This window comes from Arthrobacter sp. TJ-263 (genome assembly GCF_058269155.1).
Genome location: NZ_JBZCNE010000001.1, coordinates 1811210 through 1864527 on the forward strand (window position 1 = coordinate 1811210; position 53318 = coordinate 1864527).

At 70.2% G+C, this 53318-nt stretch carries 60 protein-coding genes and 1 riboswitch (2 of these 61 running past the window's edge); of the genes, 23 read left to right on the forward strand and 37 right to left on the reverse strand.

Going from position 1 to position 53318, the window contains the following annotated elements; all coding sequences use genetic code 11:
* The 8 genes from AC4D2F_RS08595 to AC4D2F_RS08630 all read right to left on the reverse strand — a co-directional run.
* Nucleotides 1-1334 carry the 5' portion of a bifunctional copper resistance protein CopD/cytochrome c oxidase assembly protein gene (locus tag AC4D2F_RS08595; protein ID WP_490910180.1) on the reverse strand. Its footprint begins 802 nt before the window's first position, so only the first 1334 of its 2136 coding nucleotides appear in the window; it begins with the start codon at nucleotides 1332-1334; its stop codon lies off the left edge, out of view.
* Nucleotides 1335-1461: 127 nt separating this feature from the next.
* Nucleotides 1462-1740, reverse strand: a complete 279-nt coding sequence (locus AC4D2F_RS08600; RefSeq protein ID WP_043441577.1) for an HU family DNA-binding protein — start codon at nucleotides 1738-1740, stop codon at nucleotides 1462-1464.
* Between the two features lie 260 nt (nucleotides 1741-2000).
* On the reverse strand, nucleotides 2001-2306 hold the full coding sequence (gene rpsN / locus AC4D2F_RS08605; RefSeq protein ID WP_026545363.1) for a 30S ribosomal protein S14: 306 nt from the start codon (nucleotides 2304-2306) through the stop codon (nucleotides 2001-2003).
* A 2-nt stretch (nucleotides 2307-2308) separates the two neighbouring features.
* Nucleotides 2309-2476: a 50S ribosomal protein L33 gene (gene rpmG, locus AC4D2F_RS08610; protein ID WP_019481734.1), complete on the reverse strand. Its 168-nt coding sequence runs from the start codon at nucleotides 2474-2476 to the stop codon at nucleotides 2309-2311.
* Complete coding sequence (gene rpmB, locus AC4D2F_RS08615) at nucleotides 2476-2712, reverse strand: 50S ribosomal protein L28 (protein ID WP_043441573.1); 237 nt, start codon at nucleotides 2710-2712, stop codon at nucleotides 2476-2478. Before rpmB ends, rpmG begins: the two co-directional genes overlap by 1 nt.
* A 304-nt stretch (nucleotides 2713-3016) precedes the next feature.
* Nucleotides 3017-4159, reverse strand: coding sequence for a glucose-1-phosphate adenylyltransferase family protein (locus AC4D2F_RS08620; RefSeq protein WP_490910181.1), 1143 nt, complete (start codon nucleotides 4157-4159; stop codon nucleotides 3017-3019).
* Nucleotides 4160-4219: 60 nt separating this feature from the next.
* Nucleotides 4220-4756, reverse strand: a complete 537-nt coding sequence (locus AC4D2F_RS08625; RefSeq protein WP_490910182.1) for a MarR family winged helix-turn-helix transcriptional regulator — start codon at nucleotides 4754-4756, stop codon at nucleotides 4220-4222.
* Between the two features lie 96 nt (nucleotides 4757-4852).
* Nucleotides 4853-5635, reverse strand: a complete 783-nt coding sequence (locus tag AC4D2F_RS08630; RefSeq protein WP_490910183.1) for an SGNH/GDSL hydrolase family protein — start codon at nucleotides 5633-5635, stop codon at nucleotides 4853-4855.
* An 80-nt stretch (nucleotides 5636-5715) separates the two neighbouring features.
* On the opposite strand from AC4D2F_RS08630, the gene AC4D2F_RS08635 reads away from it, so the two are divergent.
* A complete protein-coding gene (locus tag AC4D2F_RS08635) occupies nucleotides 5716-6714 on the forward strand; it encodes a diacylglycerol/lipid kinase family protein (RefSeq protein ID WP_490910184.1) in 999 nt (332 codons plus the stop codon).
* 72 nt (nucleotides 6715-6786) lie between these two features.
* Here AC4D2F_RS08635 and AC4D2F_RS08640 read toward each other — a convergent pair whose 3' ends face one another.
* The 6 genes from AC4D2F_RS08640 to AC4D2F_RS08665 all read right to left on the reverse strand — a co-directional run bounded on the left by AC4D2F_RS08640 (nucleotide 6787) and on the right by AC4D2F_RS08665 (nucleotide 13189).
* Nucleotides 6787-7839, reverse strand: a complete 1053-nt coding sequence (locus AC4D2F_RS08640; RefSeq protein ID WP_490910185.1) for a siderophore-interacting protein — start codon at nucleotides 7837-7839, stop codon at nucleotides 6787-6789.
* Nucleotides 7836-8729: an ABC transporter ATP-binding protein gene (locus tag AC4D2F_RS08645; protein WP_306738566.1), complete on the reverse strand. Its 894-nt coding sequence runs from the start codon at nucleotides 8727-8729 to the stop codon at nucleotides 7836-7838. The genes AC4D2F_RS08640 and AC4D2F_RS08645 overlap by 4 nt, the downstream gene beginning before the upstream one ends.
* The gene (locus AC4D2F_RS08650) at nucleotides 8729-9775 is read right to left on the reverse strand and encodes a FecCD family ABC transporter permease (RefSeq protein WP_490910537.1); all 1047 of its coding nucleotides are present in this window, start codon (nucleotides 9773-9775) and stop codon (nucleotides 8729-8731) included. The genes AC4D2F_RS08645 and AC4D2F_RS08650 overlap by 1 nt, the downstream gene beginning before the upstream one ends.
* A gap of 29 nt (nucleotides 9776-9804) precedes the next feature.
* The gene (locus tag AC4D2F_RS08655; protein WP_490910186.1) at nucleotides 9805-10863 is read right to left on the reverse strand and encodes a FecCD family ABC transporter permease; all 1059 of its coding nucleotides are present in this window, start codon (nucleotides 10861-10863) and stop codon (nucleotides 9805-9807) included.
* A gap of 126 nt (nucleotides 10864-10989) precedes the next feature.
* A complete protein-coding gene (locus tag AC4D2F_RS08660) occupies nucleotides 10990-12000 on the reverse strand; it encodes a glutathione S-transferase family protein (protein WP_490910187.1) in 1011 nt (336 codons plus the stop codon).
* Between the two features lie 97 nt (nucleotides 12001-12097).
* Nucleotides 12098-13189, reverse strand: coding sequence for a YihY/virulence factor BrkB family protein (locus tag AC4D2F_RS08665; protein WP_490910188.1), 1092 nt, complete (start codon nucleotides 13187-13189; stop codon nucleotides 12098-12100).
* Between the two features lie 145 nt (nucleotides 13190-13334).
* Here AC4D2F_RS08665 and AC4D2F_RS08670 point away from each other — a divergent pair, with 145 nt between their 5' ends.
* Nucleotides 13335-14411: an NAD-dependent epimerase/dehydratase family protein gene (locus AC4D2F_RS08670; protein WP_490910189.1), complete on the forward strand. Its 1077-nt coding sequence runs from the start codon at nucleotides 13335-13337 to the stop codon at nucleotides 14409-14411.
* Nucleotides 14412-14422: 11 nt separating this feature from the next.
* Here the strand turns inward: AC4D2F_RS08670 and AC4D2F_RS08675 are convergent, their stop codons facing one another.
* The gene (locus tag AC4D2F_RS08675) at nucleotides 14423-16510 is read right to left on the reverse strand and encodes a sensor histidine kinase (protein ID WP_490910190.1); all 2088 of its coding nucleotides are present in this window, start codon (nucleotides 16508-16510) and stop codon (nucleotides 14423-14425) included.
* Nucleotides 16511-16645: 135 nt separating this feature from the next.
* On the reverse strand, nucleotides 16646-17452 hold the full coding sequence (locus tag AC4D2F_RS08680) for a Rossmann-fold NAD(P)-binding domain-containing protein (protein WP_490910191.1): 807 nt from the start codon (nucleotides 17450-17452) through the stop codon (nucleotides 16646-16648).
* An 81-nt stretch (nucleotides 17453-17533) separates the two neighbouring features.
* Between AC4D2F_RS08680 and AC4D2F_RS08685 the strand changes: the two genes are divergently transcribed.
* Nucleotides 17534-18478, forward strand: a complete 945-nt coding sequence (locus tag AC4D2F_RS08685; protein ID WP_490910192.1) for an AraC family transcriptional regulator — start codon at nucleotides 17534-17536, stop codon at nucleotides 18476-18478.
* 28 nt (nucleotides 18479-18506) lie between these two features.
* Here AC4D2F_RS08685 and AC4D2F_RS08690 read toward each other — a convergent pair whose 3' ends face one another.
* A complete protein-coding gene (locus AC4D2F_RS08690) occupies nucleotides 18507-19550 on the reverse strand; it encodes an NAD(P)-dependent alcohol dehydrogenase (RefSeq protein ID WP_490910193.1) in 1044 nt (347 codons plus the stop codon).
* Between the two features lie 263 nt (nucleotides 19551-19813).
* Here AC4D2F_RS08690 and AC4D2F_RS08695 point away from each other — a divergent pair, with 263 nt between their 5' ends.
* Nucleotides 19814-21184: a dihydrolipoyl dehydrogenase family protein gene (locus tag AC4D2F_RS08695; protein WP_490910194.1), complete on the forward strand. Its 1371-nt coding sequence runs from the start codon at nucleotides 19814-19816 to the stop codon at nucleotides 21182-21184.
* 39 nt (nucleotides 21185-21223) lie between these two features.
* Here the strand turns inward: AC4D2F_RS08695 and AC4D2F_RS08700 are convergent, their stop codons facing one another.
* Complete coding sequence (locus AC4D2F_RS08700; RefSeq protein ID WP_490910195.1) at nucleotides 21224-21844, reverse strand: GNAT family N-acetyltransferase; 621 nt, start codon at nucleotides 21842-21844, stop codon at nucleotides 21224-21226.
* Between the two features lie 191 nt (nucleotides 21845-22035).
* Between AC4D2F_RS08700 and AC4D2F_RS08705 the strand changes: the two genes are divergently transcribed.
* Together AC4D2F_RS08705 and AC4D2F_RS08710 are read left to right on the forward strand one after the other, a co-directional pair.
* Nucleotides 22036-22332, forward strand: a complete 297-nt coding sequence (locus tag AC4D2F_RS08705) for a hypothetical protein (RefSeq protein WP_490910196.1) — start codon at nucleotides 22036-22038, stop codon at nucleotides 22330-22332.
* A 95-nt stretch (nucleotides 22333-22427) separates the two neighbouring features.
* Nucleotides 22428-22697 (forward strand): DUF6480 family protein, encoded by a 270-nt coding sequence (locus AC4D2F_RS08710; protein WP_104168226.1) that lies wholly within the window; start codon nucleotides 22428-22430, stop codon nucleotides 22695-22697.
* A 63-nt stretch (nucleotides 22698-22760) separates the two neighbouring features.
* On the opposite strand, the gene AC4D2F_RS08715 is transcribed toward AC4D2F_RS08710, so the two are convergent.
* The 8 genes from AC4D2F_RS08715 to AC4D2F_RS08750 form a co-directional block, all read right to left on the reverse strand.
* Entirely contained in the window at nucleotides 22761-23084 is a 324-nt protein-coding gene (locus tag AC4D2F_RS08715) for a PRC-barrel domain-containing protein (protein ID WP_490910197.1), read from the reverse strand.
* A 93-nt stretch (nucleotides 23085-23177) separates the two neighbouring features.
* A complete protein-coding gene (locus AC4D2F_RS08720; protein ID WP_490910198.1) occupies nucleotides 23178-24233 on the reverse strand; it encodes an iron-siderophore ABC transporter substrate-binding protein in 1056 nt (351 codons plus the stop codon).
* 102 nt (nucleotides 24234-24335) lie between these two features.
* Nucleotides 24336-24758, reverse strand: a complete 423-nt coding sequence (locus AC4D2F_RS08725) for a ChaB family protein (protein ID WP_490910199.1) — start codon at nucleotides 24756-24758, stop codon at nucleotides 24336-24338.
* Between the two features lie 96 nt (nucleotides 24759-24854).
* A complete protein-coding gene (locus AC4D2F_RS08730) occupies nucleotides 24855-25802 on the reverse strand; it encodes an ATP-grasp domain-containing protein (RefSeq protein ID WP_104168225.1) in 948 nt (315 codons plus the stop codon).
* 142 nt (nucleotides 25803-25944) lie between these two features.
* Nucleotides 25945-27354 carry an MBL fold metallo-hydrolase gene (locus AC4D2F_RS08735; protein WP_490910200.1) on the reverse strand — a complete coding sequence of 470 codons (1410 nt, stop codon included), beginning with the start codon at nucleotides 27352-27354 and terminating at the stop codon, nucleotides 25945-25947.
* Nucleotides 27355-27524: 170 nt separating this feature from the next.
* Entirely contained in the window at nucleotides 27525-27671 is a 147-nt protein-coding gene (locus tag AC4D2F_RS08740; protein ID WP_490910201.1) for a hypothetical protein, read from the reverse strand.
* On the reverse strand, nucleotides 27668-28630 hold the full coding sequence (locus tag AC4D2F_RS08745) for a sulfite exporter TauE/SafE family protein (protein WP_490910202.1): 963 nt from the start codon (nucleotides 28628-28630) through the stop codon (nucleotides 27668-27670). Before AC4D2F_RS08745 ends, AC4D2F_RS08740 begins: the two co-directional genes overlap by 4 nt.
* Complete coding sequence (locus AC4D2F_RS08750) at nucleotides 28627-29304, reverse strand: rhodanese-like domain-containing protein (RefSeq protein WP_490910203.1); 678 nt, start codon at nucleotides 29302-29304, stop codon at nucleotides 28627-28629. The genes AC4D2F_RS08745 and AC4D2F_RS08750 overlap by 4 nt, the downstream gene beginning before the upstream one ends.
* A gap of 121 nt (nucleotides 29305-29425) precedes the next feature.
* Here AC4D2F_RS08750 and AC4D2F_RS08755 point away from each other — a divergent pair, with 121 nt between their 5' ends.
* From AC4D2F_RS08755 to AC4D2F_RS08775, 5 genes are all read left to right on the forward strand, one after another.
* Nucleotides 29426-29683: a metal-sensitive transcriptional regulator gene (locus AC4D2F_RS08755; protein WP_104121696.1), complete on the forward strand. Its 258-nt coding sequence runs from the start codon at nucleotides 29426-29428 to the stop codon at nucleotides 29681-29683.
* Nucleotides 29684-29848: 165 nt separating this feature from the next.
* Nucleotides 29849-30070, forward strand: coding sequence for a hypothetical protein (locus tag AC4D2F_RS08760; RefSeq protein WP_104167887.1), 222 nt, complete (start codon nucleotides 29849-29851; stop codon nucleotides 30068-30070).
* A 58-nt stretch (nucleotides 30071-30128) separates the two neighbouring features.
* Nucleotides 30129-31766, forward strand: coding sequence for an ABC-F family ATP-binding cassette domain-containing protein (locus AC4D2F_RS08765; RefSeq protein ID WP_104167886.1), 1638 nt, complete (start codon nucleotides 30129-30131; stop codon nucleotides 31764-31766).
* Nucleotides 31767-31852: 86 nt separating this feature from the next.
* A riboswitch (guanidine-III (ykkC-III) riboswitch) is annotated at nucleotides 31853-31917 on the forward strand.
* 7 nt (nucleotides 31918-31924) lie between these two features.
* Complete coding sequence (locus AC4D2F_RS08770; protein WP_104167885.1) at nucleotides 31925-32239, forward strand: DMT family transporter; 315 nt, start codon at nucleotides 31925-31927, stop codon at nucleotides 32237-32239.
* 97 nt (nucleotides 32240-32336) lie between these two features.
* On the forward strand, nucleotides 32337-32747 hold the full coding sequence (locus tag AC4D2F_RS08775; protein ID WP_490910204.1) for a hypothetical protein: 411 nt from the start codon (nucleotides 32337-32339) through the stop codon (nucleotides 32745-32747).
* 2 nt (nucleotides 32748-32749) lie between these two features.
* Here the strand turns inward: AC4D2F_RS08775 and AC4D2F_RS08780 are convergent, their stop codons facing one another.
* The gene (locus tag AC4D2F_RS08780; protein ID WP_490910205.1) at nucleotides 32750-33946 is read right to left on the reverse strand and encodes a TerC family protein; all 1197 of its coding nucleotides are present in this window, start codon (nucleotides 33944-33946) and stop codon (nucleotides 32750-32752) included.
* Nucleotides 33947-34064: 118 nt separating this feature from the next.
* Here AC4D2F_RS08780 and AC4D2F_RS08785 point away from each other — a divergent pair, with 118 nt between their 5' ends.
* Nucleotides 34065-35183 (forward strand): alcohol dehydrogenase catalytic domain-containing protein, encoded by a 1119-nt coding sequence (locus AC4D2F_RS08785; protein ID WP_490910538.1) that lies wholly within the window; start codon nucleotides 34065-34067, stop codon nucleotides 35181-35183.
* A 76-nt stretch (nucleotides 35184-35259) separates the two neighbouring features.
* Complete coding sequence (locus tag AC4D2F_RS08790; RefSeq protein WP_104167883.1) at nucleotides 35260-36123, forward strand: aldo/keto reductase; 864 nt, start codon at nucleotides 35260-35262, stop codon at nucleotides 36121-36123.
* Nucleotides 36124-36273: 150 nt separating this feature from the next.
* Here the strand turns inward: AC4D2F_RS08790 and AC4D2F_RS08795 are convergent, their stop codons facing one another.
* The 3 genes from AC4D2F_RS08795 to AC4D2F_RS08805 are packed head-to-tail and all read right to left on the reverse strand — an operon-like array spanning nucleotide 36274 to nucleotide 38760.
* Nucleotides 36274-36924, reverse strand: a complete 651-nt coding sequence (locus AC4D2F_RS08795) for a cyclase family protein (RefSeq protein WP_104167882.1) — start codon at nucleotides 36922-36924, stop codon at nucleotides 36274-36276.
* Nucleotides 36911-38326 (reverse strand): purine-cytosine permease family protein, encoded by a 1416-nt coding sequence (locus AC4D2F_RS08800; protein WP_104167881.1) that lies wholly within the window; start codon nucleotides 38324-38326, stop codon nucleotides 36911-36913. Before AC4D2F_RS08800 ends, AC4D2F_RS08795 begins: the two co-directional genes overlap by 14 nt.
* Complete coding sequence (locus AC4D2F_RS08805; RefSeq protein WP_490910206.1) at nucleotides 38323-38760, reverse strand: nuclear transport factor 2 family protein; 438 nt, start codon at nucleotides 38758-38760, stop codon at nucleotides 38323-38325. Before AC4D2F_RS08805 ends, AC4D2F_RS08800 begins: the two co-directional genes overlap by 4 nt.
* Before the next feature lie 124 nt (nucleotides 38761-38884).
* On the opposite strand from AC4D2F_RS08805, the gene AC4D2F_RS08810 reads away from it, so the two are divergent.
* Complete coding sequence (locus tag AC4D2F_RS08810) at nucleotides 38885-39583, forward strand: SDR family oxidoreductase (protein ID WP_490910207.1); 699 nt, start codon at nucleotides 38885-38887, stop codon at nucleotides 39581-39583.
* A 163-nt stretch (nucleotides 39584-39746) separates the two neighbouring features.
* Here the strand turns inward: AC4D2F_RS08810 and AC4D2F_RS08815 are convergent, their stop codons facing one another.
* The 3 genes from AC4D2F_RS08815 to AC4D2F_RS08825 form a co-directional block, all read right to left on the reverse strand.
* Nucleotides 39747-40496, reverse strand: a complete 750-nt coding sequence (locus AC4D2F_RS08815; protein ID WP_490910208.1) for a YqjF family protein — start codon at nucleotides 40494-40496, stop codon at nucleotides 39747-39749.
* The gene (locus AC4D2F_RS08820; RefSeq protein WP_490910209.1) at nucleotides 40493-41656 is read right to left on the reverse strand and encodes a glycoside hydrolase family 26 protein; all 1164 of its coding nucleotides are present in this window, start codon (nucleotides 41654-41656) and stop codon (nucleotides 40493-40495) included. Before AC4D2F_RS08820 ends, AC4D2F_RS08815 begins: the two co-directional genes overlap by 4 nt.
* Nucleotides 41657-41752: 96 nt before the next feature.
* The gene (locus AC4D2F_RS08825) at nucleotides 41753-42820 is read right to left on the reverse strand and encodes a spore photoproduct lyase family protein (protein ID WP_104167878.1); all 1068 of its coding nucleotides are present in this window, start codon (nucleotides 42818-42820) and stop codon (nucleotides 41753-41755) included.
* 131 nt (nucleotides 42821-42951) lie between these two features.
* Between AC4D2F_RS08825 and AC4D2F_RS08830 the strand changes: the two genes are divergently transcribed.
* The 3 genes from AC4D2F_RS08830 to AC4D2F_RS08840 all read left to right on the forward strand — a co-directional run bounded on the left by AC4D2F_RS08830 (nucleotide 42952) and on the right by AC4D2F_RS08840 (nucleotide 44225).
* Nucleotides 42952-43371: a DUF1801 domain-containing protein gene (locus tag AC4D2F_RS08830; RefSeq protein ID WP_104167877.1), complete on the forward strand. Its 420-nt coding sequence runs from the start codon at nucleotides 42952-42954 to the stop codon at nucleotides 43369-43371.
* Between the two features lie 117 nt (nucleotides 43372-43488).
* Nucleotides 43489-43701: a hypothetical protein gene (locus tag AC4D2F_RS08835; protein ID WP_104167876.1), complete on the forward strand. Its 213-nt coding sequence runs from the start codon at nucleotides 43489-43491 to the stop codon at nucleotides 43699-43701.
* Nucleotides 43702-43868: 167 nt separating this feature from the next.
* Entirely contained in the window at nucleotides 43869-44225 is a 357-nt protein-coding gene (locus tag AC4D2F_RS08840) for a hypothetical protein (RefSeq protein WP_490910210.1), read from the forward strand.
* Between the two features lie 57 nt (nucleotides 44226-44282).
* Here the strand turns inward: AC4D2F_RS08840 and AC4D2F_RS08845 are convergent, their stop codons facing one another.
* The 3 genes from AC4D2F_RS08845 to AC4D2F_RS08855 form a co-directional block, all read right to left on the reverse strand.
* Nucleotides 44283-44915: a uracil-DNA glycosylase family protein gene (locus tag AC4D2F_RS08845; protein ID WP_104167874.1), complete on the reverse strand. Its 633-nt coding sequence runs from the start codon at nucleotides 44913-44915 to the stop codon at nucleotides 44283-44285.
* 207 nt (nucleotides 44916-45122) lie between these two features.
* Nucleotides 45123-46250, reverse strand: coding sequence for a Gfo/Idh/MocA family protein (locus AC4D2F_RS08850; RefSeq protein ID WP_490910211.1), 1128 nt, complete (start codon nucleotides 46248-46250; stop codon nucleotides 45123-45125).
* Nucleotides 46247-46981 (reverse strand): sugar phosphate isomerase/epimerase family protein, encoded by a 735-nt coding sequence (locus tag AC4D2F_RS08855; protein ID WP_104167872.1) that lies wholly within the window; start codon nucleotides 46979-46981, stop codon nucleotides 46247-46249. Before AC4D2F_RS08855 ends, AC4D2F_RS08850 begins: the two co-directional genes overlap by 4 nt.
* A gap of 112 nt (nucleotides 46982-47093) precedes the next feature.
* Between AC4D2F_RS08855 and AC4D2F_RS08860 the strand changes: the two genes are divergently transcribed.
* The 5 genes from AC4D2F_RS08860 (at nucleotide 47094) to AC4D2F_RS08880 (ending at nucleotide 51974) form a co-directional block, all read left to right on the forward strand.
* Nucleotides 47094-48113 carry a LacI family DNA-binding transcriptional regulator gene (locus tag AC4D2F_RS08860; RefSeq protein WP_490910212.1) on the forward strand — a complete coding sequence of 340 codons (1020 nt, stop codon included), beginning with the start codon at nucleotides 47094-47096 and terminating at the stop codon, nucleotides 48111-48113.
* 101 nt (nucleotides 48114-48214) lie between these two features.
* A complete protein-coding gene (locus AC4D2F_RS08865) occupies nucleotides 48215-49363 on the forward strand; it encodes an NAD(P)/FAD-dependent oxidoreductase (protein WP_490910213.1) in 1149 nt (382 codons plus the stop codon).
* A 5-nt stretch (nucleotides 49364-49368) separates the two neighbouring features.
* Nucleotides 49369-50253 carry an RNA polymerase sigma factor SigJ gene (sigJ, locus tag AC4D2F_RS08870; RefSeq protein ID WP_219815711.1) on the forward strand — a complete coding sequence of 295 codons (885 nt, stop codon included), beginning with the start codon at nucleotides 49369-49371 and terminating at the stop codon, nucleotides 50251-50253.
* Nucleotides 50254-50412: 159 nt separating this feature from the next.
* Nucleotides 50413-51042, forward strand: a complete 630-nt coding sequence (gene sigK, locus AC4D2F_RS08875) for an ECF RNA polymerase sigma factor SigK (protein WP_490910214.1) — start codon at nucleotides 50413-50415, stop codon at nucleotides 51040-51042.
* A gap of 176 nt (nucleotides 51043-51218) precedes the next feature.
* Complete coding sequence (locus AC4D2F_RS08880) at nucleotides 51219-51974, forward strand: GAF and ANTAR domain-containing protein (RefSeq protein WP_104167868.1); 756 nt, start codon at nucleotides 51219-51221, stop codon at nucleotides 51972-51974.
* A 61-nt stretch (nucleotides 51975-52035) separates the two neighbouring features.
* Here AC4D2F_RS08880 and AC4D2F_RS08885 read toward each other — a convergent pair whose 3' ends face one another.
* Nucleotides 52036-52791, reverse strand: a complete 756-nt coding sequence (locus AC4D2F_RS08885; RefSeq protein ID WP_490910215.1) for a GAF and ANTAR domain-containing protein — start codon at nucleotides 52789-52791, stop codon at nucleotides 52036-52038.
* A gap of 373 nt (nucleotides 52792-53164) precedes the next feature.
* Between AC4D2F_RS08885 and AC4D2F_RS08890 the strand changes: the two genes are divergently transcribed.
* Nucleotides 53165-53318, forward strand: partial view of a GAF domain-containing sensor histidine kinase gene (locus AC4D2F_RS08890; RefSeq protein ID WP_490910216.1) — the 5' end (the start) only. 1517 nt of this gene lie beyond the right edge of the window; only the first 154 of its 1671 coding nucleotides appear in the window; it begins with the start codon at nucleotides 53165-53167; its stop codon lies off the right edge, out of view.

Consider the following 53318-nt stretch of genomic DNA (forward strand, 5'->3'; position numbering starts at 1 on the left):
AAGTAGGTGAGGCATGCCAGGCCGACCAGCCAGCTCATGAGTTTCAGCGGCGACCAGGAGTCGCCGCGGCGGTGCAGCTTCAGCATGCCCAGGACGTATGCGACGGCGAAGATCACCGCGACCGCGATCCACAGCCAGTCGGGCCGCCACTCGGTGACCCAGCGCGCCGCGGTGGGCTCGGGCGGGAGGTCGTAGCCGGTCAGGATCCGCGCCGGTCCCGCCTCGGTGGGCAGTTCCTCGGAGCGGGGCGGGGCCGTGCGTCCGAGGGCCCCGGCGACCCCCAGCACCGCGCTCATGATGAGGAGTTCGACGAGGATGAGCTGCCACAGGACGCGGCGTGCGGACATCTTCGACGCGGCGGTCCCGGCGGGAGCCCCGAGCTGCGGGATGATCCACTGCCGGTGCATCCAGCCGATCCCGCCGAGCAGGATCGTGGCGATGGTCTTGAAGGTGACGAGCAGTCCCCACGGGGAGCTGAGCTGCCCGAGGTCCGAGATCCGGAGGCTGGCGTTCACCACGCCGGAGGCGACCACGAGGACGAACGCGAAGCCGGCCAGCGCGGAGAAGCGCTGGAGGACCGGCAGGGTCTGCCCGCCGAGCGCGCCGCCCACCACGGCGAGGGCGATGATCCCGCCGACCCACAGGCAGACGCCCACCAGGTGCAGGGCGATCGAGTTCACCGCGGCGTTGTGGTCGTCACCGCTGGCGGAATGGCCGATCAGGGCCATGGGCAGCAGGTTCAGGAGCGCGAGCACCAGGGTGAGGGCCAGGCCGGTCTGCGACCGCACCCCGAACAGGAGGGTGGCCAGGACGGCCGCGACGATGGTCGTCACGAGCCAGGCGCGCCCGGTGGAGAAGTCGGTGAGGAAGGCGGCGAGCCCCTGCGTGTAGGCGGGGTCGGTGCTGAGCGGCAGTCCTGCCGCGTCCGAGTAGGTGAAGATCATGACGCCGAGCGCGCCGAGCGTCCAGGCGACGGCGGAGACGGAGGCCAGCAGCATCACGCGCGAGAAGGCAGGATGCTCGGCGGCGGTCTCCGCGGGCTTCCGGCCGCGGGGTCCGACCCTCCGTGGGAGCATGAAGACGGCGAGGACGAGGGCGCCGATGGTCGCTGCGGCCGCCGTGTTGTTGAGCACCTTGGCGACGGGCAGGCCCCACCGGGTGAGGGCGCCGGGGTCTCCGAGCTGACGCGCGGCGGCCGCCCCCGTGTAGAGCAGGGCGACGACGAGGGCGCCGAGGACGACGGCCCCGGCCAGGACGAGCCAGCCGGTCGCGAGGGCTCGCTCGGGGGAGGAAGCGGCGGCGGTCTCCCGGGGTTCCTTCACAGTGGTCGGCACATACACCATTCTCTACCCCGAGTAGAAATAGGGCCAATCTCCTCCGGGCCTTCGCCGAACGGGAGGGCCCCTTAACGCCGAGGGACCGCTGCCTCATGGCAGCGGTCCCCTGGTGTCGGTCCTGGGACTACTTGGCGGAAGCCTTCAGCTTCGAGCCGGCGGTCAGCTTGACGCTGTGGCCGGCGGCGATCTGGATGGTCTCACCGGTCTGGGGGTTGCGGCCCGTGCGCGCTGCGCGGCTGGTGCGCTCGACGGCGAGCCATCCGGGGATGGTGATCTTCTCGTCCTTGGCGATGGACTCGGAGAAGACGTCGAACAGCGCATCGAGGACGCTGTTGACGGCGGCCTGGCTGGTGTCGGCCTTCGCCGCTACCTCTGCAACAAGTTCACTACGGTTCTTAGCCAATTTTGTCCTCCTGGACGTCACTCTTCGGAAAGAGCTCTTCGCGGTATTCGAAAAGCCTCTGTCCGAAAACTTACCAGCTTGGACGCCCCGACCCGCGTGTTCACGCGGCTTTTCGGCGGAAAGACGGCCGTTTCGAGGCTGTTTTCCGGCCGTGGCCGGGGCATGATCGCGAAGAAGCCGCCACCCGGGGGGTGACGGCTTCTTCGGTTACCGCGCGGGGCGGCGGGTGATGCGGTGGGGCTCGGCGCCCCGGGGGCTGTCTACCAGCTCGACTTGGTCACGCCGGGCAGTTCGCCACGGTGTGCCATGTCACGGAAGCGGACACGGGAGATGCCGAACTTCTGGAGCGTGCCGCGGGGGCGGCCGTCGATCTGGTCGCGGTTGCGCAGGCGCACCGGCGAGGCGTTGCGGGGAAGCTTCTGCAGGCCGAGGCGTGCGGCTTCGCGTGCTTCGTCGGTGGCGTTCTCGTCGACGAGGGTCTTCTTGAGCTCGAGGCGCTTGGCCGCGTAGCGCTCGACGATGACCTTGCGCTGCTCGTTACGAGCAATCTTTGACTTCTTGGCCATGGTTAGCGCTCCTCTCGGAATTCGACGTGCTTGCGGATCTTGGGGTCGTACTTCATCAGGACCATGCGGTCCGGATCGTTACGACGGTTCTTGCGCGTCACGTAGGTGTAGCCCGTCCCGGCGGTGGACTTCAGCTTGATGATCGGACGTACGTCCTTGTCCTTGGCCATTAGAGCTTCACTCCCCTCGCGAGGATGGACGCGACGACCGCGTCGATGCCACGCACGTCGATGGTCTTGATACCGCGGGCCGAGACCTGCAGCGTCACGTTGCGGCGCAGGGAAGGCACGTAGTAGCGCTTCTTCTGAATGTTGGGGTCGAACCGGCGCTTGTTACGGCGGTGCGAGTGCGAAATGCTGTGTCCAAAGCCGGGCTCGGCTCCGGTCACTTGGCAGTGGGCTGCCATAACTCTCCTCCAGATTAGATGAACGTGACGGAATCACTTGTTGGGCGTCCCGCCACCAGTAATGACACCGTTATTACTGCAGCTTTCCGGAGGTTGACCTGGCAGGGTGAGAACCTGCCGAAGCGCCTCGCCGCGGGGAAGACGGTGAAGTTCAGGCGGGGCACGGCCTTGCGGCCGGCACAGCCTTGAATTCTAGGTAGTCGCGGGTTGCTGGGCAAATTCCTCCCGTCCGTGGACGGGCGTCATCAGCCACAGCCAAACGCCCTACCATCCTACCGGCCGGATGAGGCGTGACCAAAACGGGTCAGTCGTCGATCAGCCCGTCCCGCCCGACGACGGCGGGCTCGTCCGGACTGGCACCGAGGCGGTCGCCGTCGACGACGGCGTCCGAGTCCACGATGGCGTGCCGCACCACCGCCCCGGCCTCCACCCGCACCCGGTTCAGCAGGACGGCATCCTCCACGACCGCCCCGGCCTCCACCGTGGCACCCGAGCCGATGACGCTCCGGCGGACCGTGCCGTGCACGCGCGCGCCGGGGGCGATCAGCGAGCTGCCGACAACGGCCCCGTCGCCGATGAACGCCGGTACCAGTTCCGGCGGCTCGGTGAGGATGGGCCAGTCGGGGTCCGAGAGGTCGAGACCCTCACCGTCCACGAGGTCCAGGTGGGCGCGGAGGTAGTTCGCCGGCGTCCCGAGATCGCGCCAGTACCCCTGGAGCCGGTGTTCGACCACGGAACCCTGCTCCACCAGGTGCGGCACCAGGTGGTGCCCGTAGTCACCCAGGCTGCCCTCGGTGCCGTCCAGGCGCTCGAGGGCGTCGAGGAGGGTCGCCGCGGTGTACAGGAAGATCTCCGTGGTGACGATGCGCGTCCGCGGCTCCTCCGGCTTGTAGGCGAAGTCGGTCACGCGGCCGTCGTCGTCCACGGCCACGACGCCGTGGGCGGAGGCGTCGCCGTCGAAGTCCGCGGTGACCATGGTGAGCGCGGCCCCGCTGTCGAGGTGCGTGGCGACGACGTCGCGGTAGTCGAGGCGGTAGAGGTGGTCCGAGCTGAGGACGAGGACCAGGTCCGGTGCGAAGTCGCGGATGGAGTCGGCCTGCCGGAGCAGTCCGTCGGCGTTGCCCTCGGCGAACCCCTCGCCGTCGCCCCCGCTGAAGGGAGGCAGCACCAGGAGCCCGCCGCGGGTGCGGTCGAGGTCCCAGGGCCTGCCGTTGCGGAGGTGGTCGTTGATGGTCTTCGGCTGGTACTGCTCCATGACCCACACGTCGGAGATGCCGCTGTGGTGCAGGTTGGACAGGGGGATGTCGATCAGCCGGAAGCTGCCGCCGACGGGCATGACGGGCTTCGCCCGGTGATCGGTGAGCGCACCGAGGCGCCCTCCCGCACCGCCGGCGAGCACGATCGCGAGGATGCGCGGCTGGTGCCGGGCCTTCGCCTGCTGGTCCATGGGCAGTCCTGTCCTGTCTGTGTCCGGTCGGGATGATGGCCCCGCCCCGGTCGGGTGGTCCTAGAGGTCCTGCTGGGAGCTTCCCTGCGCTGCCGCCCGGCCGGCCAGGGCCGCCGCCGGGGCGGCGTCGGCCAGGATCCAGTGCGCGCTGTCCATCCCGCGGAGGATCTTGCGGCCCACGCGCTCGAGGTCGGCGACGTCCTGGTCATCGAGGGCGTCGAAGACGGTGGAGCGGACCTGTGCGACGTGCGACACCGCGAGTTCGGTCAGCATCTCGAGCCCGTCGGCGGTGAGGGAGGCCGTGGTCACGCGCCCGTCGAGGGAGGACGGCAATCGGGTGACCCACCCCCGGCCCTCGAGCTTCTTGACCACGTGGCTGAGCCGGGAGAGGGATGCGGTGGACCGGGCGGCGAGCTCGCTCATGGGCAGGCTCGTGCCCTCCGCCTCCGAGAGCATCGCGAGGACGTGGTAGTCGAACAGGGTGATCCGCGCCTCACGGAAGAGGTGGGTGTCGAGGTTCGCGGGAAGCAGGGAGGTCAGCGCGTAGAGGGCCAGCCATGCCCGCCGCTCGTCGGGTGTGAGCCAGTGCGCCGCCATGCGCTCATTCTGGCACACGGGGTCCTCCGGACGAGGGCCCGTGCCGCGGCCCCGGCGTGCTTGCGGGTACGGCCGGATCCGTGCTCGCTGCGGGCCTCAGGCGCTGACCGAGGCCCAGTGCGGGCGGGTCAGCGACGGGTACTTCGGCGCCAGGTCGTCCCCGGACGAGACGCCCCGCAGTCGCCTGCCCACCCAGGGCGTCAGGTACTCCCGCGCCCACTGCGCATCGGCCCGCAGCTGGTCCGCCCGGTTCAGGGCGGGACGGGCGTCGAGCTCGGGCAGGTCGATCCGGTGGGACGCCTTCATGGCCTCGAGCACGCGCGCGGCCATGAGCGTGTGCCCCGCGACGGACATGTGCATGCGGTCGACGTCCCAGTAGCTCCAGTCCTGGAACTCCCGCAGGCGCCAGTAGTCGACGATCGTGGCGGCATGCCGGTCGGCGATCTCACGCACCCACTCGTTGTAGACGGCGGTGCGCCCGCGGGTCTTCCCGAAGACCGCCGATCCCGCCGTGTCGAAGCCCGTGAAGAGCACGACGGCGGCTCCCGCCGCGCGGAGCCGGGCCACGCCGTCGTCGTACCGGGACATCAGGAGGTCGATGTCGACGCGCGGCCGCAGGATGTCGTTCGCTCCGGCATAGACGGTCACGAGCGTCGGCTCGAGGGCCAGGGCGGCGTCGACCTGCTGGTCGAGGATCTGCCGCATCTTCTTCCCGCGGATGGCGAGGTTCGCGTAGCCCCAGGACGCGTCGGCGAGGACCAGCTGCTCCGCGACGCGGTCCGCCCACCCCCGGACGCCGTTGGGCGACGCCGGATCCCAGTCACCCACCCCTTCGGTGAAGGAATCGCCAAGGGCCACGTATCGCTGGGTGTAGGTCACGACCAAAGATTACCCCCGCCGGCCGCACCGGCCGGGATAAGCTCGTCGGAGCCATCCCTCCACCCTGCCCGAAGGACATCATGCCCACCGAAGCCACACTCGAAGCGACCCCCGAGACGCTCGCGGACACCGGATCGGGCCGCCGTCGCGCCGCGCTCATCGTCAACCCGATCAAGATCACCACGGTGGACGTCGAGGCGGCCGTGAAGCGCATCTCGGCCGAGGACGGGTGGGACGAGCCCCTGGTCATCGAGACGACCGCGGATGATCCGGGTCACGGCCAGGCCCAGCAGGCCCTCGAGGCGGGTGTGGACCTGGTCATCGCCGCGGGCGGGGACGGCACCGTGCGGTGCATCGCCGAGGAACTCTCCGGCACCGACACCATGATGGCCCTCGTGCCGCTGGGTACGGGCAACCTCCTGGCGCGCAACCTCGACATCGCGGTCGACGATCCGGACGCCGCCGTCGAGGCCGCGTTCCGCGGGACCGAACGCACCATCGACGTCGTGCACGTGACCGTGGACCGGGCACAGGACGCCCACGTCTTCCTGGTGATGGCCGGCATCGGCTACGACGCCGCCATCATGTCCGACACCCGGGACGACCTGAAGGACAAGGTGGGCTGGCTCGCCTACGTGGACGCCGGCATCAGGAACCTCCCCGGCAAACCGACCCGGACCACCATCTCGGTGGACGGCGGCAAACCCTTCGACCGCCGCCTGCGCAGCGTCATGGGCGGCAACTGCGGCAAGATCATGGGCGGCCTGGAGATCTTCCCCGGCGCGAAGATCGACGACGGCCTGATGGACCTGATGACGGTCGCCCCGAAGGGGAAGCTCGGCTGGCTCGCCGTCGTCGGCAAGCTCTTCGCCCGCGGCAAGGGCAAGGACTCCTCACTCGAGTACTTCCAGTGCCGCACCGCGGAGGTCACCCTGCACGCGCCGCTGGAGGTGCAGCTCGACGGCGATCCCCTCGGCGAGGCGACCCACATGGCGTTCGAGGTCAAGCCGAATTCGTTGCGCCTGAGGATGCCGCTGGGCTACAAGGACCCCGCCGTGGTGAGCGAGCCCCTGCCCTGACGGGTGGGCCCTGGGCGGCGCCGGGCGGGCCGCGGAGTGCGCCGGCCCGGTCGGCTCTGCTGCGGCTCCGGGTCAGGCCTGTTCCGCGCGCCCCTTGCGCCAGTACCCCATGAACGCCACCTGCTTCCGGTCCACGCCGACGTCGCGCACGAGGTAGCGGCGCAGGCTGCGCACCACGGCCGCCTCGCCCGCGATCCAGGCGTAGAAGGGCTGCGTGCCCGGAGGCCGCTCCGGGTTGACCGTGGACCGCACGATCGCCGTCTCGAGCAGCTGCGGTGTCTCCCAGAGGATGGTCCTGTCGATGTCGACGTCCTCCGGCTCGCCTCCGCCGTTCGCGCTCTCCCGGCCGGACAGGGAGACCCAGCCCGGGACGCGCACCGCGTCCCGGACCGCCGCCTCCAGGTGCTCGCCGTGCGGGCGATCCCCGCGGGGCAGCCAGGTGACCTGCACGGACGAGCGTGACCGGATGGGCCGGATGTCCTGCCCGTCCGGCACCTCCAGGAACGCGTGGCCGCCGATGTCCTCGGGGAGTGCCTCGAGGATGGCGCTGATGGCGGGCACGGCGGTCTCGTCCCCCGCGAGGAGGACATGCTGCGCGAGGCCCGGGCTCCATTCGATCCCCCCGTACGCACCCGCCGTCCGGCACTGGGCGGCGGAGGCGTTCGGCCCGATGACGCAGACCCTGTCCCCCGGCCGCGCCGCCGCTGCCCATTCCACGGCGGGACCGCCCCGGCCGTGGGCGTCCAGGTGCATCACGAAGTCGACGTCGATTTCGGGGCGGGGACCGCTGCAGCGTGATTCCCGCACCGTGTAGGTGCGCATGGAACCGCGGTCCGCGGCATCCAGGCCGAGCCACCGCTGGTACCAGCCCGAGGCGTCGCCGCTGCTCATCATCGCCGCGATGTCCGGGGCGTCGCGGCCCTCGGAGGGGATGACGATCTTGATCCGCAGGTCGAGGGTGTCCCCCACCACGCCGAACCCCGTGAGGCACGCGCCGCCGAAGGTGATGCGGCGGAAGGTGGGGGTGAGGTCCCGGACGGCGGTGACGACGACGTCGAACGCCAGCACCATCGGCTCGGTGTCCGCGGCGGTCCGTCGCACGCTGCGCTGGGTCACGTCGGTCATGATGCTGCCTCCAGGGGGGTCGGAACGGTGTCCTGCGGGCCGGGTCCTTCGCCGGCTTCGCCCGGACCGTGGTGCCGGCCGTGGTGCCGGCCGATCGGGACCACCATCGGGGTCCCCGAGACCGGGTCGGTGATGACGCGGCACTCGAGGTCGAACACCCCGGACACGGTCTCCTCGGTCACCACGTCCGACGGCGCGCCGTCGGCCACGATCCTGCCGTCCCGCATGGCGATCAGGTGGTCCGCGTAGCGTGCGGCGAGGTTGAGGTCGTGCAGCACCATGACCACCGTGGTCCCGGACCGCCGGTTGAGATCCGTGATGAGGTCCAGGACCTCGATCTGGTGGGTGACGTCGAGGAACGTGGTGGGTTCGTCGAGGAGCAGGATGTCCGTCTGCTGGGCGAGCGCCATCGCGATCCAGACGCGCTGGCGCTGCCCGCCGCTGAGCTCGTCCACGGAGCGGTCGGCGAGCGGGAGGGTGTCGGTGGCCTCGAGTGCACCCGCGACGGCGGCGTCGTCCTCCGGCGTCCACTGGCGGAACCACCCCTGGTGCGGGTACCGGCCGCGGCCCACGAGGTCGGCGACGCTGATGCCGTCGGGCGCGACAGGGGTCTGCGGGAGGAGGCCGAGGACGCGGGCGACTGCCTTGGTGGACTGCGTGGAGATGTCGGAGCCGTTGAGCAGCACGGTGCCGCCGGCGGGCTTGAGGAGGCGTGCCAGTCCCCGCAGCAGCGTCGACTTGCCGCACGCGTTCGCACCGACGATCACCGTCACCTTCCCGGCGGGCAGGGCCACGTCGAGTCCGTCGACCACGGTGCGGTCGTCGTAGGCGAGGGTGAGCGCCTCGGCGGTCAGCGTGGCCGCCGTCGTACGTCCGGATCCTGCCATCATCAGCCTCCCTGGCCCGAGCGGTTCGCCGTGGCGAGCAGCCACAGCAGGAACGGGGCGCCGAGCGCGCCGGTCACGACGCCGACGGGCAGCGACGCACCGGGGACGAGGTTGGCCGCCACGAAATCCGCACCGAGCACGATCACCGCACCCACGAGGGCCGCCATGGCCAGCGACGGACGGTTGCCGAGCAGGCGGCGGGCGATCGGCCCCGACAGGAAGGCGACGGCGGCCACGGGTCCGGCAGCGGCGGTCGCCACCGCGGCAAGGGCGACGCCCGTGGACATGAGCCCCAGGCGCGAGGCCTCGACGCGGAGGCCGAGGCCCGCGGCGGCGTCATCGCCCAGTTCCAGGCCCTGCAGGCTGCGGGAGAGGACCGCAGCGGCCGGCAGCAGCACGGCGAGGCACGCGACGAGGACCGTCACGCGGTCCCACGTGCTGGAGTTCAGCGAGCCGTTCAGCCAGAGCACCGCGGCCGACGCCGTGCGGAGGTCGGTGCGAGTGATGAGGAAGCTCACGAGCGCGTGCATGACCGCCGCGAAGCCGATCCCGACGAGGATCAGGCGGTAGCCCGCCACGCCGCCACGACGGGAGATCAGGTAGATGGCCGCCGCGACCACCATCGCGCCCACGAGGGCCGAGAGGGACACCGCGGCACCGGCCGCCCCGAAGAGGACGATCGCGGTCACGGCCGACGCACTGGCACCGTAGCTGATGCCGATGATGTCGGGGCTCGCGAGCGGGTTCCTCAGCATGGTCTGGAACACGGCACCCGCGATCCCGAAGGCGATCCCGACGAGGAGCCCGATGACCGCCCGGGGCAGCTTGTTCTCCAGCACGATGAAGCTCGCGCCGGGGATGTCGGCGCCGCCGAGGATGCGGAAGAAGTCCGGGAGGGTGACGGTGTAGGAGCCGAGCAGGACGTTTACGGCGAACAGCACCGCGACGACGCCGGCCACGACGGCCAGCCGCGTGCCCGTGCTCCGGCGGCGGCGCGCCCGGACGGCGGCGGGACCGCCCGGATGCCCGGGGCGGTCCGCCCGGGGCATCCGGGCGGGCGCGTAATCCACGGACGCGCTCACAGCTGCGCCATCCTGCGCCGCCGGACGAGCCAGATGAAGAGGGGGGCGCCGAGCACGGCGGTCATGATGCCCACCTGCACCTCGCCCGGCGGCAGGATGACCCGGCCCACGATGTCCGCCCACAGGAGCAGCACGGGACCCGACAGGGCGGAGAAGGGCAGGATCCACCGGTAGTCGGAGCCGACGACGAGCCGCACCAGGTGCGGGATGACGAGTCCCACGAAGGCGATCGGCCCTGCCGCGGCCACGGCCGCACCGCACAGCAGCACGACGCCGACGGCGGTGACGGCACGGGCGAGGGGGACGTTCTGGCCGAGGCCGCGTGCCACGTCGTCGCCCAGCGCCAGGGAGTTGAGGACCCGGCCCGTGGCCAGGGTCAGGACGAGGCCCGCCCCGACGAACGGCGCCACCGCACCGATGACCTCCCAGCCCCGACCGGCGAGCGTGCCGACCTGCCAGAACCGGAAGGCGTCGAGGGTCTCCTGGCTGGAGACGAGGACGGCGTTCGTGAGGCTCGCGAGTCCGGCGGCCAGGGCCGCCCCGGCGAGTGCCAGCTTGACCGGCGTCGCGCCGTCCCTCCCGAGGCTCGCCACGGCGTAGACGGCGACGGCCGCGGCGCCCGCGCCGGCGAAGGCGAACCAGAGATAGCTGGAGGCGCTGCTGAGGCCGAACAGGTAGATCCCGACGACGACGGCGAGGGACGCACCGGCGTTGATGCCGAGGATGCCGGGGTCCGCCAGCGGATTGCGGGCGATGCCCTGCAGCGCGGCTCCCGCGGTGGCGAGCGCCGCCCCGACGAGCAGCCCGACCACGGTGCGCGGGACACGGGAGAGGACCACGGCGTGGTCGCCGTTCGCCGGGTCGAAGGACGCCACGGCGTCGAGCACGGTCGGGATGCTGACGGAACGGGCGCCGATGGTGAGCGAGGCGACGCAGGACAGTCCGAGGATCACGACCGCGAGCAGCAGCTTCGCGAGGCTCCTCGCGCCGGAGGACCGGTGGCGGGAGGCCGGGCCGGCAGGGGCCCGGCGCAGGGTGGAGGCCTGGACTGCCATGTGCCTCCCTCAGCCGGACGATCGGTCTGAGTAAGGCTAGCCTAGGCTTGGATGGATTAGGAAACGAACTTGTTTCCTAATCCGATGCGGGCCTGCCCCGGAGGAACCGCGGCAGGCCCGCTCAGGTCACGCGGCGGCCGGCGGGGTGCCGTCGCCGAACGGCCTGCCGCCGAATGCCTCACGTCCATGGGCGGTGGTCCATCCGGCCAGGTCCGGGCCCTTCGGGACGATCCCCGTGGGATTGATGTCCTCGTGGACGATGTAGTAGTGCTGCTTGATCTGCTCGAAGTCGACGGTGTCGCCGAAGCCGGGCGTCTGGAAGAGATCGCGCGCGTAGGCCCACAGCGCGGGCATCTCGGTCAGCGTGTTCCGGTTGCACTTGAAATGGCCGTGGTACACGGGGTCGAAGCGGACCAGCGTGGTGAACAGGCGGACATCGGCCTCGGTGATGGTGTCGCCGACGAGGAAACGCCGGTCGGTCAGCCGCTCCTCGAGCCAATCAAGGGCCGTGAAGAGGCGGTCGTACGCAGCCTCGTAGGCCTCCTGCGACCCCGCGAACCCGCAACGGTAGACGCCGTTGTTGACCTCCGTGAAGACCCGCCTGTTCACGGTGTCGATCTCCTCGCGGAGGTGCTCCGGGTAGAGGTCCGGTGCTCCCTCGCGGTGGAACTCCTTCCACTCACCGGAGAAGTCGAGGGTGATCTGCGGGAAGTTGTTCGTCACGACCGCGCCGGTGGTGGTGTCCACGATGGCAGGGACGGTGATGCCGCGCGAGTAGTTCGGGTCCCGCTTGAAGAAGGCCTCCTGCAGCCGCTCGATGCCGAGCACCGGGTCGCGGCCGTCGGGGTCGAGGTCGAAGGTCCAGGACCGGCTGTCATGCGTGGGCCCGGGGGTGCCCAGCGAGATGGCGTCCTCCAGCCCGAGGAGCCTCCGCACGATGATGGTCCGGTTCGCCCAGGGGCAGGCGCGGGCCGCGACGAGGCGGTACCGGCCCGCCTCGACGGGGTAGCCGTCGGCGCCGTCGCGCGTGATCCGCGTCTCGATGTACTGGGTGTCGCGGGTGAACTCCTCGCCGGAGGTCACGTAGGCCCCTTTGGTGCTGTGCCCGGACGATTCGGCCTGCTGTGTGTCGGTCATGCTGCCAGTCTAGGACGGCGGACACGCGGGAGGTCCGGCCGTGTGCACGGCCGGGCCTCCCGGAGGGTGGGTCCGGAGGGTGGGTCCGGACCGTCCGTCAGTTCTTCGCGGACTCGCGTCCGTACTTCTCGCGGAGCTCGCGCCCCTCGCGGACGAGCTTGAGGTGCTTCTCGCTCTTCTTCTCGGCGGCCTTGGTGTCGCGCGGGGGAAGCTGGATGGTCTCCTCCGCCTCGATCCCGCCCTGCAGCTGGCGGCCGCGCTCCATCTCGGCGTCGAACTCGACGCCGAACAGCAGCGAGATGTTGGCGAGCCAGATCCACAGGAGCAGCACGATGACGCCGGCGATGGCACCGTACGTCGCGTTGTAGTTGCCGAAGTTGGCGACGTAGAGGGAGAACGCGGCCGTGGTGATCGCGAGGACGAGCAGGGCGATGAACCCGCCGAGGCTCATCCAGCGGAACTTGGGCTGCTTGATGTTGGGGGCGCCGTAGTACAGGACGGCGATCATGAGGACGGCGAAGAGGACCATGACGGGCCACTTGACGATGTTCCAGATGGTCACGGCGGTGCTGCCCAGGCCGATGGTGTTGCCGACGGCCTCCGCGACCGGTCCCGAGAGCACGAGCATGAGGCCCATGGCGACGATCAGGAGGAGGACGATGATGGTGATGAGCAGCATCTGCGGGCGCAGCTTGAGGAAGCCGCGGCCTTCCTCGACCTCGTAGACGCGGTTCATGGCCCGCGAGAACGCGTTGACGTAACCGGAGGCCGACCAGATGGCGCCGAGGAGGCCGATGACGAACGTCAGGCCGGCGGCCTGGTTGGACGCCAGGTTCTGGATGATGGGCTCGATGGTGGCGATCGCCTCTGCGGGTGCGAACTGCCCGATGACCCCCATGACCTGGTCGGTGGTGGCCTGAGCCTGACCGAAGAGTCCGAGGAGGGACATCAGGGCGAGGATTCCGGGGAAGATGGCGAGCACGGCGTAGTAGGTCAGCGCCGCGGCGAGGTCGGTGCACTGGTCCTTGCCGAACTCGTTGACGGAGCGCTTGAACACGTACTTCCAGGCCGGCTTCTTGACGTCCTTCGGATCGTCCGGCTTGCGGGGATCGTTGGGATCGGGTGCGTTCTGGGCCTTCTGCCCGGCCGCACTGCGGGGCTCGTTCCCCACCCTGCTGTTGCTGCTCACGGATACCTCCCGGTCTGGCCCCGCAGACGGTGTGGGGCGCTCTTTCGGCTATGCGTCTGGTCCAACTGCACCATAAGCTTACTTAGTAGTCCAGTTCCGACCGGCACCTGCCCGTGCCGCCCGCGACCCAAGGCCAGGAGCAGCAATGCGTATCGCAATCATCGGTGCCACCGGGAACGTCGGCACCGCGGTCCTCACCCGCCTCCACCGCGCCGCCGAGGAGCGCACGACTCCCCCGCCGGCGGGCGCCCACCCGGCCGATGACCCGGTGGGCCTCTCGATCACCGCGGTCGCCCGCACCCTCCCGGACACGGGCCGGTTCCCCTACGCGGGCGTCGCCTGGCACGCCATCGACATCGGGACCGACGAGGGCCGGGACGCCCTGACGGCGGCCCTCTCCGGCGTGGACGCCGTCGTGCATCTCGCCTGGGCCATCCAGCCCAACCGGGACGAGGACGCCATGCACCGGACCAACGTCACCGGCACCGCGAATGTCCTGCGCGCGGCCGCGGCGGCCGGCGTGCGCCAGGTCGTCTGCGCATCGTCCGTCGGTGCCTACTCCCCCTCGGACAAGGACACCCGCAGGGACGAGTCCTGGCCGACCGGGGGCATCGAGTCCTCCCACTACAGCCGGCACAAGGCCGAGCAGGAGAGGCTGCTGGACGGGTTCGAGCGGGACCACCCGGAGATCACGGTGGCACGGCTGCGGCCCGGGCTGATCTTCCAGGGCCAGGCCGGCAGCGAGATCGGCCGGTACTTCCTGGGGCCCCTCGTGCCCAAGATCGTGCTGGGTGCCCTGCCGCTCCTGCCGATCCCCGGCTCCTTCATCTTCCAGGCCGTGCACGCGGAGGACGTGGCCGACGCCTACTGGCGCGTGGTGGCGCAGCGTGCCGCCGGCGCCTTCAACATCGCGGCCGAACCGGAGCTCACCCCCGAGCGCGTCGCCGACCTGCTGGGCGCCCGGCGGATCATCGGCTTGCCCGTGCGCGTGCTCCGGGGGATCGTCGGTGCGAGTTGGGCCCTCGGCGTCCAGCAGACGGACCCGGGCTGGATCGACATGGCCGCCGGGAGTCCCGTCATGGACACCACGCGGGCGCGCACCGAGCTGGGCTGGGAACCGCACCACTCCTCGAAAGACGCCCTGGCCGAGGTCCTGGCCGGGCTTCGCCACGGCGCCGGCCGCCGCGGCTCCCCGAAGCTGTACCCCCGCTCGGGGTCCTGAGCAGCAGGGCCTCAGGGGGTGGAGACCCGCGGCCCCTCGGTGGCGGCGACGAGAGGGACGCCCTCCGGCAGCTGGTCCGGCACCCCGGGAAGGTCGACCGTGAATTCGGCGCCGCCCCTCTCGATGTTGCGGACCCTGATCGACCCGCCATGGCTCTCGGCGATCCTGCGGCAGATGGCCAGCCCCAGGCCGGTGCCCGTCGCCTGATTCAGCCCGTTCTCCGACCGGTGGAACTCCTCGAACACGCGCTCGAGGTCCCCACCCGGGATGCCGATGCCGTTGTCCCGCACGTGGACCTCGGTCCGGCCGGTCGAGGCGTCCATCGAGGTGTGGACAGCGACCTCGGCCGAACCGTCGGTCCGCCCGTACTTCATGGCGTTGCCGACGAGGTTCTCCATGAGCTGCAGGAAGAGCCGCTCGTCGGCATAGACCGGGTGCGACGCGTGGACGTCGAAGCGCACCTCGGGCAGGTGCGTCCCGGGCAGCGCGGTCCGCAGGTCGATGATGCCCTCGACGACGCGGCCGACGTCGATCCTGGAGGCTGTCAGCTTCTCCTCCTTCGCCAGGCTGTAGGCGAGGAGGTTGCGGATGAGGTTCCGCATGCGGAGGCTCGCCTGCTGCAGCCGCTCGATGCTCGCCTGCCGTTCCGAGAGCGGCAGCTCCGGGTCCTCGAGCATCTCGAGCCAGCCGTCGAAGACCGTCAGGGGTGTCAGGAGGTCGTGGGCGACGACGGACGCGAACCGGCCGAGGTCCCGCTGGTACGCCCGCTCGTCGGTGACGTTCCTCATCACGACGAGCGCCCCCCGTTCGCCGGGCAGCGGCATCGCGTCGACGGAGAGGTGTACGAGCTCGCCGGACCGGTGCACGAGATCCAGGTCCATCCGCTCCGTCGCCGATCCCTGGAGGGCCAGCGTCAGCGGGTTGTCGGCATCCTCCAGCCGCGCCCCATCGGGCCAGGTGACTTCGTAGTCGCGCCGCCACACCTCACCGGGGCGGGCCGTCCCCGATCCGAGCCACCGCTCGCTCATGGCGTTCTGGAAGATCAGGCGACGGTCCGGTCCCGCGACGAGCACGCCGTCGTTCATGCGGCCGATCACGAGGTCGCGCAGGTCCGCCGCCGCCTTCGCCTCGGCGGTGGCGCGATACAGGCGGTCGATCAGGCGGCGCCGCTCGTCCATGCTGAGCGCCAGGACCGCGGAGAGTGAGAAGGCGATGAACATGAAGGACTGAGCCACGTAGGCGCCCGCGACAGGCGCCAGGTCCTGGAACGGGCCCAGGCCGGCCAGGGTGAAGAACACGAGGAAGGCCCCGCTCACCAGCCCGTGCAGCATGGCCCACCCGGTGCGCAACCGGAGCCCGGCCCACATGTGGGCGGGGATCGTGGTGTAGGCGATGGGCAGGGCCGACCCCGCACCGAAGGTGGCGACGTACAGCAGCACCGACGCGACGACGAGCAGGGCGTATTCGGTGCGCCGGGCGACGGTGAGCGGTGTCGGGTGCTCCCCGCGGGCGCGGGCGGTGATGCTCGCTGCGGCGACGATCCCGAGGGATCCGATCGCGGTGAGCGACACCGCATGGCGGACGAGCCACGGGATGAAGGACGCGAACGGATCAGGGCCGCCCTCGAGCGCGACGCCGAGGACGATGAAGAGGGCGCCGACGGAACACGCGCCGAGCGCCACCAGACCGAGGCGGAGATACTCCCCCACGGTCCGCACGGACACGGACGGCACCAGGCGCCGGAAGGAGTAGACGGCCACCGCGGTCTGGGCCACGCTCCCGAACGCGACGGCGAAGGCCAGCTGGGCGCTCAGGCCGGTGGCCAGGTTCACGGCGGCCAGGAGCGGCACGGTGGCGAGGAGGGCGACGGCGAGATCGCGCCGCGAGCGCGAGGCCCACAGCCCCCAGAGGAAATTAATCCCTGCGGCGGGCCAGACCAGTGCGAGGCTGGAGGATTCGAAGGTCGTGAAGCGTCCGAAGAGGGCGGCCGCCACGAGCATCGCGGCGAAGGCCGCATGCACGGCGACGGGAGACATCCGTGTCAGCCCCCCAGCGACCGTCAGCATCCGCCCCTCGTCCATCCCATCTCGTGCCGGCATCCTGCCTCCCGCGGTCGAGACCGGACCCCGCGGAGGCGGCCGGAAAAGCACCGCTGACGGACAGTGTACTTGCTACTTCCCCCGTCCTGCCCGCTCCCGCGCCTGCGGACGGGCCCGGAGCATGAGCACTGCGGTTCACGACCAGGCCCCGGTCGCCGCCGTCGCCGCCGCGTAGGAGCCGAAGGATGCTGCAGGCCGGCCCAGGATCTGCTCGACGCCGGCCTCGAGGGAGGCATTGCGGCCGTCGAGGATGTCGGTGAAGAGGTGGGCGAGGAACTCCGCCTCCTCCGCGGGGATCCCGTCGTCGGCGAGGTCGGTGACGAACGACGCGACGTCGACCGCCTCGAACGTCACCGGTCGTCCGGAGGCGTCGGCGAGGACCTGCGCGGCCTGGGCGAAGGTCAGCAGTTCCGGACCGGACAGCTCGTAGGTGGCGTCCTCCGGGACGGCCCGGGTGAGGACCTGGACCGCCGCGTCGGCGACATCGTCCAGGTCCACGAATGCCTCAGGCACGTCGGGTGCCGGAAGCCGCAGTCGTCCCCGGCGGACGGGCCCCTTGAGGAAGTTCTCGGAGAAGTTCTGCTGGAACCAGGAACAGCGGAAGACTGTGGTGGGCACACCCGCTCCGCGCAGGGCCGTTTCGCTCGCGCGGGCTCCTTCCTCACCCCTGCCCGAGAGCAGGACGAGCCGTTCCAGGCCCTCCGCCGCGGCAAGTCGACCGAGCGCCGCCATCTTCTCCGGTACTCCGGGGAAGGCCAGGTCAGGGGCGAAGCAGACGTAGGCGGAGGTGGCGCCGGACAGGGCCTGCGGCCAGGTGTCGGATCTGTCCCAGTCGAAGCCCGTGTGACGGGAGGCGAGCCGCGTGGGCTCTCCGAGGGCAGTGAGGCGGTCATTGATGCGTGCGCCGGAGCGTCCTGCGCCGCCGAGGAGAAGAGTTGTCATGCATCCAGTGAACGGCCACGGCATCGGACGAAGAATGGGTGGGACTCCACAGATCCTTGGTGATCGTCTACCGTCGTGGCCATGGATCCGCTGACCCATTTCCTGGACGGCCCGCGCGCCGTGCGCGCGTTCGCGCTCGCCATGCACATGAGCGCACCCTGGGGGGTGGAGGTCCGCGACAACGCGGTGCTCACCGTCCTGGCCGTCACGTCGGGCGAGGCGCGCGTGACGGGCGTGCTCCTCGAGGAAGGGGATGTCGCGCTCGTCCGCGGCCCCGAACCCTATGACGTGACCGACGCCGCCGGCAGCCCGCCCTCCATCGAGATCGGCCCCGGGCAGCAGTGCACCACCGTCGACGGACGGGATCTTCAGGAGGAGTTCCGTCGCGGGATCCGCCGCTGGGGCAATGCCACGGACGGGGGGACGGCACTCCTGGTCGGGACGTACGACCGACCGGATCAGGCCGGCGGGCTCGTGGCCCGCGCCCTGCCCCGACTCGCCGTCGTACGGCGTGACCGCGCCGACGCAGACATCGTCCGGCTGCTGGCCGGCGAGATCTCCCGGGAGGACCCCGCCGCCCAGGTCGTCGTCGACCGCCTCCTCGACGTCCTCGTCGTCAGCACCATGCGCCGCTGGTTCGACGGCGCGGACCGTCCGCCGAATCCCACCTGGTTCGCGGCCGACGACCCCGTGGTCAGGGCCGCCCTCGATCACCTGCATGCCGCGCCTGCGGCTCCCTGGACCGTGGAGACCCTCGCTCGGCGGGTCAACACCTCGCGGGCCTCCCTCGCCGCCCGCTTCCGCACGAGCGTCGGGGAGCCCCCCATGGGCTATCTGACCCGCTGGCGCCTCACGCTTGCCGGCGATCTCCTGCAGACCCCGGGCGTCACCATCGCGCACGTCGCCCGCTCGGTCGGGTACACCGACGCCTACTCGTTCAGCACCGCGTTCAAGCGACACGTGGGAGTCACACCGTCCGAGTTCCGACGCCACCGTCCGGTCCTGGTGGGGGGCGAATGGTCCTGACGGAGCCTGCCGCCGCCGAAGGTGCCGCCTAGCCCAGGGTGGCCGTGTCGATCACGAAGCGGTAGCGGACGTCGGAGGACAGGACGCGCTCGTAGGCCTCGTTGACGGCGTCGGCCGCGATGACCTCTACCTCGGGTGCGATGCCGTGGTCGGCGCAGAAGTCGAGCATCTCCTGGGTCTCGCGGATGCCGCCGATCCCCGATCCCGCGAAGGAGCGACGCTGGTTGAACAGCGTGAACACGTGCAGGGGAAGGGCATCGGCGGGAGCGCCCACGTTGACCATGGTCCCGTTCAGGCCGAGCAGCCCGAGGTGCGCGTCCAGGTCGATCTTGGCGCTGACGGTGTTGATGATCAGGTCGAAGGTGTTGGCCAGCTGCTTGAACGTGTCCGGGTCGCTCGTGGCGTAGTAGTGCTCGGCGCCGAACCGCTTGCCGTCCTCCTGCTTGCTGAGGCTCTGCGAGAGCACCGTCACCTCGGCGCCCATCGCGGAGGCGATCTTGACGGCCATGTGCCCGAGTCCGCCCATGCCGACGACCGCGACCTTCTTGCCCGGGCCCGCGTTCCAGTGGGAGAGCGGCGAGTAGGTCGTGATGCCCGCGCAGAGCAGGGGTGCGGCCGCTTCGTAGGGGATGCTCTCCGGCACCGTGAGGACGAAGTCCTCGTCGACGACGATGTGCGTCGAGTAGCCGCCCTGCGTGATCGAGCCGTCGCGGTCCACGGACGCGTAGGTCCCGATGTTGCCGTTGAGGCAGTACTGCTCCTCGCCCTGCAGGCAGTTCGCGCACTCACGGCAGGAATTCACCATGCAGCCGACACCCACGCGGTCGCCGACCTTGTGGCGGGTCGCCTCGCTGCCGGCCTCCTCGACGACGCCGACGATCTCGTGGCCGACCGTCAACGGGTACTGCTGGGGACCCCACTCGCCGCGCACCGTGTGGATGTCGGAGTGGCAGATCCCGGCATAGGCGATCTTGATCAGTACGTCCTTCGAGCCGACGTCGCGGCGCTCGATGGTCGTGGGGATGAGCGGGTCCGTTGCGGATGGCGCTGCGTAGGCCTTGACGGTCCTCATGGGGTTCCTCCTGGGAATCGGGGACACGGCCCGCAGGGTTGCGGGCCGGGAGTCTGGTGGCTGCCGCCCTGGCGGCAGGTGCGGGCCCTGCCTGCTTCGACACTGATGCGGGGGCGCCCGGAGGTGGGACAGTCATGGACGTCCTGACCGCTGCCCACTGTTCCAACGGTAAGGCGGATCGCCGACGAGTGGTGCATTGTGGCGCGGGTGACATCCGGTGGAGGATGGGACGAGCCACGGCGGACGACCTCAAGGAGCATTCCATGGACTACATGTTCGATGTCCTCGTCATCGGCGGTGGGCCCGCCGGAATGGCGGCCGCCACGCGCGCAGCCGAACTCGGGGCACGCACCGCCGTCGTCGAACGCTCCGCGCTCGGTGGGACCTGCGTGAACTCGGGATGCGTCCCCACGCGCGTACTCGCCAAGACCGCGCGGCTGTTCCGCGAGGTCCGCACGGCGTACGACTACGGGATCGTCGTCGCCGAACCGTCCGTCGACTGGGACAAGACGGTGCAGCGGGTCCGAGCCACGGTGGCCCGGGTACTCGACGCCAAGGGCTACGGCCCCACCATGGAACGCTTCGCCATCGACCTCGTCGAGGGCGACGCCGAGCTCACGGGCGAGCACAGCGTCGTCGTCGACGGCCGGGAGATCACCGCCGCCGCGATCATCCTGTGCATCGGCGGCAGCGGCCGCCGCCTGCCGATCGAGGGCGCCGAACATGCCGTCCTGCCGCACGAGGTACTCGACCTCCCGAGCCTGCCCGGTACGGTCGCGATCATCGGCGGCGGACACACCGGTGCCCAGATGACCACCATCTTCGACGCCATGGGCTCGGACGTCCTCCTCCTCGACGTCGCACCGCGCATCCTGATGACGGAGGACGAGGACGTCGCGGACGTCGTCACCGCCAGCTTTCGGGGCAGGGGTATCCGGGTGGAGGCCGGCATCAGCGGTATCGACAGCATCCGCCGGGAGGAGGGCGGCCTCACGCTCACCTGGCAGCGCGATGAGGCACCGGAGTCCCTCACCGTGGACGCCGTCATCATGGCGGCCGGCTGGCCCGCGAACCTCGCCGGCCTGGGCCTCGACGCGGCGGGCGTCCGGACTGCCCGCTCCTTCATCCCGGTGGACGACTACCTGCGGTCCAACGTGCCGCACATCTTCGTGGCGGGCGATGCGAACGGCAGCAGCATGCTGGTGCAGGCCGCAGTCTTCGAGGGGGAGACCGCGGCCGAGAACGCCGTGATGGGCGCCATGCGGACCACACCGCACCATCTCCTGCCCGAAGGCGGGTTCACCGACCCCGACTATGCAGGGGTCGGGCTCACGGAGGCTCAGGCGAGGGAACGCGACACGGAATGCCACGCCGTCACGGTGCCCTACGCCGCCGTGGAGCGTCCCATCATCGACGACCGCGAGCAGGGCTTCCTCAAGCTCGTGATCGACCGGCGCCGCGAGCTGATCCTCGGCGCACACGCGGTGGGTGAGAACGCCGTCGAGGTCATCACCGCGGTGGCCGCCGCCATGGCGGCGGGCACCGACCTGGCGACGCTGGCCCGGGTGAAGTTCGCGTACCCCACGTACAGCGCCATCATCGGGCAGGCGGCCAGGGCCGGCCTCCACAGCTGACCTCCCGGCCCCGGTCGCTGCGGGGGACGCCGCCGGGCGTCAGGAGGTGCGGCCGAGCGTCAGGTACTGCGGATTCTGCCGCAGGAAGTCGCGGGCCGCGGCGCACCCCGCGACGAGGTCCAGTCGTCGCCTGTGGGCGCTCAGGACCGCGCGCCGCATCAGGACCCGGCCCACGCCGCGCTGTTCGAAGCCCGGCATCTCGACCAGGGCCTGCAGGGTCAGCCGGCCGCCGAGCATCGAGTAGTCGAGGTGGGCGGCGAGGCCTCCGTCCACGAACAGTTCGAACCGCGAGCCGAAGGCGGAGTCCTTGAAGACCGCCCGGGAGATCGCGGCGTCCCCGCGGGTGGCGACCAGGCGGGCCCGGCGGGCCCGGCGCTCGATCTCGTCGACCGCCGCCGCGTACCGTTCGACGGCCTGCTCCGGCGGGACGGCGGTGTCGAGCAGGCGGAACATCCTGTCCGCGAGACCGCGGAGACCGGCCAGGGACGCGGTGCCGACGTCGAATGCCGTGGCGTCCTCCATGCACTGCGCTTCGCGCTCCCGCTTGGTGGGAGGCACGACGGCGTCAGCGGCCGGGTCGTCGGGGACGGCCGGCACCGGCGGCAGGGCGATGCCACCGGCCGCGCTGGTGACATCGGGAACGGTCGAGGATTCTGTCATGGAAGATCCGATGATGGTCAGGAAGCCGAGGCCTGCTGCTAGACCGTGGCAGCACGCACGCTAGTCCATGCCACCCCCAGAACTCCGGGCCGGCCACCCCGTGCCGTCCACCATGACGCACTGCTACTGTTGCAGCCATCCACATTGCAAGGGCACTTGGTTCTTCAGGATCGGCAGGAATGGCGAGGGCGATGATCGACAAGAAATTCACCGTGACCGAGGAGTCGACGAGCAAGCATCCGCACGACTGGGGGCGCGCGATGGCGGTGGCCATCAGCCGCCTGACGGACCTTGCGCGCGAGGCCGGTGACCCGGTGCACGACGAGGCACTCATCGGAGAGGAACTCCAACTCTTCGTGGCGGACACCGAGAATGGCGTGAACATCACCATGTCGTGGACTCCCGGGGAACAGGGCCCGCCTCCCGCCGAGACGCCCGCGCGTCCGGCGGAAGGCATCTCCGAAGAGGACGGCGGATCCGGCCGGTAAGCGCAAGGGCGAGCCGACAGGAACATCAGTAAGCAGACTGATGATCCTGTGCGTAGGGTGGAGTGGAGCAGCCGGCCAACTACGTGGAGGACAGCATGAGCGAACGAAAGAACCCCGATCCCTCGAATGCGGGGAACCCGGATCCGGACGAGATGAACCTGACGGGCCTCGAGCCCGGAGGCGGCGTCCCACCCGGCGAGACACCGCCGGGCGAAGCCAGCACCACGTGGCAGCAGCCGACCATCGAGAACAAGACCCAGTCCAAGACCGTCACCGGTCTCTGGATCGGCGTAATCGCCGTCGTCGTGCTCCTGGTCCTGCTGTTCATCGTCGGCAACATCATCGGGCTGTTTAACCTGACCTGAGCGGACTCGGACCAGCGAAGCCCCCGTCCGGTGGACGGGGGCTTCGCCGGTCCTGAGCGGGGATCAGGCCTCGGCGCCGTCGCGCAGACCGTAGTGGTCGATCAGGGCCGTCTCCTCCTCCGGCGAGAGCTCCACGCTGCTGTTGGCGCTGGGCGCGTCGGAGATCACCTTCTTCGTCCACGCGAGGTGGAGGTCGTCACCCTCGAAGCGCGAGTTCGCCAGGGGCACGTAGTGCTTGCGGGAGTTGAGCAGCCCGAGTGACACCGTGACCCAGGCGGGGATGCCCGATTCCTTCTCGAGGTGCACGTCGTTGACATCGCCGAGCTTCTTGCCTTTGCTGTCCCAGGCCGTGGCGGACTGGAGTTTCGTGATTTCGGCCTGAGCCATTGAGTGTTCCCTTCGGTGGAGGAGATTCGGTTCGCTTCCCATTCCAGCCCAGATACCGCCCGGGGGCAATCGACGCGTGGAGCGAGGCTCCGCTCAGGCCTGGTCGGCGGCCTCACCGAGCAGGGGGAGGAAGCGCTCGAGGGCCCAGGGCAGGCTCAGCGGGTTGGCCGCGGAGATGGACAGCGTGAGCGTGTTGTCGCTGTCCGCCACCAACGCCCCGCTCTCGACCGCGGGGATCTGCTTCAGCAGCGGATCGGCCGAGATCGCCTGCTCGGTGGCCTCGTCCGCGACCCAGGTCACGAAGAGGTCCGAGTCCAGCTCGTTCGCCCGCTCCGCCGACCACGGGATGAAGAATTCCGAGGAGTCCTTCGTGTTCTCCGTGACGACGTCGGCCTGGACCATGCCGAGCTCGGTCAGGAAGCGCGGGCGGTTGTCGTTGGCGGTGTAGATGCTGACGCCGTCGGCGGCGGCCGGCTCGAGGTTGCCGTAGATGAAGGTCTTGCCGGCCAGTTGCGGGTAGTCGGCGGCGGCGTCCGCGATGGCCCGCTCCGTGTCGGCCACGAGCTGCTCGGCGTCGTCGGACAGGCCCAGGGCCTCGCCGATGATGCGCGTGGAGTCCTGCCAGGCGGTGCCGTAGGGGACCTCCGGGTAGGCGACGACGGGGGCGATCTTGCTCAGGGTGTCGTAGTCCTCCTGGGAGAGCCCGGAGTACGCGGCGAGGATGACCTCGGGGTTCGTGGCGGCGATGTCGTCGAAGGCGATGCCGTCGGTCTCGGAGTACTGGACGGGGGCGTTCTCGGTGCCGATGGCGGCGTCGAGTTCCTCGAGCCGGGCATCCTTCCAAGGGGTCGACTGGTTCTCGTTGCCACCGTAGGTGTCGGCGGGCATCCCCACGGGCACGACGCCGAGCGCCAGGGACACGTCCGCGTTCACCCAGGACACCGTCGCCACCCGCTCGGGCTTCTCGGTGAGGGTCGTCTCGCCGAAGGCGTGCTCGATGGTCACCGGGAATCCCTCGGCAGCAGCGGACGCCGTGGCGCCGTCGGCTGCGCCGGATCCGCTGTCGGCCGGACCTGTGGAGCAGGCGGAGAGGGACAGGACGGCGACGGCGGCGGCGGCCACGAGGCTGCGCAGGCGGGTGGGGGCCATGAGGTTCCTTGACTTCTGTGGCCTCGAACGAGGCCGGGACGGGACAGAAGTAAGGCTAACCTAAGCTGTGTCCTATTAAGAAATACTTTCGTTGCGTAATGGTCAGCCCTCGCGGGCCCTGCGGGTCTCGCGCTCGTTCGCCTTCTGGAGCGCCTCGACGAGCTCGGCCTTGGACATCGTGGACCGGCCCGGGACGTCGAGCTTCCTGGCCAGGGCGTAGAGATGCTCCTTCGACGACTTCGTGTCCACCCCGCCGGCCGTGCGCCCGCCGTCGGCGCGGTTGCCGGCGGCCTGCTCGCCGGAGGGGCCCTTCTCCTCCTTCGGCTCCCAGTGGTCGCCCACCTTCTCGAAGCCGTGCTTCAGGGAGGCGAAGGCCGTGCGGCGGGCCCGCTCGCCGTCGCCGTACTGCTCCTCCGCGGCGTCGAGGGTTGCAGCGAACGTGTCCTGCGCCTTCTCGTCGGAACGCTGGAGCGTGCTCGGGAGCGTCTCGGACTTGACCTTGCCGTCCTTCGTGAATCGGGACATTCCTGCATCCTTCCGGGTCGGGGCACCGCAGGGCGCGTACCAGCACGCTACCGCAGAGGGCCCGGCCGGAGGCGTCGTCGGGAAGCGACGACGGCGTCAGCCGAGCGTCGCGAGGTACCGGACCAGCTCGCGGGGTGCGGACTTCGGCGCCACCGCCTCCACCGCGGCGTTGTAGTTGGTGTTGGTGTTGACGTCGTAGGTGAGGACGCGTCCGTCCGCGGTCTCGATGAACTCGATGCCGCAGACCTCCAGGCCGTTGCGCCGCGCGAAGTCCTCGAACCGTCCGATCACGGGATGATCGAACCCCTCCCGGAGGCTGAAGAGCTGCTGGCCCGGCTCGGGCGCGATCGTGGCTCCCGGGGGCATGATCGGCCTGCCGGTCACCGGGTCGATCGCGCAGGCGTCCGCGGGGCAGAGCTGGAAGCCGCCGCGCGCCGTATCGGCCTTGATCGCGTAGACGAACCGCCCGCCCACGATCTCCGCGCGCGTGATGAACGGTTCGGCGGCCTGGATGTACTCCTGCACGAGCGTGATGCCGTCCTGGGGTTCCTCGAATCCGCTCGACCCCACGTACTCGGCGAGCTCCTCGTGGGAATCGAACTTCCGCACCCCGAGGCCCTTGCCGCCCTGGTTGTGCTTGACGATGAACGGCGTCGCGAAGCCCTGCGCCGCTTCGAGGATGCGGTCACGGCCGACGGCGGCGACCGTGCGCGGGGTGTCGATGCCGGCGGCCTTCAGGGCGGTCAGCTGGTCCACCTTGCTCATCTCGAGTTCGAGGACGCGGCGGCCGTTCACCGTGCGGCGCCCGTGGGCCTCGAGCCAGGAGAGGACGGACCGCGCGTAGTCCTTCGACAGGCCGTGGTCGCGCGTGTGGGCGGAGGCGCTGATACGGGACCAGAAGATGCCCTCCGGCGGCACGGCATCGAGGTCCAGCACGCCGTCCGTGAGCAGCCACTCGACCACCTCGACACCCTCGGCTTCGAAGGCGCGGGCGAAGGGCGGGAACCACTCGGGGTTCTCGTGCAGGGCGTAGACCGTCGTCACGGGGTGGACCTCCTGGGGGGAATCGATGGACCTGTCCGGATAACCGGTGGCCAGGGGCACCTATTCCTGCACTCCTTCCTGCACTCCGTGCGACGCGGACCCCGGCACGGGCCCGCCGGATGCTGACGGCCCGTGCGGGGGATCAGCGTGCGGACGTGGCTTCCCTGGTCTGCTGCCAGACGGTCCAGGCTGCGTAGCTGCCGTCGAGTTCGACGACGTCGTACCCGGCCCGGCGGAGGGCACTGGCGGCGACCGAGTTCCTCAGTCCGCTCTGGCAGTAGGTGACGATGGTGCCGTCGGAGGGAAGTTCGTCGAGGTGCCACATCACCCGCCCGCCGTTGAGCTGGTGGGCTCCGGGGATGTGCCCGTTGGCGTGTTCGGTGCGGTTACGGACATCCAGCACCATGGCGGCGTCGGAACCCTCGAGCTCTGCGGGCTGGATCAGGGCGGGCGTGGTGAGGGGTAGTCCGTCGAGGCTGGTGACGTACCCGGCGACACGGTCGATACCGACGCGGACCAGGTGATCCCACAGTTCCTGGGCCTGGTCCTGGCCGGTGGCGAGCAGGACGAGCGGGTTCGTGTCCGTCTCGGGGTTGACGACCCAAGCGCCATGGGTGGCCGGGGTAGGGCTCGCGGGGATGTTGAGGGACCCCTCGACGGTCCCCGCGTGCACCTCGTCCGCGGTCCGGGTGTCGATGAACGTCAGCGTGTCCGCGGCGAGGCCAGCGGCGACCCGGTCGGCGTCGAGTTCGGCCAGCAGTGCGCGCTCCCCCATGACCGCGGGCCCGTCGCGGTTCTCGCGCTTCATCCGCCCGAAGTAGGCGTGGGCGTCGGGCTGACCGTCGAGGAGTTCGTCGATGAAGCCCTGCTCGTCGTCCGCGGCGAGGTAGGGGCCCCACCAGGAGTAGAGCCGCTCGTAACCGACGGTGGAGGACGGGATGGCGCCCAGGGCCTTGCCGCAGGCGCTGCCGGCACCGTGGGCGGGGTGGACCTGGACGTGGTCGGGCAGGGTCAGGAACTTCTCCTGCAGGCTACGGAACAGCTGCTTCGCCCCCTCGAAGCGGGTGTCGACGCCGCCCGCGGCCTCATCGAGGAGGTCGGGGCGGCCGAGGTCCCCGGAGAACACGAAGTCCCCCGAGAGCAGGTAGCCGGGCTTGTCGCTGAACGCGCCGTCGGTGACGAGGAAGGACAGGTGCTCGGGGGTATGCCCGGGCGTGTGCACGGCCTGGATGCTGATGTTGCCGACGGTGATCGCGTCGCCGTCGAACAGTCGGGTGCCGTCGAAGGCGTAATGCCAGTCGGGTCCGCCTTCGCCGGAGACGTAGATCGCAGCCCCCGTCGCCGCCGCCAGTTCGCGGGTGCCCGAGAGGTAGTCCGCGTGGATGTGGGTCTCGGTGACGGCCACGATCCGCATGTTGTTCTTCGCGGCGAGGTCCTGGTAGACGGCGATGTCGCGGCGGCCGTCGACGACGACAGCCGTCCCGTTGGCCTGGCAGCCGATCAGGTAACCGGCCTGGGCGAGGTCCTCGTCGTAAATGCGTTCGATCAGCATCGGGTGCTCCTTCGGTTCGGATGGATTCCGATACCCCCTGGGGTATCTTGCTGATCTCCAGCGTAATACCCCTGGGGGTATACCGCAAGGCGTGGAGGTGCCTGCGGGGGCATCGGGAGGAGGGCGCGTGACCGGGCCCGGGACGGGACGGGTCCGGGCACGCGCCCGGTCTATGGGGTCCGGGGCCGCCGGGAGGGCGCGTGCGCTCCGGCGCGGCCCGCCTGGTCGACAGGGAGGCCTCTAGCCTCGCGGACGTCGAGGACCTGCCCGTGGTGCCGGCGGTCGCTGGTCGCGGCGGTGGCGGTCTCGCTCATCATGCGTCCCTCCTGGGATCAGAGGGTGCGTGGTGGGGCTGGTGCAGGGATGGTGCGGCACCAGCCCCGTTGCCCCGTTCCCGGTTCCGGGCGCTGAGGGGACGGGCCGGAAGGATGAACCGCCGGGCGACGAGTGCCGCGAGCGCAATTCCGGCGACCATCGCGGCGACGAGGGGACGCGCGTCTGCAGGGACCTGCTGGATGAGGACGAAGGCGCCCATGGCCAGCACGAACCAGCCGAAGGCCTTGCGGAGGGCCACCTCGGGGATGCGGCCGGCGAGTTGCGCGCCGATCAGGGATCCGACGATCGCGGCGGCCGTGACCGCAAGGGTGAGCGGCCAGTCGATCTGCACCGTCGTGAGGTACCCGGCGAGGCCGGCGAAGGACTTCATGGAGATCACGACCAGGGAGGTGCCGACGGCCACGGACATCGGCAGCCCGCCGAGCAGGGCCAGGGCCGGGACGACGAGGAACCCGCCACCCGCCCCGACGAGCCCGGTGACCAGCCCGACCACCACGCCGTCGAGCAGGACCCGCCCGAGGGCAAGCTCACGCCTGACGCCGACAGCGGCCGTGCCATGAGTTGCCGTGCGGGGCTTCCTGCGGCCGCGGATCATGGCGATCGACGTGGCGACCATCATGAGGGCGAAGGCGACGAGCAGGATCTGTCCGGGGACGAACCCTCCGAGGAGCCCGCCGACGAACGCCCCGACCATGCCGGACGCGCCGAAGATCAGCCCCGTCCGCCACATCACCCGGCCGCGCCGGGCGTGGCTGATGACGCTGACCGCGGAGGTGACGCCGACGACGAACAGGGACGCGGCGATCGCCTCCTTCGCCTCGAAGCCGGCCACGTAGACGAGGATCGGGACGGTCAGGATCGATCCGCCACCGCCCAGGACGCCCAGGGACAGGCCGATGAGGATCGACAGGGCCAGGACGAGGGCCAGGACCGCGTTCATGCCCCGTGGGCCCGTCGGCGGGCCTCGGCATTCCCGACGCCGACGAAAGCAGTGGGCAGGGTCAGGATCGCGGATTCCCGAGTGGGCTCCTGGGCCGCCCTGTTCCAGGGCATCGAGGACAGGGCACGGCCCATCGCGCACGTGTTCGTCGCGGCCGAGAAGGTCAGGCCGGTGCCGATGAGGCCTGCCAGGGTCCGGATCCTCGGGGAGACGAGGCGTCCTCCGGCGAGACCGACGAGGACGAGGGAGCCGGCGGCCATGCGGACCTGACGCTCGAGATCCCAGCGGCCGCCACCGCGCACCACGTCGCCGCCGACCGCGGCGTACCCGGGAACCCCGCCCGTCAGGACGTGGGCGGCGCCGATGCCCGATGCGGCCAGCTTCCGGCGTGCCTGCTCGGCGCGGACACCGGACTGGCAGGCCAGCACGACCCGGCCGCCCAGGCGGGCGGCGAGCTCGTCGGTGTGCTCCGACAGGAGCGGCAGCGGGACGTTGTACGAGCCATGGATGTGCAGGGACTCGAACTCCGCCGCAGACCGCACATCGATCACCACGAGATCCTCGTGCTCGGCCACCCAGTCCCGCAGCGTCTCGGGGGACAACTCCGTCAGGGCCGACGAGGACGTCGCCTCCGAGACGATGGCGGCGGGGTTCACAGGGGGAGGGGTGCTCATGGGAGCCTCTCGGTCGAATCGGAAGGGTATACCCCCCGGAGTATTCCGCATACCCCCCGGGGTAGTCAAAATACCCATGGGGGTATAAGCTCGACAGGTACCCCGACATCTGGAGAAGACCATGCAGCTCGACCCGACCGAAATGACGCCTGTCATCAACCGCCTCAAGCGTGCCCAGGGGCAGCTCGCCGCGGTCACCCGCATGCTCGAGGAAGGCAAGGACTGCAAGGACGTCGTCACCCAGCTCGCAGCCGTCTCGAAGGCGCTGGACCGCGCCGGGTTCGCCGTGATCGCCAGCGGCCTCGAACAGTGCATCGTCCGCGAGGACACCAGCCTCGACAAGAAGGAGCTCGAGAAGCTCTTCCTCACCCTCGCCTGATCCGGTGGACCTGGCCCGAAGGAGAAGCCGGCAGGGCTGCCCGGCGCCGCGTCCTGCCGGCGTCGAGAACTAAACGTCCCGGAAACACTCCCGCAATACCGCTCCCGAATCATGGAGACAGCCCGCCGTTCCAACGGGCCGACCCTGGATCACCGAGGAGTACCGATGACCGCCATCGCCACCCGCACCACCGTCCGCATCCTCGACCTCCGCGCGCTGACCCCGGGAACGATCGTCGAAGCCCGTCGCAGGGACGAAGTGCACTACCGCGGGCGCGTGGAGGACACTGCCCCCGGGCTCGGCGTCGTCTGGATCCGCGACGACCTGGCCGGGCACCGCGCCATCCTCCACCTCGACGAGTACAGCATCTGGCGTGTCGCGGGGTGAGCCGCCCGTCCGGCAGTTCCGCCCTCAGCACGAGCGGGCACCCTCCTAGACTGGAGGGATGACTGCAACCCTCGTGGCGAAGGACCTGTCCGGGGGCCACGCCCACCGCACCCTCTTCTCGAAGCTCGACCTCACCGTGTCGCCCGGGGACGTCGTCGGCGTCGTGGGGGCCAACGGCGCCGGGAAGACCACGCTCCTGCGCCTCCTCGCCGGAGCGGACACCCCCCTTGCCGGCACCGTCCGGACCACCCCGGCCGACGCCTTCGTGGGGTGGCTCCCGCAGGAGCACGAGCGCGTCGCGGGTGAGACGGTGGCCGCCTACCTCGGGCGGCGGACCGGCACGACGGCGGCAACCCTCGCCATGGAGGACGCCGCCGCGGCGCTCGGAAGCGGGGCGAAGGGCGCCGACGACGCCTACGCCCTGGCGCTCGACCACTGGATGTCCTCCGGGGCCGTGGACCTCGAGGACCGCATGCCGGCCGTCCTCGCCGACGTCGCCGGGGGCCTCGACCCGTCCACCCCCACCGCTGCCCTGTCCGGCGGGCAGCTCGCGCGGGTCGCGCTCGCCGCCCTGCTGCTGAGCCGCTTCGACATCGTGCTCCTCGACGAGCCCACCAACGACCTGGACCTCGCCGGCCTCGACCGGCTGGAATCGTTCATCCAGAACCTGCGCGGCGGCGCGGTCCTCGTCTCGCACGACCGCGAGTTCCTGGCGCGCTGCGTGACCACCGTCGTCGAGCTGGACCTCGCCCAGAACAGGGTGGCGGTGTACGACGGCGGGTACGACGCCTTCCTGGAGGAACGCGCCGTAGCGCGCCGGCACGCCCGCGAGGCGTACGAGGAGTACGCGGACAAGAAGCAGGACCTCGTGGGCCGGGCCCGGACCCAGCGGGAGTGGAGCTCGCAGGGCGTCCGCAACGCCATGAAGAAGAGCCCCGACAATGACAAGATCCGCCGCAGGGCCAGCATGGAGTCCTCCGAGAAGCAGGCGCAGAAGGTCCGCCAGATGGAATCGCGCATCGCCCGGCTGGACGAGGTCGAGGAACCCCGCAAGGAATGGCAGCTGCAGTTCACCATCGGCGCTGCACCGCGCTCGAGTTCCGTGGTCGCCACCCTGAACAACGCCTCCGTCACGCAGGGCGCCTTCACCCTCGGGCCCGTGTCCGTCCAGGTGAACGCGGGTGAGCGCATCGGGATCACCGGCCCCAACGGTGCCGGGAAGTCCACGCTCCTGCGCCTCCTGCTCGGTCATCAGACGCCCGACGGCGGCGCGACCGCCCTCGGCTCCAGCGTGGCCGTCGGCGAGATCGACCAGGCCCGCGGTCAGCTCGACGACGCCCTCCCCCTCGGGACGGCCTTCGAGTCCCTCGTGCCGGAGATGGCGCAGGGCGAGGTCCGCACCCTCCTCGCCAAGTTCGGGCTGAAGGCCGACCAGGTACGCGCCGCCGTCGGCTCCCTCTCCCCCGGCGAGCGGACCCGTGCCGGGCTCGCCCTGCTGCAGGCGCGCGGCGTGAACCTCCTGGTCCTGGACGAACCGACCAACCACCTCGACCTGCCGGCGATCGAGCAGCTGGAGGACGCCCTCGAGTCCTACACGGGTGCGCTGCTGCTCGTCACGCACGACCGCCGGCTGCTGGAGAACGTGCGCCTCGACGAGCGCTGGCAGGTGGAGGACGGCAGGGTCACCGTCGGCTGAGCCCGGCATCGTACCCGCGCCGGAAGCCTCTCGCCCGACCCGGACGGGCCCTCCCCCGATCCCGCATCCGTGACAGCATGGATCCCGAAGCGCGGACTGCTGCTTCCCGGACGAGGGGTGCCGTACCCGGTAGGCGACAAGACGGCCCGGAGAGAGTCATGGCCTGGATCGTCCTCGTAGTATCCGGAGTCCTCGAAGCCGTCTGGGCGACAGCCCTCGGCCGATCGGAGGGCTTCACCCGGCTCGCGCCGACCGTGGTGTTCGGCATCGCCATCGCCGCGAGCATGGCCGGCCTGGCCTATGCGATGCGGACCCTGCCCGTCGGGACGGCGTACGCGGTCTGGGTGGGCATCGGCGCGTCACTGACCGTCGTCTACGCGATGGCGACCGGCACCGAGCCGGCGTCGCTCCTGAAGATCGTGTTCCTGCTGATGATCGTCGGCGGCGTCATCGGGCTGAAACTCGTGCACTAGACCATCCCTTGCGCCAAAACTGAGTCTGCACACCCGTTTCAGTTGACGTTGGTCCGACAGGATCGGTGAAGGCCCCACCGGGGGCCACGACCGGGGGTTGAGCAGAATGCAGCACGACGACACGCTGAGGGCCATGGAGTTCGCCGGGCTTTCCGTCTACGAGACGTGGATGCACTACTGCAACATGGGGGGCGCGGGCGACTACTTCGAGTTCGACGCATACCTCCACGGGATCGTCCGCCTCGACGCCGAGGACGCCGACGTCGTGTCGCAGGCCGTCAACGAACTGGTCGACGACGTCCTCCCCGCCGAGCAGTCCCGCGTCAGCCGTGCCCCCTACTCGTGGACCCGGTACCCGGATCCGGCGGCAGGTCGGGGCGACGACGACCCGGTCCGCGCCCTGACCAGCCCCGGCGTCCCGCTGCCCCCCGGAGCCCCGCTGGAACTCCTCGGGGAGATCCTCGGCAGCAGCGTCCTGAACGGCTCGGTCGCAGGTGGGCGGGCGTAGGGCTACCCGCGCGGTTCCCGCTCCAGCGCGGCGTCGTGCTCGGCATGCGCCCGGCGGATCAGCTCCATGAACTCGGTCTCGTTCCGGATGAGGCGCTTGAACTTCTCGGGCAGCGCCCTCAGGCCCTCCTCCTCGGCGCACAGCTTCGCGAAGATCTTCTCCCGCTCGGCGATGTCGGTCTCGTAGTTGAGATCCAGGTACTCGGTGGCATGCCGCTTCGCCCCGGAGATGGCGTTCTTCGCCCTCCCCTTGGGGCTCAGGACCGAAGCCAGGACGGTCACGATCAGCACCCCGAGGATCACGCTCAACGAGACCCCGGTACTGATCTCGACCACCTCGACGTGCTCGCCGCCGTTGATGAACGGCAGGGTGTTCTCGTGCAGGGCGTGGAGGATGAGCTTCACGCCGATGAACCCGAGGATCACGGCGAGGCCGTAGGAGAGGTAGATCAGGCGGTCCAGCAGCTCGTCGATCAGGAAGTACAGCTGCCGCAGGCCCATGAGCGAGAAGGCCGTGGCCGTGAACACGATGAACGTGTTCTGCGTCAGGCCGAAGATCGCGGGGATGGAGTCGAGGGCGAAGAGGATGTCCGTGCCGCCGATCGCGACCATGACCAGCAGCATGGGCGTGAGGACGCGCTTGCCGTCCACCATGGTGAACAGCTTGTCGCCGTCGTAGTGCTCGGAGGCGGGGAGGAAGCGCTTCGCGAGCCTGATGATCAGGCTGTCGCCGGCGTCGTCGTGCCCGTCCGGCTTCAGCAGGTTGCCCGCGGTGAGCAGGAGGATCAGGCCGAAGATGTAGAACACCCAGGCGAAGGTGTTGATCAGTGCGGCACCCAGGAAGATGAACCCGGTGCGGGCGATCAGCGCGAAGACGATGCCGAAGAGCAGTACCTTCTGCTGATCCGCGCGAGGCACCTTGAAGCTCGCCATGATGATGAGGAAGACGAACAGGTTGTCCACGGAGAGCGCCTTCTCCGTGACGTACCCGGCGAAGTACTCGGTGCCCATGGTCGGTCCGCCGAAGACCAGCACGCCGACGCCGAACAGCAGCGCCATGCCCACGTAGATCGAGGACCAGATCGCCGACTCGCGCAGCGTGGGGGTGTGCGCCTTGCGCACGTGGAAGAAGAAGTCGAACAGCAGCAGCCCGACGATGCCGATGATGGTGCCGACCCAGACGTAGAACGGTGTTTCCATGCTGCGCATCTCCCGCCGTCGTTGGTGATGGTCTTCGATTGTCCCGCTAACGGTACGGGTACACCCCTAGACTGGCGCAGTCCCTACCTTTTTGACGAGGAATGCCATGAGCCCGATGATGCGTGCTGCAGTGCTTCGCGCCGCCGAACTGCCCGTTCCCTACGCGGAAAGCACCCCGCTGTCCCTCGAATCGGTCCCCGTCCCTGAACCGCGCCCCGGCGAGGTGCTCGTGCGGATCGCCCGGGCGAGCCTGTGCCACTCCGACCTGTCGGTGATCGACGGGTCCCGCATCCGCCCCCTGCCGATGGCCCTCGGGCACGAGGCGACCGGCGTCGTCGAGGGCGTCGGCGACGGCGTCGGCGACGTGCGGGTCGGCGACCACGTGGTGCTCGTCTTCGTGCCCGCCTGCGGGGAATGCCGTGCCTGCTCGGCCGGCCGGCCGGCCCTCTGCTACCGGGGCGCGGAGGCCAACGGCAGCGGCGACCTGCTGCACGGGCCCGCCCTGCTGCGCGACGCCGACGGCGGGCGCGTCAACCACCACCTCGGCGTCTCCGCATTCGCGCAGTACGCCGTCGTGGCCCGCGAATCGGTGGTCGTCATCGACGACGACGTCCCGTTCGACATCGCCGCCATGTTCGGCTGCGCGGCCCTGACCGGGATCGGCGCCGTCCTGAACACGGCCGCCGTCCGGGAGGGGCAGTCGGTCGTCGTCTTCGGCCTCGGCGCGGTGGGCCTCATGGCCGTGATGGCCGCGGCCCAGATCCCCGGCGCCACCGTCATCGCGATCGACCCGCTCGCCTCCAAGCAGGAGCTCGGCCTGCGCTGCGGAGCGCAGCATGCGGGCGCCCCGGACGAGGCCGCCGACCTGGTGCGGCGCGCCACGGACGGCGGGGCCGACGTCGTGATCGAGGCGGTGGGGAGCGCCCGCGTGATGGAAGCGGGCCTGCAGTTGCTCGCCCGGGGTGGCGCCCTCGTGTCCGTGGGCCTGCCGCACCCGGACCAGGAGATCTCCACCCAGGCCCTGCAGTTCGCCGGGCAGGGGCGGCGCCTGCTCGGGTCCTACATGGGGGACGCCGTTCCCGAACGGGACATCCCCGCCTACCTGGAGCTGTGGCGGCAGGGACGCCTGCCGGTCGAACTGCTCCACACGGACACCCGGCCGCTCGAGGACCTCAACGAGAGCCTCGACGCGCTCGCCGAGGGCCGGGTGGTACGGCGGATCTTCACGCTCGGCTAGTACCGGAGCCGGTTCCCGGCGGGCTGTGAAGCGTGCTTACCATGTGGTCGGCACGTCTATCCAAAGGAGAACGACAATGCAGCAACGCTCGCTCGGCGGTACCCCGGTCAGCGCCCTCGGCCTGGGCGGCATGCCCATGTCCATCGAGGGACGTCCCGACGAGGACCGTTCCATCCGCACCATCCACGCTGCGCTCGACGCCGGTGTCACCCTGATCGACACCGCGGACGCCTATCACCGCGACGCCGACGAGGTGGGCCACAACGAGCTGCTGATCGCGAAGGCGCTGGCCCACTACGGCGGGGACAGCTCCGGCGTCCTCGTCGCCACGAAGGGCGGGCACCTTCGGCCGGGCGACGGGTCGTGGACGCTGAACGGCCGCCCCGAGTACCTGAAGGAGGCGGCGAAGGCCTCGCTCAAGCGGCTCGGCGGGGACGCGATCGACCTCTACCAGTTCCACCGACCGGACCCCGAGGTCCCCTACGAGGAGTCCGTGGGTGCCCTCAAGGATCTCCTGGACGAGGGCGTCATCCGCATGGCCGGTATCTCGAACGCCACCGTGCACCAGATCCGGAAGGCGAACGAGATCCTCGGCGGAGCCCTGGCCTCGGTGCAGAACCAGTTCTCCCCCGCCTTCCGGTCGAGTGAGGACGAGCTCCGTTACTGCGGCGAGAACGGCATCGCCTTCCTGCCCTGGAGCCCGCTCGGCGGCATCAAGAAGGCCGGCGGGCTCGGCGAGCAGTTCACGCCCTTCCAGGAGATCGCCGACGCGCACGGTGTCAGCCCCCAGCAGGTGTGCCTGGCCTGGGAGCTCGCCCTGGCACCGACGGTCATCCCCATCCCGGGCGCATCCCGCCCGGAGAGCATCCAGGATTCGGCCCGCGCCGAGGAGCTCGAGCTGTCCTCCGACGAGATCGCGATGCTCTCCCGCACCGACTGACCGGCACCACGTCCGCGTCGCACGCCCGCGTTCCCTCCGGGGGGCGCGGGCGTCCGCGTCACGGGACCCTCCCGGTCCCGTGGGGTGCCGGGCCCCGCCGATCGGTCACGGCCCGGGGCCGCCGCGCCGGGCACGATCGCCCAGGAGCCGTCAGGCGTCCGGCTGCATCGCGACGGCTCGGACGGGCGCGCCGTCCGTCCCGGCCAGGGCGAGCGGGAGTACCGACACCAGCGGGCGGTCCCAGGTGACCTGCGCCAGGTTCGCGAGGTTCTCGACGATCACCCCGTCCGCGCCGAGGAAGACGGTGTGGAACGGCAGATCGTCCCCGTTGTCGAGGGTGGCGTCCGGGTTGAGGGTGTCGACGCCGACCACGGTGATCCCGGCGGCGAGCAGCTGCCGGGCCACCTCGGCCGCGAGGACCGGGTGCTCGAGGTAGCGCTCCGTCCCGAAGTGCTCGGACCAGTCCGTGCGGAACAGCACCATGGCGACGCCGTCGAGGTCCTCGAGCTGATCGGCCACGGCGGACCACGGGATCATCTCGCGGGCGGCGAGACCCGTGCACCGCACGATCCTCGCGGACCCCACGAGCCGGGCGAGGTCGATGTCGTCCACCGCCCGCCCTCCGGGGATCGAATGGAGGGGGGCATCGAGGTGGGTCCCGGTGTGGGAGCCGGCGTGCAGGGATGCCACCTGGTAGCCGTCCTCGACGACGGTGGCCACCGTGGTCAGCGTGACCTCCGGGTCCCCTGGATAGACCTGCATCCCGGTGTGGACCGGCTGGGACAGGTCAACGATCCGCACGGGCGGGACTTTCCTCCGGCAGGTCGAGCAGGTGGACGTGGGGGCGCCGCGTGCGGTCGATCCGCCCGGTGGCCGCTGCCCAGGCCAGGTACAGCACGGCCGAGAGCACGAAGGTGGGGATCGTTGCGCCGATGGGGCTCGGGACACGGTAGGTCAGCAGCAGGGAGGCGCCCGCCCCGACCAGCCACACCAGCACGGCGGCGATGTTGACTCCCCCGCGGTACCAGTACTCCCCGCCGCGGGCGCGCAGGATGTCGCGTCCGTAGTGGCGCGACTTCAGCACGTAGTAGTCGACGAGCATGACGGCGAAGACCGGGATGAACAGTGCGCCGATCACCGTCAGGAAGGCGGTGAACTGGTCGAGGAGGGCCAGCCACGTGGAGCCGAGGATCGAGATCACGCCGAGGACGATCGCCGTCGGCAGGAACGTGACGCGGCGCGACGGCGCCATGTTCACCACGGAGGCGACCATCCCGTACACCACCATGGTGTTCGTCGCCATGACGGACAGGAAGATCACGACGGCCAGCGGTGCGCCGAAGGCGGCGACGATCACGGTGGGGTCGAAGGGAACGGCCTCGCCGCCGTCGAGCACCACGTAGCCGATGGCCGTGGCGCCGAGGGTCATGGCGAGGACCGTGGACAGGACGTAGCCCACCCCGGAACCGATCATGCCGGCTGCCTGCGTCCGGGCGAGGCGGTTGAACTCTGCGGAGAGGACGGTCCACGAGATGGCGGTCGCGATGACGACGTCGAGCGTCGCGACGGGCGTCCACCCGGCGGCGGCGTCCTGCGGGATCGCCGCGAAGTCCGCCGGACCGTACGCGAGGAACGCCGTGGTGAAGATGTAGGCCATGAAGGCGAGGATCACGAGGGCGAGCCACGGCTCCACGCGGGCGATCCCCGTGTGGCCGAAGATCGCGAGACAGACCACGAGCAGCTGGCAGAGGACGGAGAACAGCACCGGGCTGGAGAAGCCGGTGGCCTGCTCGACGAGGAAATTGACCGTGACCCCCGCGAGCATCGCCTGGACCCAGCTCCAGCCCATCAGGATGATCACGTTCGCGGCGACCGGGAGGAAGGAGCCGCGGAGCCCGAAGGAACCCTTCGTGAGCGACATCGTGGCCAGGCCGGTCCGGGTGCCCATGTTCCCGACCAGCACCAGCACCGAGCCGCCGATCAGGGTCCCGAGGACGATCATGCCGACCGCGAGGCCCCAGCTGATGCCCGGGACGAAAAGCGTCCCGGTGAGCAGGGTGGTCACGACGAGGTTGGCGGCGAGCCAGATCATGCCCATGCGCGCGGTCCCGAGCGTGCCGCGGAGGGGGCCGTACCCGTCGGAGTTCTTGTCGAGGTGGTCGGACAGGCGCCGATACGCCGAGGTCCGGGAGGCCTGCGTCATGCTGCGCTCTCTTCCGTGGGGTCTTCGAGGGCGGGGCTCAGGTGTTCGTGGACGGCCTCGATCGAGGACCCGGCGCGGCGGAACACGATCGTCTCCCGCTCGCTGGTCGTCCCGGTCGCGCCTCCGACCGAGGTGGTCGTCCGGACGTGATGGGTGAAGATCACCGTGGTCCCGACCACCTGCACGCGGGGACCGCTGCTGATGCAGTCCGTCACGCGCCAGCCATCCGCCATCCACCCCGCCCACAGCTCCTCGTAGGCGGCCCTGTCCTCGAGCCGGCGGGGTTCCGTGTGGAACACGAAGGTGGCGTCCGGGGCGAAGCACCGGAAGTACGCCTCGGTGTCCGTCGCGCGGAAAGCGGTCACGAGCGCGTCGGCTGCCGCGAGGACCTCGGCCTCCGTGAGGATCTCATGGGGTGGATTCACGTCAGGCATGTGCCCTCTCATCTCTCTGAAGTTGTCCCCCAGTGAACTTTTGTTGTCAGGCGATTTTGTGTGACGTGGACTTCATTGTCAAAGCACGCCCGGCGGGTGAACAGCCCGTTGCTAGGGTGAGGGCATGTCCTCCTCTCCCGTCGCCCTCATCACGGGCGCCTCCCGCGGCATCGGCCGTGCCATCGCCGATGAGCTCGGCACCACGCACCACCTGCTGCTCGGCGGACGTGACCTGACCGCCCTCGCGGAGCTGTCGGCGTCGTTCCCCTCCGCGGAACCGTTCGCCGCGGAACTGCGCGATTCCGGCCAGGTGGCAGCCGCAGTCGCCGGCATCCCGCGACTCGACGTCCTCGTCCACTCCGCGGGTGTCCTGCGAATGGGGTCGGTCGCGGAGCTGTCCGACGACGCCTGGCGCGAGAGCTTCGAGGTCAACGTGTTCGCGGTGGCCGCCCTCACGAAGGCGCTGCTCCCGGCCCTGCGCGCGGCCGGCGGCCAGGTCATCGCCATCAACAGCGGCTCCGGCTACAGTTCCGGGGCAGGTTCCGCCGCGTACAGCGGCACCAAGTTCGCGCTGCGCGCCCTCACGGACGCCCTGCGCGAGGAGGAGCGCCCGCACGGCGTCCGGGTCAGCTCCATCCACCCCGGCAGGGTCGCCACGGACATGCAGGAGGAACTGCATACCTGGGAGGGCAGGGACTACCGGCCCGAGGCGTGGATCCAGCCGGACCAGGTAGCCCGGGCCGTACGACTCGCCGTGGACGCGACCCGCGAATCGACGATCGAGACACTCAGCATCCGGCCCTCTGGCATCGCACGCGCGTGACGGTGCCGGCCGGGGCGTAGCGTCATGACGCGGGCTCCGGCGAGAAGCACAGGCCCCGGCTGCACTCGGCCCCGCTCTCGGCCCGGTCGTCCTCGACCGTGATGCCCCCGTCGAGCACCGCCCCGCAGGACGCGGCGGGAGCGGACAGGAGGGGGTCCGAGGGTCAGGGACGGTGGACCACGCGAGGCTTCCCGAACTGCGTCTGCACGCCGGGCGAGAACAGCACGGACTCCGGCGGACCGTCCACATGGAGCCCCGCCGCGGCGAGCAGCCCATCGTCGAGCTCCGTCAGGGTGGCGGGGTGGAGCGGCCAGGGCGTGTGGGTGTTGGGGATGTAGAGGGTGCGTCCGGCGAGGACGCTGTGCAGCCCGAAGCGCGCGGTGAGCTCCAGGGACAGCGCGTCCGCCGCCGTCGCGCCCGTGTCCGGCCGCACGGCGAAGCGGGAGCGGGCCTGCCGCCGGTACCGGGCGACGTCGTACCCGTACTCCCCGCGCTCACCCTCCCCACGCGCGAGCGGCGCGCACTGCGACCACACGTAGGGGATTCCGCCGGCGCGGGCGGCGAGGACGACGGCGAGGCGGGAGGCATCCAGCGTCACGAACACGACGCCGCGGACGCCGTCGGGGCCGCGTGAGTAGAGCCGGACGTTGATCTCGGTGAACGACCCGACGTACGGGACGGGCAGGCCTCGGCCCAGTCCCGCGCCGATCATCCGGAAGCCGATCAGTCCCACCCAGGAGGAGCCGTCCACCTCGTCCGGCACGACGCCGGGCGGCATGAACCCGGCGACGGCCGCGGCGTCGATCCGCCAGTGCAGGAAGACGGCGTCCGCCCAGTACTGGTCCATGATCACGGGGCGTGGCAGCTCCGGGGCGAGGTACCGGTCCGGACCCTGATGGGGTTCGGCGGTCATGACAGCGGCTCCCCGCAGTCCTCGGGCTCGTCGGCGAACCGGTACCAGTCGGGCAGCGCGGCCGTGAACTCGGCACGGATCGCGGGATCCTCGACGACGGTCCAGTCCACGGCCGAGCCCACCTCGGGTTCGACCTTGTTCCACTCGAACCAGTTGACCATCGCGAGTCGCGGGAAGCGCTCCTGGACGGCCGGGTCGAAGACCTGCTGCCACCAGGCACGCTTGATGTTCAGGGTTCGCAGGCCGCCGATGTCATCGCGGACGAGCGCCGCGGTCTCCGGGATGGCGACGGGTTTGCCGTGGCCCACGCCGTACTCGGCGTAGAAGTCGGGGAGCATCGTCTCGTCGCCGTTGGCGCCGTCGTAGGTGCCGGTGAGCTGGGCGACGAACTTGCCCTCCTCGGGCATCTCGCTCTCGCCCCAGGGGTAGGTGCTCCCCCAGTGGTAGATGGTCATGCCGACCCAGTCGACGGCGTCGTCGCCGGGGTAGTAGGGCGCGTAGGGGTCGTCGAGCGCGGTCAGCACGCCGTCCCCGGTGGTGTCGAGCGCCGGGAAGCCGGCGGCTCCGGGGAGGGACTCCTGGGCGCCCCCGGCGAAGGGATAGCCGCCGCCGTAGTTCGGGGCCCACATCATCGCGGACCCCGGGGCGTCGGCGTGGACGGCGTCGGCCACGCGGCGGAAGGCCTCGATGTACTCGCCGGGCTGCTGCCCCCAGGCGTACCAGGAGCCGTTCATCTCGTGGGCGAACCTCACGATGACCGGCACCCCGCTGGTGTTGAAGCCCGCGAGCAGGGCCGCGAGCTCCCCCGCGCGCTCGTCGGTGACGGCGGCCAGACCCTCCACGGGCTCCAGCGTCAGCAGGAGCATGGCTCCCGTCTGTCGCGCCTGCTCGGCGGCGGCACTGACGAGGTCCGGGTCCTCCGGGGCGAACGGGAAGTCCGCGAAGGTCACGGCCACGGCAGGGCGCTCGCCGAGCTTGTCCGCGTACTCGGCGAGGGTCTCCCTCCCCCACTCCAGGTTCACGCCCATGAGCGTGCCCTCGGCCGGCGCGAGGTTCCGGCCATCGATGGGGTCGCAGGCGACGGCGGCAGGGTTGATGTTGCAGGCGCACAGGCAGAGGAGCAACAGCGCCGTGACGAGGCGCGCAAGGTTTGAGACCACGGTGACAATGTACCGTCGGTCGGCCCCGGCCCGGCGCCGCGGACGGTCCCGGTGCGGCGGACGGGGCCAGTGCGGCGACGCGCGCGGCGTCGAGCGCTAGAAGGCATAGCGGATCCGGCAGTAGGGCAGCTGCGCGTCGGCGAGGCGGAGGAACTCGTCGAGATAGCCCCGCTTGTCGTAGGCGACGTAGCGTACGTTCGTGAACCCGTTCTGGGACTGCTTGGTCTCCTGGAGGTCCGGCCGCCACAGGATCTCCTCGGCCTGCGGATGCCACCCGAGGTTGACCTCGTGCAGTTGCTGGTTGTGGGTCAGGAAGATGACCTCCGCCGCGAGCTGGCTCTTGGCCGCGGGTGACAGCGCGGCGTCGAGCTGGCCGAAGAGCTCGCGCCAGTCGTCCTGCCAGCCGGGCGTGATGATCACGGGAGAGAAGTTGACGTGCACCTCGTAGCCCGCCTCCACGAAGTCGTTGATCGCGGCGATGCGCTCCGCGACCGGCGTGGTGCGCACGTCCACGGTTCGGGCGAGCTTCTCGGGCATGAGGGAGAAGCGGATGCGGGTGCGTTCCTGGGGGTCCCAGGCGAGCAGGTCCCGGTTCACGTACTTGGTGGCGAAGGAGAGCTTGGCGGTCGGCAGGTCCCGGTACAGGTCGACGAGGTCCCGCACGTTGTCGCTGACCAGCGCGTCCACCGAGCAGTCGCTGTTCTCCCCGATGTCGTACACCCAGGCCTGGTCGTCACACTGGTTGGGCTCCAGCTTCATGCCCTGACGCGCCACGTGCCGTTCGAGGTAGCCACTGATCTGGTCGATGTTGGCGAACACGGTGATGGGGTTGCTGTAGCCCTTGTGGCGCGGGACGTAGCAGTAGGCACAGGCCATGGCGCAGCCGTTCGCCGTCGAGGGGGCGATGAAGTCCGCCGACCTCCCGTTGGGTTTCGCGGTGAGTGACTTCTTGACGCCGATGATCAGGGCCTCGGTCTTGATGCGGACCCATCGGCGCACATTCGCCTCGTCCCCGCTGAGTTCCGGGATACGCCAGTGGCTCGCCACCTCGACGACGTCGGCGTCCGGCCACCGTGCGAGGATCTCCTGGCCGCGGGGCAGGGCAGCCGCAGCCGGCTCGACGTAGATGCGGCTGATCTGAAGCAGCTTGTTGGCCTGGAGCATGCAACCCTTCGAAGTGTCCGTCGTTATCCCCGACGGTACCTGCCGCCACCGACACTTCCGGAGGGCCGCGGGCCCGTCTACTGTGGCTGCACGGGCGCCGACGGCGCGCCCCCGGGAAAGGCGGCCGGATCGTGGCAGAACTGCTGACACAGCCGACGGATCAGGACCCGCGCTCGTTCATCGACACGATCGCGCATCCCACGCGACGTGCCGACGCGCTGGTCCTGCTCGACCTCATGGGCCGGGTGACGGGCGAGCGCGCCGTCATGTGGGGTTCCTCGATGATCGGTTTCGGCCGGTACCACTACCGGTATGCCTCGGGCCACGAGGGCGATGCCCTCTCCGTCGGATTCTCGCCACGGTCGACGGCGCAGGCGCTCTACGGCCTGCTCGCCGCACCAGGGGTGGAGGAGCTGCTGCCGCACCTCGGCAAGCACCGGCGCGGCGCCGGGTGCCTGTACGTCACCTCGCTCGCCGCCGTCGACCTCGCCGTGCTCGAGGACCTGGTGCGGCGCGGACACGGATTCATGACGACGGAGAACTTCTCCTAGGCGCCGGACGCCGCCCTCCTCACACGGGATGACGAGTATCCTGATGAGTAGTTCCCTGCCTCCGACCGGAGAGCACCACGGAGGACGACCTCCTGCTCGGGACGCCGAAAGGAAGCAATGAGCGCGAAGGATCCGCTGTCGACCCGCTTCATGCAGGCCACGGGCAGACTTCGCATGTTCTTCGGACCTGCACAGCGCGGCAGTACCACGGGCCCGATCGTCTATCTCGACGACGAAGCGCAGCGGGCGAGGCAGGAGGAGTTGCAGCAGTGGACGGTGGTGCGCAACCCGGACGGGTCGACCTACCTCACCTCGAAGCGGGACTCCTGATGGACGGCGACGGACCCACGGTCCGTACTCGTCGGTAACTTACGGGATTCCTGCGGCATGGAACGCGGGGAATACTGCCGGGTAATGGCAGACTGTCTGTGTCAATGCATTTTCGCCCCTGAGCGATGTCAGGGTGCCGTCATCACACAGACCGAGGTCTCACCTACATGAGCACACAGTGCCCGTCTGCCCCCACGCCCACGGACGAAGCCGCGCCGCACCGGACCGCACTCCACATGGTGCCCGGCGGCCGGGACGCACGAAGCGGGGACACCCTCGTCCACCAGCTCAGTGCCGAGACGGACGCCCTGCTCGAGCACCTCGAGAGAGCCGTCGCGCGCCTCGCCCTCACGCACCGCGCAAGCGCACCTGACCTCGAGACGCAGAGGACGGACGACGACGCCTTCGCGTGGGTCCAGCAGTCCATCGAGGACATCGCGGCGACCCTGCGGGGACTGACCCTGAAGCGTTCGAGGGAGCACTCGACCGAATCTCCGCTGCACGCGCTCAGCGACCGCCCCTGAGGCGCGGCCAGGCGGCGGGCCCGGTCCCCGACGTGGACCGCGGATCCGGAAGGAGCCCTAGATGGACTGCCGGGCGCGGATGCCGGCGCGACCCATCGCGTCGGTGTAGGCCGCCTGGATCTCCTTCAGCCACAGCTCCTGGTTGACGGGCGTGCCTTTGAAGGCGCGCTCCCCGGGGGAACGGACCTCGTAGATCTTGAACCCGCGCTTGGCGATGGCCCGGTTCTCGAGCTTCATGAGCCGGCGGGCGGCCTTGTGGGCGTCGGCACCGTGCGCCACGAGCGCCGACGCTCGCGGGACCTGCTGCAGGAAGGTGAGCAGGGGCTTCACGCCGTCGGCGATCTGGTCCATGGTCAGCGCCCGCTCCTTGCCCTCCGGCAGGTACCAGGGGTGGGCGTTCCACGGCATGAAGGCATCGGGCCGCAGACCGACGGCCTCGTAGATCCCCGCCATGCGGATGGAACTCGGGTCGTCGTTCTCGAACGAGACGAAACCGGAGGGCAGCGAGGCTCCGGGGTTGGAGAAGAGGCTGACGATCTTGCAGCCGTCCACGTCGTGGATCGGGTCGATGTAGGGCACCGCCGACCCCGGCTTCGACTCGGCCAGGGTGTCGCACAGCCGGTTCACGTCCTCGATCTGCGGATCGTATCGCTGTTCCCACTGCTGTGCCCTGTACGTGGGGTCTGACATACGCTGTACCAATTCCGCCTCCTCGCGGACGGCGCCAGAGGTGGCGCGAACGTGTCCGCAACTCCCAGCCTACGCCAGTACCCGACCGGCGTCGCGGCCACCGGACCCTGCCGGCTGCTCGACCCGGGCGGAACGCGGGCTGTCGGAGCCCCGCCGGCCACCGTCCGCGTCCCTCGCGGGCGTGGTGGTCGGGTTCCCCGGGAGGTCTCAGGACAGGGTCGCCGCGTACGGGTTCCAGTCCTCCGGCAGCGGCTCGGCGGCGGTCGCGGTGCTCGAGAGCGAGACGAACTCACCGGTGGCGAGGCTCTCCGCGATCGAGACCATGGCGTCGAGGACGTGGTACGCCGTCTGGCCCTGCGCGCGGTGCGGGCGCCCCTCGCGCAGGGCCCGGGCCATCTCGAGCACACCGCTGCCGCGCGTCGACGTCGCGCCGACCGCGTGGACGACCTCCGGTTCGTCGCTTCCGCGGCGCGTCAGCACGAGGTCGCCCGTGAAGTTGTTCGGGTCGGGGAACGCGAGGGTGGCCTCCGTCCCGGTGACCTCGACGAACCCCGCGCGGTGGAGCGGCGAATCGAAACTGAAGATGCTCTGCGAGGACTCGCCGTTCGCGAACCGGGCGATCGCGCTGACGTGGGACGGGACGGTGACGTCGAAGACCTCACCGGCCCTCGGCCCCGAACCGATGGTGCGCCTCTCGCGGGACGTCGACCCGAAGCCCGCCACCTTCGTGATCGCACCGAAGGTCTGGACGAGCGTCGTCAGATAGTAGGGGCCCATGTCGAACAACGGCCCGGCGCCCTCCTGGAAGAGGAAGGCGGGATTCGGGTGCCAGGACTCGGGGCCCGGGGACTGCATCAGGGTCAGCGCCGTGAGGGGTACGCCGATGTCGCCGCGCGCCACCAGGCGCAGCGCCGTCTGCAGGCCCGCGCCGAGGAAGGTGTCGGGAGCACAGCCCAGGCGGAGGCCGGCGGCATCCGCGGCCTTCAGCAGGCCCGTGCCGCTCTCCCGGTCCAGCGAGAAGGGCTTCTCGCTCCACACGTGCTTGCCCGCTTCGACGGCGGCAGTAGCGACCTCGACGTGCGCTGCGGGGATGGTCAGATTCACGATGATCTCGACGTCGGGGTGGTTCAGCGCATCCTGGACGCCGCCCGAGGACGGCACCCCGAACTCCGCGGCCCGGGCCGCGGCGACCTCCTCGTGCAGGTCGGCGACGATGTGCACCGTCACGTCCGGGAAGGCTGTCAGATTCGTCAGGTATTCCTTGCTGATGACCCCTGCTCCGATGACGGCGACGCCGACGGGGCCGGTGCGCCGGGCTTCCGATCGAGCGCTCATTTCCTTCCCTCCGTCAGGTACGCGAGGCTGTCGGCGACGGCGGCGAAGATGTCGCCGTCGAAATCGTCGAGTTCGACGACGGCGGCCTCGAGCCCGGGAGCGGCGTCGAGCACGTCCCAGACGGGCATGCTGCCCGAGCCGACGGCAACCTGCTCCGTGTTCTGCTTGGTGAGTGGGCCGTCCTTGATATGGATGAAGCGTACGCGGTCGCCGAGGCGGCGGAGCAGCGCGGCGGGATCCTCGCCGCCGACGGCCGCCCAGTAGGTATCCACTTCGAGGACGACCTCCGGGTCGAGGTAGCCGGCGAGGACCTCGAGGGCGGAGGTGCCGTCGATGCGCTCCTCCAGTTCGAACTCGTGGTTGTGGTAGCCGACGGTGATGCCGTACCCGGCACCCTTCTTCGCTGCCGCGTTGAGGGCTTCGGCGGTGGCCCTGATGTCCTCGTCGGAGGTCCAGGACGAGCGCTCGACGTGGGGGTCGATCACGGTGCCGATGCCGAGCTTGCGTGCGGCCTCGAAGATCTCGTCCTGGTCCGCACTGAGGAGGGGCGCGTGGCCGGACGGGGCGGTGAGTCCGCTCTCCGAGAGTGCGGCCGTGAGCTCGTCGGCGGTGGCGACGAAGTTGTAGGGCTCGACGGCGGTGTAGCCCAGTGCGGCGACACGCTGGATGGTGCCCGGCAGATCCTCTCCCATGGCCGTCCGCAGGGTGTAGAGCTGGAGTGAATACGTCACGGGGGATTCTCCTCGCTGAGAATAGGGGATGCTGAACCGGTTCAGCAGTCAGGTCGAACCTAGGTGATATCACGGGGTCGGTCAAGCAATTCGTGGAGCTATTGTGGAAGCCATGGCCAAGGAAACCATTACCGGCCTGGCGAAGAGGCTGGGCATTTCGAAGGCATCGGTCTCCTACGCGCTCAATGGCCAGCCAGGGGTCAGCGAACTCACCCGGCGCCGTGTCCTGGACCTCGCCGAGGAACTCGACTGGTACCCCAGCTCCTCCGCCCGCGCCCTCTCCCGGTCCCGCGCGGGCGCCGTCGGGATGGTCCTGTCCGCCGATCCCCTCCTCATCGGCACGGAACCGCACTACATGGCGATGCTCGCGGGCATCGAGACAGCCCTCGCCGAAGGGGACATGGCCCTGATGCTCCGCATGGTGGACAAGGGTCCGGCCCAGGAGCAGTCCACCTACGAGCGCTGGGCCGGCGAACGGAAGGTGGACGGCGTCCTCATCTTCGATCACCTGCACGACGACCCGCGGCCCACCCTGCTGGACCGGCTGGGCATGCCGTTCGTGCTGCACAGCGCACCGGCATCCGCCGCGCCCGCCTCGTACTCCGGGACGACGACGGACCACGCCGTCGACGCCGCCACGATCGTCGATCACCTCCACGACCGCGGGCACCGTCGGATCGCGCACGTGTCGGGCCCGCACCGGTTCGTCCACGAGGAGGAGCGCATCCGAGGCGTACGGCAGCGCGCGGCACGCCACGGTTTGGAGGTGGTCCAGGTGGAGACCGACTACGCGCTCACGTCCGGGCACGACGCCGTCGTGACACTCCTCCGCGCACCGGAGGCGCCGGTGACGGCGATGGTGTTCGGCAACGACCTGATGGCGATGGGCGGGCTGCTCGCCCTGCGCGAACTCGGCCTGCGCTGCCCCGACGACGTCGCGATCGTCAGCTGGGACGACTCGCTGCACTGCCGGCTCGCGTCCCCCGCGGTCACGGCACTGTCCAGGAACCCGGGCATGCAGGGCCGGGTGGCCGCCGAACTCCTGCTCGCCCTGCTCGACACAGGCACCATCCAGACGAAGCCCATGCCGCACGGCGAACTCGTGCTCAGGTCCAGCACCGCCACGGGCTGAGGACGACCGACCGGCCCCATGGTCCGGGCTGCGCCCCTGTCACAGACCGCCGGCGAGCGGTGTCTTGATGGTGTCGGACATTCCTGAGGAAGCGAGGCGTCATGAGCGGGTCGGTGCGGGTGGTGGTCGTCGGTGGCGGGTACGCCGGGGTGATGGCGGCGAACAGGGTTGCGGGGAGCACAGCGGATCGACTCCCCGTCGAGGTCACCCTGGTGGATCCGGGGGCGCAGTTCACCGAACGGATCCGGCTGCACCGGGTCGCCGCCGGGAGCCGGGACGCAGCAGGCGTGGACTGGTCGAGGGTGCTGCATCCACGGGTGCGTCGCCTCCCCGCCCGGGCGCTCCGGATCGATGCCGACCGTCGGTCCCTGACCCTGCGGGGCCACGCCCCGATCGGGTTCGACTGGCTGGTGTACGCGGTCGGCAGCGGAGAGCCGCCCACTCCCCTGCTGTCGGTCACCAATGCGGCGGCCGCGGCGGGAACGCGGCGCGCCATCACGCGTCTGGCCTCCGGTGCGGCGGTGACGGTGGCCGGTACCGGTCCCACGGGAGTCGAACTGGCCTGCGCGCTCGCGGTCACGCGCCCGGACCTGTCCATCACCGTCGTCGCCCCGTCCGGGCCGGCCCATCCCCTCACCGACAGGGACGCGGTGGCCCGCCGCCTGCACCGCCTCGGCATCACCGTCGAGCACGGGAGCGTGGACCCTGAGACGGGGACCGTGACCCCCCGGGCTCCCGGTGCACGCCCACGACCGGCAGCGGCGGCGACGATCTGGACGGCGGGGCTCGCCGTGCCGTCCCTCGCGGCCGACAGCCTGTTGCCCGTGGACGGCAGCGGGCGGCTCGTCGTGGACGCGACACTCGCCGTGCCTGGCCATGAGCGCGTCCTCGGCGCCGGCGACGCCGTGTCCGTCACCGGTACCGCCGGGGATCACCTGCGGGCGTCCTGCGCGATCGCGCTGCCGATGGGCGCCCACGCCGCCGACACCGTGCTCGCCCGCCTGGCCGGCACCGCCCCGTCGGAGCTCGACGCCGGCTACCTCGCGCAGTGCCTGGACCTCGGCGCAGGACGGGGTCATGTGCAGTTCGTCCACGCAGATGACGCGCCCCGCCGCTGGGCGCTCTCCGGGCGGGCCGGAGGATGGGGGAAGGAACAGGTCTGCCGGATGACGCTCGCGTGGCTGGCCGGGGAGGCGCGCACACCGGGGTCCTACACGTGGCCGGCCGGTCCGGCCGTGCCCGTAGGCTGATGCCCATGGCCCCCTCGACGGAGCAGGACGAGCTGTTCGCAGCGCATCGCCCCATGGTGTTCGCGATCGCCTACGAGGTCCTGGGGACCCGCGCCGATGCCGACGACGTCGTCCAGGACAGCTACCTGCGCTGGGCCGGGGTGGACCCGGCCGGGGTCCGGGATCCGCGGGCCTACCTCGCCACGATCGCGACCAGGACCGCACTCAACGCGATCCGGACCGTGTCCCGCCGCCGGGAGTCCTACCCGGGTCCGTGGCTGCCCGAGCCGCTCGTGGCAGAGGCCGACGACCCCGAGCAACGCCTGATGATGAGCGAGCAACTCAGCTACGCCCTGACCGTGGTGCTGCTGCAGGCCACTCCGGAGCAACGCGCCGTGTTCATGCTCCACGACGTCTTCGGCCTGCCCTATCCGGCGGTTGCCGAGGCCCTCGGCAAGAGTCAGGCCGCGGTGCGGCAGATCGCCGTGCGGGCCCGGACCCGCATCGGCGCCGCAGACCGGTCCGCGAGCAGCACCAGGGAGGGCGCCGCGGCCCTCGAGGCTTTCCAGGCCGCCGTGGGCACGGGTGACCTGCAGGCCCTGATGGACGTCCTGGCCCCCGACGCCGTCCTGCTCTCCGACGGCGGCGGCAAGGTCGTGGCCGCCCGCAAGCCCATCCTGGGGGCCGCGGCGATCGCCGGGTTCCTTCTGAGGATCGGCCGCACGCCGACGCCGGGGGCGCGGGTGGGCATCGGACCTCTTAATGGCGGCCAGGGCATCCTGGTCCATGCGGGTGACCGGCTGGAACTGACCGTCGCCGTGGAGGCGGACGGGCAGGGCAGGATCAGCGGGATCTACCTCGTGCGGAACCCGGACAAACTGCGCGGCCCGGCCCGAGCCGCAAGGCTCTGACGACACGCAAGATCTGCGCACCTCCATGGATCCGGCCGCCCGACGCGGGGGGACCTGTGGTTTGCTGTACTTAGGTTGTTTAGCAATCAGGGACCTTATGGCACGCGGTGCCCGACGTCGCCTGGATCAAGCCGACGGTCAGAAGAAGGTCTCACGCACATGCAGAATACCCGGATCCCGGATCCTGTCCGGCTTTCTCCCCGGTCCTCCCCTCCTGCTGTCGCTGGTCCGGGCCTGCCGGGGAGCGAGGTGGAGTCGCTGCTCCTTCGGGTGGGGCAGGGCGACGCGCAGGCCTTCGAAGACCTGTACCGGCAGACCTCCGCCCGCGTCTACGGGCTTGCCCGGAAAGTGCTCGTCGATGCCGAGATGAGCGCCGAGACGACGCAGGACGTCTTCCTCGCCCTCTGGCAGGGCACCGCGGCGCGATTCGATCCCGGCCTCGGTACCGGGATGTCCTGGATCCTGACCGTCGCGCACCGCCGCGCGGTCGACAAGGTCCGGTCCGAGGAATCCCACCGGACCCGGGACCTGAAGTGGGGGATCAAGAACCAGGACGTCGACTACGACCAGGTCGCAGATGCTGCCGTCCGGCAGTCAGAGGCCGCTGCGGTCCGGGCCTGCCTTGCCTCCCTGTCCGCGGCGCAGCGGGAGGCGATCAACCTCGCCTACTACGCCGGTCTGACCTACGTCGAGGTCGCCGACCACCTCGGCATCCCCGTCCCGACCGCCAAGACCCGGATCCGGGATGGCATCGGACGGCTCAGGACCTGCCTCCAGGCGGCGGACTGAATGATCGACTCCGGGCTCCCAGGTCCTATACTTCTTCGGAGGAAAGCGCTCCACATCTCCATCCACGTGGTCCGAAGCGAGCGGTGAACCCCGACCGCCGCGACGACCCGGCCCGGTTCCGACCGCTGCGGCTTGGATCGTCGACCTGACATCCCCTCGTTCAAGGAGCCAGCCGCATGCCCGACGAAAAGGAACTCGCTCGCGAGATCGACCGCGACCCGGTCACCGCGCTCCTGCAGGACATGGTGCTCGAGAGCGACGACGTCCAGGAATTCCTCACCGGCCTCGCGACCATAGCCTCCGAAGCGTTCAGCAGCGCCTACGGTGAGGTGTTCTGCGGGGTGACGCTCCTGCGGCCACGCTCGATGATCACGGTCGCCAGCAGCAGCGACAAAGCCCGTGAGGTCGATGAGGTGCAGTACGGGTTCGACGACGGCCCCTGCCTCCGGGCCGCCCGCACGGGTGAGACCGTGCATATCCGGGACTTCCTCACCGAGGAACGCTTCCCCGAATACCGCCAGGCCATTGCGGCCCACGGCCTGCGCTCTGCCCTCGGCATTCCCATCCGGCTCGACGACGGAGCCAGTGCCGGCCTGGACTTCTACTCCACGACCCCGGACGCCTTCGACGCCACAGGCATCACGGTGGCCGAAGGCCTCGCCCGCGATGCCTCACGCTCCCTCCGCCTGGCCGTGCGGATCGCGAAGCTCAGCGAGGACACGCAGCACCTCAAGGCCGCCATGACGACCCGCACCACGATCGACACGGCCGTCGGCGCGATCATGGCCCAGAACAGGTGCACCCAGAAGGAAGCGTTCGCGATCCTCCGACAGGCATCCTCCACGCGCAACGTGAAGGTATCGGACCTCGCCGCCGGCATCCTCGCCTCCGTGGGCCAGGCAGAACCGCTGACCACGCACTTCAACCACTGACGACCAGGCGTCGCACGCCCCGGAGGATCCGCCGCCGTGAACCGGAGACAGCCCCGATGCGCTAGCGAGCGGTCTTCGAACGGGGAAGTTCGCCGCTGCTGATGAGGTGCTCGGCGACGTTCCAGAGTTTCAGGTGGGTGCGCTGGCTGGCCATGGACAGCACGATGAACGCCTGCTCACCGGTGATCTTGTGGCGTTCCATGAGGATGCCCTTGGCCTGGCCGATCACATCCCTGGAGTTCACCGCCTCGTGGAGTTGCCGGGCCTTCTCGGCCTCGGCGAACGCCACCGACGCGTGGGAGGCGACCAGCAGGCCGATGTTCTCCGACTCGTCCGTGAACGCGTCGGCCTCGTACGAGTAGAGGTTCAGTGCGCCCAGGTCGTCGCCTTCGACCCACAGCTGGATGGAGAGCATCCCCTTGGCGCCGGCCTCGGTGGCCCGCTGCGCGAACAGCGGCCACCGCTCCTCGTGCGCCATGTCGGCCACCCGCACGGTCCGGCGCTCGTACGCCGCTTCCAGGCACGGCCCCTCCCCGGTCTCCATCTGCAGCGCATCGATGCGCTCGGGCAGGCTGCCGGACGCGCCGCGGGATCCGATGTTCTTCCGCCCGATGACGACACTGACGGAGCCTTCGTCGACCCCGGGGATCAGGTCGACGGCCGCGTGGACGAAGCCGGCGACGATCGCGTCCGAGTCCGGTTCCTGCTGCAGCGACCGGGCGAGCTCGGCCAGCTCCGTGGCGAGATCGCGTGTCCGCTCACTACCGCCGTAATGCGACGACGGCATACCCCTGTTCATCTTGAGCTCCTCGCTCATCACATACACCTCCTGGCAGTGGGACCGCGATCGGTACGGGCGGTGCTGCCCTCCACTGTAATGCTCGTCGTTTTGCAATGCTTGTCGCGGTGTGCCGCTGCCGGATACACGATCGTCGACCGGCTTCCCCGCTGGACAGCCTCGCGACCGGTGCACTGTTTCCTGAGTGTCGGCCGTGCGATCAGCGGTTGCTTCGACACGGAATCCGCTCTTGACTGGAAGGAGTCCCCGGGTCGAGCAAACGGCACCGGGGGCGACAGGAGTGCAGGGCCCAGCGCCCTGCACTCCTGGTCATGCGCGGCTCATGCCGCAAGTCCTCGACCTGCGGCAGGAAGTGACGAGGCGGAACCGTGCAGTGATGCATGCTGGGAGGATGAAGGACACGCCGGCGCCTGAGGCAGGACCGAGCTCCGGGAGGTCGGCCGGCATCAGCGCCCTGGTAGGAGCATTCGGTGCGATGGCCGAGGACATCGACCTGAACACCGTCCTGGAGCGGGTGGTGTCGGCGGCCTGCAAACTCGTCGGCG

Bases quoted from the DNA above. Each gene is read 5' to 3' on its own strand.
- rpsN (WP_026545363.1), bottom strand. From the start codon at position 2,306: ATGGCCAAGAAGTCAAAGATTGCTCGTAACGAGCAGCGCAAGGTCATC.
- rpmG (WP_019481734.1), bottom strand. From the start codon at position 2,476: ATGGCCAAGGACAAGGACGTACGTCCGATCATCAAGCTGAAGTCCACC.
- rpmB (WP_043441573.1), bottom strand. From the start codon at position 2,712: ATGGCAGCCCACTGCCAAGTGACCGGAGCCGAGCCCGGCTTTGGACAC.
- AC4D2F_RS08620 (WP_490910181.1), bottom strand. From the start codon at position 4,159: ATGGACCAGCAGGCGAAGGCCCGGCACCAGCCGCGCATCCTCGCGATC.
- AC4D2F_RS08625 (WP_490910182.1), bottom strand. From the start codon at position 4,756: ATGGCGGCGCACTGGCTCACACCCGACGAGCGGCGGGCATGGCTGGCC.
- AC4D2F_RS08635 (WP_490910184.1), top strand. From the start codon at position 5,716: ATGCCCACCGAAGCCACACTCGAAGCGACCCCCGAGACGCTCGCGGAC.
- AC4D2F_RS08640 (WP_490910185.1), bottom strand. From the start codon at position 7,839: ATGACCGACGTGACCCAGCGCAGCGTGCGACGGACCGCCGCGGACACC.
- AC4D2F_RS08645 (WP_306738566.1), bottom strand. From the start codon at position 8,729: ATGATGGCAGGATCCGGACGTACGACGGCGGCCACGCTGACCGCCGAG.
- AC4D2F_RS08650 (WP_490910537.1), bottom strand. From the start codon at position 9,775: ATGCCCCGGGCGGACCGCCCCGGGCATCCGGGCGGTCCCGCCGCCGTC.
- AC4D2F_RS08655 (WP_490910186.1), bottom strand. From the start codon at position 10,863: ATGGCAGTCCAGGCCTCCACCCTGCGCCGGGCCCCTGCCGGCCCGGCC.
- AC4D2F_RS08660 (WP_490910187.1), bottom strand. From the start codon at position 12,000: ATGACCGACACACAGCAGGCCGAATCGTCCGGGCACAGCACCAAAGGG.
- AC4D2F_RS08670 (WP_490910189.1), top strand. From the start codon at position 13,335: ATGCGTATCGCAATCATCGGTGCCACCGGGAACGTCGGCACCGCGGTC.
- AC4D2F_RS08675 (WP_490910190.1), bottom strand. From the start codon at position 16,510: ATGCCGGCACGAGATGGGATGGACGAGGGGCGGATGCTGACGGTCGCT.
- AC4D2F_RS08680 (WP_490910191.1), bottom strand. From the start codon at position 17,452: ATGACAACTCTTCTCCTCGGCGGCGCAGGACGCTCCGGCGCACGCATC.
- AC4D2F_RS08685 (WP_490910192.1), top strand. From the start codon at position 17,534: ATGGATCCGCTGACCCATTTCCTGGACGGCCCGCGCGCCGTGCGCGCG.
- AC4D2F_RS08690 (WP_490910193.1), bottom strand. From the start codon at position 19,550: ATGAGGACCGTCAAGGCCTACGCAGCGCCATCCGCAACGGACCCGCTC.
- AC4D2F_RS08695 (WP_490910194.1), top strand. From the start codon at position 19,814: ATGGACTACATGTTCGATGTCCTCGTCATCGGCGGTGGGCCCGCCGGA.
- AC4D2F_RS08700 (WP_490910195.1), bottom strand. From the start codon at position 21,844: ATGACAGAATCCTCGACCGTTCCCGATGTCACCAGCGCGGCCGGTGGC.
- AC4D2F_RS08705 (WP_490910196.1), top strand. From the start codon at position 22,036: ATGATCGACAAGAAATTCACCGTGACCGAGGAGTCGACGAGCAAGCAT.
- AC4D2F_RS08710 (WP_104168226.1), top strand. From the start codon at position 22,428: ATGAGCGAACGAAAGAACCCCGATCCCTCGAATGCGGGGAACCCGGAT.
- AC4D2F_RS08715 (WP_490910197.1), bottom strand. From the start codon at position 23,084: ATGGCTCAGGCCGAAATCACGAAACTCCAGTCCGCCACGGCCTGGGAC.
- AC4D2F_RS08720 (WP_490910198.1), bottom strand. From the start codon at position 24,233: ATGGCCCCCACCCGCCTGCGCAGCCTCGTGGCCGCCGCCGCCGTCGCC.
- AC4D2F_RS08725 (WP_490910199.1), bottom strand. From the start codon at position 24,758: ATGTCCCGATTCACGAAGGACGGCAAGGTCAAGTCCGAGACGCTCCCG.
- AC4D2F_RS08735 (WP_490910200.1), bottom strand. From the start codon at position 27,354: ATGCTGATCGAACGCATTTACGACGAGGACCTCGCCCAGGCCGGTTAC.
- AC4D2F_RS08740 (WP_490910201.1), bottom strand. From the start codon at position 27,671: ATGATGAGCGAGACCGCCACCGCCGCGACCAGCGACCGCCGGCACCAC.
- AC4D2F_RS08745 (WP_490910202.1), bottom strand. From the start codon at position 28,630: ATGAACGCGGTCCTGGCCCTCGTCCTGGCCCTGTCGATCCTCATCGGC.
- AC4D2F_RS08750 (WP_490910203.1), bottom strand. From the start codon at position 29,304: ATGAGCACCCCTCCCCCTGTGAACCCCGCCGCCATCGTCTCGGAGGCG.
- AC4D2F_RS08755 (WP_104121696.1), top strand. From the start codon at position 29,426: ATGCAGCTCGACCCGACCGAAATGACGCCTGTCATCAACCGCCTCAAG.
- AC4D2F_RS08760 (WP_104167887.1), top strand. From the start codon at position 29,849: ATGACCGCCATCGCCACCCGCACCACCGTCCGCATCCTCGACCTCCGC.
- AC4D2F_RS08765 (WP_104167886.1), top strand. From the start codon at position 30,129: ATGACTGCAACCCTCGTGGCGAAGGACCTGTCCGGGGGCCACGCCCAC.
- AC4D2F_RS08770 (WP_104167885.1), top strand. From the start codon at position 31,925: ATGGCCTGGATCGTCCTCGTAGTATCCGGAGTCCTCGAAGCCGTCTGG.
- AC4D2F_RS08780 (WP_490910205.1), bottom strand. From the start codon at position 33,946: ATGGAAACACCGTTCTACGTCTGGGTCGGCACCATCATCGGCATCGTC.
- AC4D2F_RS08785 (WP_490910538.1), top strand. From the start codon at position 34,065: ATGCGTGCTGCAGTGCTTCGCGCCGCCGAACTGCCCGTTCCCTACGCG.
- AC4D2F_RS08790 (WP_104167883.1), top strand. From the start codon at position 35,260: ATGCAGCAACGCTCGCTCGGCGGTACCCCGGTCAGCGCCCTCGGCCTG.
- AC4D2F_RS08800 (WP_104167881.1), bottom strand. From the start codon at position 38,326: ATGACGCAGGCCTCCCGGACCTCGGCGTATCGGCGCCTGTCCGACCAC.
- AC4D2F_RS08805 (WP_490910206.1), bottom strand. From the start codon at position 38,760: ATGCCTGACGTGAATCCACCCCATGAGATCCTCACGGAGGCCGAGGTC.
- AC4D2F_RS08810 (WP_490910207.1), top strand. From the start codon at position 38,885: ATGTCCTCCTCTCCCGTCGCCCTCATCACGGGCGCCTCCCGCGGCATC.
- AC4D2F_RS08815 (WP_490910208.1), bottom strand. From the start codon at position 40,496: ATGACCGCCGAACCCCATCAGGGTCCGGACCGGTACCTCGCCCCGGAG.
- AC4D2F_RS08825 (WP_104167878.1), bottom strand. From the start codon at position 42,820: ATGCTCCAGGCCAACAAGCTGCTTCAGATCAGCCGCATCTACGTCGAG.
- AC4D2F_RS08835 (WP_104167876.1), top strand. From the start codon at position 43,489: ATGAGCGCGAAGGATCCGCTGTCGACCCGCTTCATGCAGGCCACGGGC.
- AC4D2F_RS08840 (WP_490910210.1), top strand. From the start codon at position 43,869: ATGAGCACACAGTGCCCGTCTGCCCCCACGCCCACGGACGAAGCCGCG.
- AC4D2F_RS08845 (WP_104167874.1), bottom strand. From the start codon at position 44,915: ATGTCAGACCCCACGTACAGGGCACAGCAGTGGGAACAGCGATACGAT.
- AC4D2F_RS08850 (WP_490910211.1), bottom strand. From the start codon at position 46,250: ATGAGCGCTCGATCGGAAGCCCGGCGCACCGGCCCCGTCGGCGTCGCC.
- AC4D2F_RS08860 (WP_490910212.1), top strand. From the start codon at position 47,094: ATGGCCAAGGAAACCATTACCGGCCTGGCGAAGAGGCTGGGCATTTCG.
- AC4D2F_RS08865 (WP_490910213.1), top strand. From the start codon at position 48,215: ATGAGCGGGTCGGTGCGGGTGGTGGTCGTCGGTGGCGGGTACGCCGGG.
- sigJ (WP_219815711.1), top strand. From the start codon at position 49,369: ATGGCCCCCTCGACGGAGCAGGACGAGCTGTTCGCAGCGCATCGCCCC.
- sigK (WP_490910214.1), top strand. From the start codon at position 50,413: ATGCAGAATACCCGGATCCCGGATCCTGTCCGGCTTTCTCCCCGGTCC.
- AC4D2F_RS08880 (WP_104167868.1), top strand. From the start codon at position 51,219: ATGCCCGACGAAAAGGAACTCGCTCGCGAGATCGACCGCGACCCGGTC.
- AC4D2F_RS08885 (WP_490910215.1), bottom strand. From the start codon at position 52,791: ATGAGCGAGGAGCTCAAGATGAACAGGGGTATGCCGTCGTCGCATTAC.